This window comes from Silicimonas algicola (assembly GCF_003148765.1).
Classification (GTDB): domain Bacteria; phylum Pseudomonadota; class Alphaproteobacteria; order Rhodobacterales; family Rhodobacteraceae; genus Silicimonas; species Silicimonas algicola.
On record NZ_QGGV01000003.1, the window covers coordinates 463623 to 509967 of the forward strand.

Sequence of the window (46345 nt, forward strand, 5' to 3'; positions counted from 1 at the left end):
GCATCATGTCGTTTGTGACGAACCCGAGCGTCGCCAGACGGTCGATGGCGCCCTTCTGGGTGTCGGCGAGAGGCTGCGAGAGGCTGCCCCAGCCGTAGGCATAGAACCGGAGCGGCCGCGCCGCGGTGATCTTCGGGTCAAGCTGGCGCAGAGATCCGGCAGCGGCGTTGCGCGGGTTGGCGAAGGTCTTGCCGCCCGCCTCTTCCTGCCGCGTGTTGAGCGCGGCGAAGTCAGCGTGGCTCATGTAGACCTCGCCCCGGACCTCGAGGACATCTGGAGCGTCTTTCAATGTCGCGGGGATGTCGTCGATGGTGCGCGCATTGACCGTCACGTTCTCGCCCGTCGCGCCGTCGCCCCGCGTGGCGGCCGAGATCAGCGCGCCGCCTTCATAGCGTAGCGACAGCGACAGCCCGTCGATCTTGGGTTCGGCGACGTAGGCGAGGCTCGCATCCGCGGAAAGGCCCAGATACTTGCGCACCGAGCGGTCGAACTCGGTGACCTCTTCATCCTCGAAGGCGTTGCCCAGAGACAGCATCGGGATCGAGTGGGTGACCTTCTGAAAGCCCTCGGACGGCGCCGCGCCGACCTGGTCGGACGGAGAATCCCCGCGCTTCAGGTCCGGAAAGGCAGACTCGATCTCGGCATTGCGGCGCTTCAGCGCGTCGTAGTCCGCGTCGGATATCTCGGGCGCGTCCTTGGCGTGATAGGCCTCGTTCGCGCGCGCGATCTCGCGGGCAAGCCGGGCAAGCTCAGCGCCCGCCTCAGCGGGCGAAAGGGAGGATACGTCTTTCATGCCGCCGGCGAACCTCGGGTGGGACCTATACCCCCATGGATAAAAAGCCCGGCACGTCGCGTCCAGCCCTGGCGACGCGCCGCGGCCCGTCTGTGAGGCCATAAAGGAAGGGCCGCCTTCCGTATCGAGCGGAATGCGGCCCTTCAGGCAGGGAGGAGGTTCAGGCCGAGGCGCGGAGGGCGTCGCGTCTCAGGCTTACGGGTTCGGGGTCGCGCAGGACATAGCCCCGTCCCCAAACCGTCTCGATGTAGTTGTCGCCGCCGGTCGCGATGGACAGCTTCTTGCGGAGTTTGCAGATGAAGACGTCGATGATCTTCAACTCCGGCTCGTCCATTCCGCCGTAGAGATGGTTGAGGAACATCTCTTTCGTCAGCGTCGTGCCCTTTGCGGAGCGAAAGCAGCTCCAGCATCTGGTATTCCTTGCCCGTCAGGTTGACCGTCTTGCCTTCGGATTCGACCGTCTTGGCATCGAGGTTGACGGCGACCTTGCCGGTCTGGATCACCGACTGCGCATGTCCCTTCGAGCGGCGGATGATGGCGTGGATGCGGGCAACGAGTTCTTCACGATGGAAAGGCTTCGTGAGGTAGTCGTCGGCGCCGAAACCGAAGCCCTTGATCTTGCTTTCCGTATCGTCCGACCCGGTGAGAATGAGGATCGGCGTTTCCACGCGGGCCATCCGAAGCTGGCGCAGCACCTCGTGCCCGTCCATGTCGGGCAGGCCGAGGTCGAGCAGAATCAGGTCGTAGTCGTAGAGCTTGGCGAGGTCGATCCCCTCTTCACCCAGGTCCGTCGCATAGACGTTGAGGTTCGCATGGGTCAGCATCAGCTCGATGCTGCGCGAGGTCGTCGGATCGTCTTCAACCAAGAGAACACGCATAGTCACAATCTCCGCAGGCTTGCCATTCGGGGATACATTGGAGCCAAAAGATTAACTGGCGGTTACCCCCGACGAAAGCTAGCACTACACGCTATGGTTGTCTATACCGCTGCAAACTCGTGGCTTTCAAGGCGGCCTCTCCGTGTCGCTCAACTGCAACGTGCCACGCGTCCAGCTCTTCCTCAGACAGGTGATAGGTGTCCAGCGCCTCGGCCCGGGTGATAAGGCCATGAGCGATTGCGCGCACGACCGCCGCCTTTCGGCTGGCGACCCACCTGCGGGTTTCGACGTCCGGCAGGTCGGCGCGGGTCATCACCCTGCCGTCCGGCAGGGTCACCGCCCTTGGTCCTTTCACCTTCTTGAGATACATGGCCGCGTCGTTCCGGGATTGTCACGGCGACCTTTGCCCGGGCTGGCTTAATCTTGGGTGAAGGCCCGACCTTGTGATTTCCGCCAATTTTTCCCATATTCTTCGCGATCTTCCCTTCGCTTCCGGTGACGCCATGCTCGACCGAGCCTCCAGCCTCAATTCCCTGGGCTTCCCCAAGCCGCCTGCCGAGACGCGGGTGGTGGTGGCGATGTCGGGCGGCGTCGACAGCTCGGTCGTCGCGGCCGAACTCGCCCGCGAGGGTTATGATGTCGTCGGCGTGACGCTCCAGCTCTACGACCACGGTGCGGCGCTTGCGAAGAAGGGTGCCTGCTGCGCGGGCATCGACATCCACGACGCGCGCCGCGTGGCCGAGGAGATGGGGTTCCCGCACTACGTCCTCGACTACGAGAACATCTTCCGCGACGCGGTGATCGACGAATTCGCCGACAGCTACCTCGCGGGTGCGACGCCCGTGCCCTGCATCCGCTGCAACGAACGGGTGAAGTTCAAGGATCTGCTGATGACGGCGAAGGATCTCGACGCCGACTGCATGGCGACGGGACACTACATCCAGCGCCGCGTCGGCGCGTCGGGGCCCGAGTTGCACCGGGCGGCCGATGCCGCGCGCGACCAGTCCTATTTCCTGTTCTCGACCACGCCGGAACAGCTCGCCTTCCTTCGCTTTCCCCTCGGCCACCTGTCGTCGAAGGCCGAGACGCGGGCGCTTGCCGCGACGCACGGTCTGACGGTCGCCGACAAGCCCGACAGCCAGGACATCTGCTTCGTCCCGGACGGCAACTATGCCGCGCTGATCGAGAAACTGCGCCCCGGCGCCGCAGAACCGGGCGAGATCGTCCACGCCGATGGCCGGATCCTGGGAGAGCACAGGGGCGTCATCCACTACACCATCGGACAGCGCCGGGGCCTTGGCATCGGCGGGCTGGACGAGCCGCTCTACGTGGTCAAGCTCGACGTCGACGGCCGCCGAGTGGTCGTCGGGCCGAAAGACCTGCTGGCGACCCGGACGATCGCGGTGCGCGAGGTCAACTGGCTGGGCGACGCTCCCTTCGACAGCCGTTCCGAGTGGCCGCTCACGGTCAAGATCCGCTCGACCAAGGCGCCTGTGGAAGCGGTCGTGCGGCCGCTCTCGGCGACCGAGGCCCAGGTCGAGCTTCTGTCGCCCGAGGAAGGGGTTTCGCCAGGTCAGGCCTGCGTCTTCTACGAGCCGGACGGCACCCGCGTCTTCGGCGGCGGCTGGATTTCGCGCTAGGCGGGCAGTCCCAGACCGTCGAGAACCGCGCGCGCAGCGCGCAGACCCGGAGGCTCGCCGCCCTTTCCGAGCTTGTCCATCGTCTCGTTCATCGCCGCGACCTGCGCCGCCCGCGCCGCACCGTCCGTGAGAAGCGCTGCCAGCGCCGCCCCGACTGGCTCCGGTCGGCACGCGGGGCCGAGGAATTCGGGCACGACCTTTCGACCGGTGACGAGATTGACCAAGGTGACGGTGTCGATCAGGGCCATCCGCGACATGATCTGCCACGAGATCCAGTTCATGTCGTACGCCACGACCATTGGCGTCCCGGCGGCGGCCAGTTCGAGACTGACGGTCCCGCTCGCCGCAAGCGCTGCATCCGAGGCGCGGAAGGCCGCGCGCTTGACGGCGTCGGCCGCGGGATCTTTGCGCGAATCGAGAACCACCGGCGCGCCCGGCCAGTCCCTGACGGCCTCAATCACCTGCGCCGCGACGGATCGGGCGGCGGGAACGACCACCCGGGCCTCCGGTTGCGCCGCGAGAACGTGACGCAAGGCCTCGCCGAAGACGGGCGTCAGCCGCCCGACCTCGGCTCGCCGCGATCCGGGCAGGACGAGGACGAGGGGCGCGTCGCCAAGGCCCGACGCCTCGCGGAAGGCGCGGGCCTCCTTCTCGGTCGCCACCGGCTCGGCGACGACGGGATGGCCGACGAAGTCGCAGCGCATCCCTGCGGCCTCCATGTAGGGCGGCTCGAACGGCAGAAGCGCCAGAACCTGGTCGATGTGACGCGCCATCTTCGCCGCGCGACCCGGACGCCAGGCCCAGACGGATGGCGCGACATAGTGGACGGTGCGGATCGGAGCGGCGGACTTGACCAGCCGCGCGAGGCGCAGCGAGAAGTCGGGCGCGTCGATGGTGACAAGCGCGTCGGGCGCGACGTCCAGGCAATCGCGCGCCGCCTCGTTCAGCCGACGGCGCAATGCGGGGTACTTCGGCAAGATCTCGGCGATCCCCATGACGCTGAGATCGTCCATCGGGAACAGGCTTTCCATCCCCGCGGCCTGCATCAGAGGACCGGCCACGCCGCGGAGTTCCAGGTCCGGGTGCAGCGCCTTCAGCCCCGCGATCAGCGCCGCGCCGAGCTTGTCGCCCGACGCCTCGCCCGCCAGAAGCCAGAGCTTCAGGGGCATGTGGGACAATGCGTATTTGCGAAGATATGAAGCATCAGCCGCGCACCCAGAGAAAGAGCCCGGCCTTGTCGGCGGCGCGCGTCACGCGGTCGAGGCCGAGGACCATCACCTCGTCCCTCGCGACCACGATGCCATCGAGACCGGCGCGCTTGGCCGCGGTGACGGTATCCGTTCCGATCATCGGCAGATCGACGCGCCGGTCCTGACCGGGCTTCGCGGCCTTGTAGATAAGGCCGCCTCCCCCGTCGGGCCGGTGCCGCAGCGAGGCGAGCATCCAGTCGGTGCCGAAGACGCCCTCGACCGCCAGCGCCTGCCCGGACAGCACAGCCACGGCCTGCCCGATGTCGAGGTCGCCCATGCCCGCGACGATGGCGGCGGCGCGCTCGGCGTCGGCCTCGTTGGTGGGGTCCGGCCGTCGTGCGGTGGGAACGCCTGCGTCGGGCAGAAGGGCCGGCAGGATCTCGTGGGCCGCGCGGATGGTGAAGCCGGCCTCCTCGAAGATCGACAGAACCGCACGCAAGGCGCCATCGTCCCCCTGGCCGAGCGCCGCCAGGATGCGTGGCACAAGCGGCTGCGTCGCGGCATCGATCCGTGCGGGATCGACGTCGGGCCGCCGGATACCGCCTGCGAAGCACACCTCGGTCACGCCGAGTGCGCGCATCTCTTCGATGAGCGTGCCCAGTTCCTCGATCCGGAAGCGGCGGTCGGGCACCAGGAAATCAGGATCGAACCCCTCGGGCGAGGCGATGAAGGGCAAGTCTTCGAGGCTATCCACGAGAACCGCCGGCAACTTGCCCCGCCCCGCGATCAGCGCAAGCACCTCAGCGCTCCGGCGTCAGGAAGTGGCGGTCGCTGTCGGCGAGGATGAAATCGACGATCTCGCGGACATAAGCGCTGGCGGTCTCGTCCCTCAGCCGCCGCGCGCGGTCGGCGAAGGCGCCCTCGCCCTGTGCCAACATCTGGAAGGCGGCGCGAAGTGCCGTGATGTCCTCGCGCGACACGCCTTTGCGCTTGAGCCCCACGAGGTTCAGCCCGTCGAGTTGCCCGCGCGGGCCCTGCACGAGGCCATAGGGAATGACGTCGTTCGTGACCATCGTGACCGCGCCGATGATGGCACCCCGCCCGATCCGCACCCACTGGTGGATGCCCGAGAGGCCGCCGATGATGACGTCGTCCTCGATCACGCAGTGGCCGGCGATGGCGCCCTGGTTCGCGACGATGACCCTGTCGCCGACGATGGCGTCGTGAGCGACATGGGCGCCGGTCATGAAGAGGCAGTCGTCACCGACGCGCGTCAGACCGCCGCCGCCCTCGGTGCCGGTATTCATCGTGACACCTTCGCGGATGCGGTTGCGCTTGCCGATGACAAGCCGCGTGGCCTCGCCCTTGAATTTAAGGTCCTGAGGGATCTCGCCGATCACCGCGCCGGGGAAGATCGCCGTCTCGTCGCCTACGTCGGTATCGCCGGTGACGACGGCATGGCTCTTGACGACAACGCCCGCGCCAAGGCGCACCCTTGCGCCGATGAGAGAGAACGGCCCGACGGTCGTGCCGGGACCGATGTGAGCACCGTCTTCCACGACGGCCGAAGGGTGCACGCGGGCAGTGGCGTCGATGCTCACTTCGGAAGGTCCATCATCGCGGTGAACTCGGCCTCGCAGGCGACCTCGCCCTCGACGGTGGCGACACCGCGGAACTTCCACACCTTGCCGCCGCCGCGCAGGGTCTCGACCTTCATGCGAAGCGTGTCGCCGGGACCGACCTTGCGGCGGAACTTTGCGCTGTCGATGGCCATGAAGTAGACGCCGAACTTCTTGTCCGCCAGATCGAGACCGACGCCCGCGACGACCGCTGCCGTCTGCGCCATCGCCTCGACCATGTAGACGCCGGGAAACACCGGCATTCCGGGGAAATGCCCGGTGAACTGCGGCTCGTTCATGGTGACGTTCTTGATGCCCACGCCCGAGGCGGTTCCGTCGATCTCGACCACCCGGTCGACAAGCAGGAACGGGTAGCGGTGCGGTATGATCCGCTGGATCAACTCGATGTCGGCGGTCTTCAGATCGCTCATGGGGATGGTCCCTTTTTTCCAGCGGTATCAAGCGGGGCGGCTCGCGGCAAGCGCGGGCTCACTCGGCCTACTTGCCCTCGGCGGCGTTCACCCGACGGATCGCCTCGTCGGTGATGTCGATGGAATCGGCCGACAGAAACACGTCGCGCCGGTCGAGAACTACCAGCGCTCCCTTCTCGCGGACGATCTCGGAGATGATGACCGCCACATCGCGGAAGAAGACCGAGCGCGCCTCGTCCCGCGTCCGCGTCAGGTCACGCGCCTTCTGGTCCTGCTCGTCCCGGATGCGCTGGACGCGCTCGTCGAACTCGTTGGCAAGGTCGCGGAAGGCCTCGGCCTCGAGATCGGCGCGCTGCTCGGTCAGGCGACGCTCCTCGGCGATCAACTCGCCCTCGATGCGCTGGTTCTCGGCCGCGAGCGCCTGCGCCTCGGCCTCGAGCCCGGCGAGAGTGTCGGCACCGAGCTTGGTCTCGGAAAACAGCCGGTCCTGGTCGATCGTCAGCACCCCCGCCTGCACCGGGGGAACGCCCGTCTCCTGCGGCCGGGCCGCCGTGACAGGTCCCAGGGCGAGAAGGACCGCGAGCCAGAGCGCGCGGCCCATCCTAGAACTGGGTCGAGATCGTGAGGTCGAAGCTTTTCTCGACATCGAGGTCGTTCTTCTGGATCGGCTTGGCGAAGTTCATCTTCAGCGGTCCGATCGGCGTCGTCCAGTACAGCGAGAAACCGACGGCCGAGCGCAGCTCGAAACTGTCGTCCACCGTCGCGACGCCGGCCGTGTCGTCGAGACCCCAGAGCGAGGCGAAGTCGGCGAAGACACCGCCCGACAGCCCGTACTCTTCGGGCAGGCCGAGCGGGAAGTCGGCCTCGAACCGGAGAGACGCAAAGTTGTTGCCGCCGAGCACTTCGGGTTCCGCCGCACCCGTGTCGCGCGGTCCGACCTCACGCGAGGCGAAGCCGCGAAGCTGGCGCGAGTTCAGGAAATAGCGGTCCGTGACGCGCGTGCCGCCGTCGCCGATGGAGCTGATCGTGCCGCCTTCGAAGATCGCGCGGAGGGTGACCTCCTCGTTCAGGAAATCGCGCTGTGCGACCCCCCTGACCGAACTCTTGACGTATTCCACGTCGCCGCCCAGGCCCGCAAACTCTTGCCCGAAGGACACGCGGACGCCCCGGTTCGGGTTCAGGCCGCCCCTGAGGAGGTCGAGCGTGTAGTCATAGCCGAGGGACGACCGGAAGAGGTCTCCTTCCTCGGCCTGGATGATGGGCGACGCATCTGTCGAGACGTCGACGATCTCCTCCCTGGCGGCCTCGTATCTCAGCGTCAGGCGACCGTTCTCGCTGACCGGGAACGACAGGCTGGGCGAGATGCTGGCGACCGTCGTGTCATAGGTGGCGTTGTCGTAGTCCGACGTGATGTAGGCGAGGCGCAGCCCGAAGGTCAGGTCGCGGCCGAGGAACGCCGGTTCGGCGAAGCTGAACGTCGAACGCGAGTTCTCGGTGCCGCTTTCGAGGTTGAACGACAGGCTCTGCCCCCGCCCGAGGAAGTTCCGCTCGGAAAAGCCGATCAGCAGCGCAAAGCCGGACTCGTCGTTGAAGCTGCCGCCGAAGGACAGCGATCCCGTCGCCTGCTCCTCGACGTTGACGTCCACCACGACCTGGTCGGCGGACGAGCCTTCGCGCGTCTCGACATCGGCGTTCGAGAAGAAACCGAGGGCGCGGATGCGCTCGGCGGCGTTGCGGATCTCGCGCGGGTTGAAGGGATCGCCCTCGACGGTGTCGAACTGCCGCCGGATCACGCGGTCGAGCGTCGTGCGGTTGCCCTCGATGTCGATGCGCTCCACGAAGACGCGGGGACCGCGGACCAGCGCGAACTCGACATTCAGCGACAGGTCGCGGTCGTTGCGGGTCACGCGGGGATCGACGCGCAGGAAGTCGAAACCGTCCTGAAGCGCCTTACGCTCGAGCCGGGCGATGTTCTCGTCGATCAGCGACGGCGACCAGGTCTGTCCGGGCCGGATGCGAAGCGCGCGGCGGTAGGCCTCGACGTTCAGGTTGGCGTATTCGCTCGACACCGAGACCTGGCCCACGTCGAAGCTCTGCCCCTCGCGGACGTTGAAGGTGATGAAGGTCGCGTCACGTTCGCGCGACAGCTCGCTCGCCACGTTCAGCACCTGGAAGTCGACGTAGCCGCGCGAGCGGTAGAAGTCGGTCAGAAGCTGGCGGTCGAAGTCGATCCGTTCGGGGACATAGGTGTCGCGGCCGATGATCGTACGCAGGAAACCGGCCTGCTTGGTGTCGATGACGCGGCGCAGGCGGCGGTCCGAGAAATCGCGATTGCCGACGAAGCTGATGCGCTCGTTCTCGACGGGACGGCCCTCACCGATCTCGAAGATCAGGTCGACGCGGTTGTCCGAGCGCCGGATGATCTTGGGCGTGACCGTGGCCGACAGCCGCGCGGCGGCGTTATAGGCGTCGGCGATGGCGGCGGCGTCGGTCGCGGCGGCCTGGGGCGAATAGACCCGGCGCGGGGTCGAGGTCACGACGGGCAGAAGCGCCTCGTCGGTGATGCGCTCATTGCCCTCGATGCTGATGCGGTTGATCGTCGGACGCTCGACCACGGTCACGACGAGACCCGAGCCGGTGGTCTGCACGTCCGCGGTCTCGAACAGGCCCGAACCCATGATCCGCTGGAGGCCGTCGTTGATCTGTCCATCGGTGGCGCTTGCGCCCGGCTGAATGCCAAGAAGGCTGACGATGGTGCTGTCGGGAATGCGCTGGTTGCCGTCGACCTGGACCGCGCCGACCCTGACCTGCGCCTGTGCCGCAAGACCCGCGACCGCGACCGCAAGTCCGAGACACGCCGCCCTCACGCCGTTCGATGCCACCCTGACCATCCGCCCTGCCCCGCCTGTTCCTGTTTGAAACGTGAGTAGTCGGATTCTGAGGGCCTGTCAAAAGCCCGACGCCGCCCCGTGAGGGCGGCGTCGCTGGTCGTGTGTGTGTGCGGTGGCGTAGGGTCGGGCGTCAGGACGTGCCGAAATAGGCACCCAGCCAGAGTGCGGCGCCAAGCGCCGTCAGGACGAACAGACGGTCGAGGTTGAGTTCGACCAGAAGTTCGAAGCCTTGGTATCCCCTCTGGATCGTTTTCATCGGCTTGCTCCGCCAATCGTGTGCTGTGCAGGTTAACGCCTAGGCACGAAATGTGACTGGATTGGGGCAGGTGAGGGACGTTCCTGTGGCTTACAGGATAAATCTGCACCAAATGTCGTTTCCGAAGGCGAAGACCATCAGCGACAGCACGAGGAACAGCCCGATCCCCATCATCACGTTCATCGCCCGATCCGGCGGCGGGTGCCCCGTCAGCGCCTCCCAGGCGTGGAACACGAGGTGACCGCCGTCGAGGACCGGCACCGGGATCAGGTTCATGAACCCCACGGCGGCCGAGATCACCGCGATGAAGAAGATGAAGTCCGAGACCCCCTTCGCGGCAACTTCGCCCGAGGTCTTTGCGATGGTGATGGGACCCGAGACGGCGCAGGTCGAGATATCCTGGTTGATGACGCTCCAGATGCCCTGGACGCTCATGTCCACCACGAACCACAGGCGCTCGGCGCCATACCCCATGGCTTCGATCACACCGGGGGTCTCGGTCTCGAAGTCAATGACGGCCCCACCGTGCATCCCGATCAGGTAGCGCGTCTCGAACCCGCCGTCCGGCGCGGGTGTGTCCCGCCTCTGTGGAGTGACCGACAAGGTCAGCGTCTCGCCGTTGCGCCAGATGCCGAGGTTCAGCGGCTTGCCCTCGGAATTGCGCGTGGCGTCGTTCAACTCCTGGAAATCCGCTATGGTGGTTCCGTTGACCGACACGACAACATCGCCCGGTTCCATCCCGGCGGCAGCGGCTGCGCTGTCCGGCGAGAAATCCGAAGCGATCGGTGGCGTCAGCCACGGCCCTTCGACGACGATCTCCTGCCCGTCACGCAGAACGGTGTAGTCGAGGCTGGGGCTCGGCTCGATCTCGTCGGCGGCGGCGTTCATCTGTTCGGCCGTGGCGGCGGGAACGCCCTCGATGGCAACCAGCGTGTCGCCGGGAGCAAGCCCCTCGACAGCGGCGGGATGAGGCTTCACCTCCGAGACGACGAGCGGCTCCTTCTGGATGCCGAAGTACAGAACGAACGCGGTGAAGATCAGGAACGACAGGATGAAGTTGAAGGCGGGCCCCGCGAACACCGTCGCCGCCCGCGCCCAGAGGGGGGCGCCGTGCATGGTGTGGCGCCGTTCTTCCGGCGTCAGCTCGGCCAGCACGTCGGGGTCGGCCTTGTCGGAAGCCGCACTCTTGTCGCCAAGGAACTTGACGTAACCGCCAAAGGGCAGCGCCGCGATCTGCCAGCGCGTGCCGTGCTTGTCGACCCGAGACGCCAGCACCGGCCCGAAGCCGAGCGAGAACACCTCGGCCTTGATGCCCGACCAGCGGCCGACGATGTAGTGGCCGTATTCGTGGATGGCGATGATGACGGACAGGGCGACGACGAAAGCCACCAGCGTGAAGGCCAGGTTTCCGAAGACCGGGATCAGGGAGTCCATGCCTGCGCGTTCTCTCTCTCAGCTCTGCAAGGCGTTAATCGCCTCTTCGGCCCGGATACGGGCCGCCTTGTCTGCCTCGCGGACAGTGTCGAGGTCAACTGCGGCGCTGTCGAGGCCCTGCGCTGACATAATTTCGATCACGCGGGATACAACGTCCGCCATGTCGGTGAAACGGATCCGCTCGTCGAGGAACGCGTCGAGCGCGGCTTCCTTCGAGGCGTTGAAGGCGGCCCCCGCAAGCCCGCCGATCCGCATGACCTCCCGCGCGAGGCCAAGCGCGGGATAGCGCGCCTCCTCGGGATCGCGGAACGTCAGGCTGCCGATCTTCGCGAGATTCAGTCTCTCGACAGGCAATTCCGCCCGGTCGGGAAAGCTGAGGGCGTAGCCGATGGCGTGACGCATGTCAGGGGGGCCCACATGGGCGATGAGCGCGCCGTCGCGGTGGCCGACAAGGGCGTGGACCAGGCTTTCGGGATGGACGATGACCTCGATCCTGTCAGGGTCTATGCCGAAAAACTCTTTTGTCTCTATGACTTCCAGCGCCTTGTTGAACATGCTGGCGCTGTCGACCGTGATCCGCTGGCCCATGTCCCAGTTCGGATGCGTCGCCGCCTGCTCGGGCGTCGCCTCCGCCAGCCGCTCGATCGGCCAGTCGCGGAAGGCCCCGCCCGAGGCGGTGATGATGATGCGTTCGACTGTTTCGGGCCGTTCGCCGCGGAGCGCCTGGAAGATCGCCGAATGCTCGCTGTCGACGGGCAGGATCGTCGCCCCGTGTCGCGCGGCGGTCCGTAGAAGAAGCGGCCCCGCCGTCACGAGGCTTTCCTTGTTGGCCAGCGCCAGCGTCGTCCCCTGCTCGAGCGCCTTCAGACCGGGCGGCAACCCCGCCGCGCCCACAATGGCCGACATGATCCAGTCCGCTGGTCGCGCGGCCGCCTCGCAAATCGCCGCTTCGCCCGCCGCCGCCTCGACACCGGAGCCCGCCAGCGCCTCGCGCAGAGCAGGCAGGCAGTCTTCATGCGCAGTGACGGCGACCTCGGCCCGCAGCTCCCGTGCGTCGCGCGCCAGTGCCGCGATGTTCCGGCCCCCGGTCAAGGCCACTACGCGATAGTCGTCCGGCGCGCGGCGGATCAGGTCGAGCGTGTTCGCCCCGATCGAGCCGGTCGCCCCGAAGACCGAAACGCGACGGGTCATCTGATGCCGAAGGGGAAGTTGATGATCTGGCTGATGAGCAGAAGGAACAGCGCGGCGCCAAGCATGGAGTCGAACCGGTCGAACAACCCGCCATGCCCCGGCAGGATGTTCGAGCTGTCCTTGACGTCGAAGCGGCGTTTCAGCGCACTTTCCGCGACATCGCCCAATTGTCCCGCTATGGCGATCGCGACCGAGACGCCGATGATCTCGCCGCTCGCACGGCCGTCGATGACGTAGGCGAGGCCCACCCCCGCCGCCCCGACCCAGCCCGCCACGGTCCCCGCCCATGTCTTCTTCGGGCTGACGCGCGGCCAGAACTTGGGTCCGCCGATCAAGCGGCCAGCGAAATAGCCCAGGATGTCCGACGCGATGACGCAGAGAGCCAGCCACGCCATCCAGACGAAGCCGTGGTCGTCCCGCAGGAAGACAAGGCCATAACCCGCGAAGAGGATCGCCGACGTGAAGAGGGCATAGGTCAGGCGATGACGCTCGAGCTGCGCGATGCCGATGAGGACAGGGGCGAAGACGAAGGGAAGCGCATAGCCTGCGGGCAGGTTGACGAGCAGGAGAAGCGCCAGCGAGGCCAGCCCGCCGAGCGACAGCGCCAGCGTCCCTGCCCCGATCATCCGCGCCACTTCCCACACCAGAACCCCGGCCACGACCGAGACGAGAAGGTGGAACGGCACTCCGCCCAGCCACATGAGGTAAAGCCCGACGACCGAGACGATGCCGCCCGAGATCAGGCGCTGCGACAGATCATGCCACTTGCCCCCGGCAGAGGTCATCCGGGCACGGCTCCGTACCGTCGCTCCCGGCGCGTGAAGCTGGCAAGGATGCGTCCGAACTCGTCCCGCGTGAAATCGGGCCAGAGCGTGTCCACGAACTCGTATTCGGAATAGGCCGACTGCCAGAGAAGGAAGTTGGAAATCCGCGCCTCTCCGCTCGTCCGGATGACGAGGTCGGGATCGGGCAGGACATAGGTGTCGAGGTATCGCGCCAGGGTTTCGGCGTCGACGGCTTCGGGGTCGATGCGCCCCGCCTTGACCTCGCGGGCGAGACGCTTGGTGGCGCGCGCCACCTCGTCGCGGCCGCCGTAATTCAGCGCGATGGTCAGATGGACCGTATCGTTGTGGCAGGTCAGAAGCTCGAGCTCGTCCATCAGCGCGACGAGCGTCTCGTCCAGCTTGATGCGGTCGCCGATGAAACGGACGCGGACGCCGGCGTCGACCAATTCCTTGGTCTCGCTCATCAGGTAGCGCTTGAAGAGCTTCATCAGCCCCGAAACTTCGGACTGAGTGCGCTTCCAGTTCTCGGTGGAGAAAGCGAAGATCGTCAGGTACTTGACCGCGAAGTCGGGGCAGGCCTCGACGATTTCGCGGACGCGGCGCGCCCCGGCATGGTGGCCGAAAAGGCGTGGCTTGCCACGTTTCTGGGCCCACCTCCCGTTGCCATCCATGATGATCGCAACATGCGCGGGGCTTGCCCGGTCTGTATTCTTGCCCAAGTCGGTTCTCCTGGTCACTCGCCCCACGTCAGCAGGTTACACCTGCATGATTTCTTCCTGCTTGCTTTCCAGCGCAGCGTCGATCTTTTTGATCGCCTTGTCGGTCGCGTCCTGCACGGCGGCTTCCCAGAACTTCTGGTCGTCTTCGCTCATGCCGTCGGACTTCGCCTTCTTGATCTTGTCCATGCCGTCGCGGCGGACGTTGCGGACAGCCACGCGCGCGTTCTCGGCATAGTGGCCCGCAACCTTCGTCAGCTCGCGGCGGCGCTCTTCGTTCAACTCGGGGATCGGCAGGCGGATGATGGTGCCGTCGACCACGGGATTGATGCCGAGGCCCGACTCGCGCAGCGCCTTTTCGACCTTGTTCACCAGCGCCCTGTCCCAGACGTTGACCGTGATCATCCGAGGCTCGGGGACGTTGACCGTGCCCACCTGGTTGATCGGCGTGAGAGCCCCGTAGGCATCGACCATGATCGGCTCGAGCATCGAGGCCGCGGCACGGCCCGTGCGCAGTGACAGGAATTCCTGCCGAAGCGCCGCCATTGCGCCTTCCATCCTCCGTTCGAGGTCGTCGATGTCTAGGTCTTCTGCCATGCCTGTTCCGTCCGTTCTAAAGCGGTTCGGGTCCGAAAGTCGCCCTTCTATACCTGCATCGGTCGCAGGATGTATAGAGCGGCCGTGGCAAGCCCGTGCAGGCGATGCGCAATTTTCATGGCGATGGTTTGCGCTCGGCCGTGTCGAGCCAGATCGTCACCGGGCCGTCGTTCACGAGGCTGACCTTCATGTCCGCGCCGAAACGTCCCCGCGCGACCGTGAGCCCGAGACGGGCCAGTTCGGTCGCCAGCGTCTCGACCAGCTCGGCGCCCAGGTTCGGCGCCGCGGCCTGCGAGAAGCCCGGACGGTTTCCGCGCGAGGTGTCGGCGGCCAGCGTGAATTGGCTGATGATCAGAACTGATCCGCCCTGGTCCGTCACCGACAGGTTCATGCGCTGGTCGGCGTCGCGGAAGATGCGCAGCTTCGCGATCCGCCCCGCCAGCGCCAAAGCTTCGTCAGGCCCGTCGCCCTGCATCGCGCAGGCGAGGATGACGAGGCCGGGCCCGATCTCGCCCACCACCGAGCCATCGATTCTGACGGCGGCTTCGGTGACTCTTTGAACAAGGGCGCGCATGGTTCCTTTCTCTCACGCCGCCTGGGCTGCGTCGAGGGCAGGATCCTTGCCTGCGGCGAGGTCGTCCGGTGTCGTGACGATGCGCGGCTCGGGCGTCAGGCGGCCACAGGCGCGCATCTGTTTGGCGATGACAGGAGGTGTGCCGAGCGTCGCCCGGCCGGTTTCCCAGTCATGCCAGGCATCGGAATGACGAACGGCCGCGCCGCATTCGGGCAGGGTCAGCGTATCGCCCTCGGCATGAAACTGAAGCCCATCCCCCATCTCCTCGCCGACGACACGCGCCTCGAGGCGGGCGCGGCAGAGTGCGGCGAAGACGATGGCGGCCGAGAAGGTGAAGCGGTCGACGAGGACCGTCACCGGCCGGCCGAAGGCCTCGATCCGGTCGAGTATGGGAAGGTGCCTGATGAAATCGCCGCCCGGATTGCCGCGCAGATCGACGACGAGCGGCCCCTTGTGGCGTTCGAGCATTTCGTCGGCCCGCTGCAATCGGGACGCCACCGAGACAGGATCGGAGGAGAAGCTGTCCAGCCGAAGGACACCTTGCCTCGGTCGATAGGGATCGCGTCCCGGCGTCGGATAACCCTGTTCGCCTACGGGATAGTGGACGAGGGCGCGGATCCGATCGGTCTCGCGGACGGTGACGTTGCGGCCCTTGGTGAAGCGATAGGTCACGGGCTCGCCGCGCTTCGCCACGCCAAGACGCTCGAGCGCGGGCGACCATACCAGCGGCAGCCCCCCGATCACGCGGCGCCGCGCCGACGTCCCGGCCAGGTAGTCGCCGAGGCGGTCGTGCAGCTCCTCGACGCACACGCCGTTGACGCTGACCACCCGCCGCGCCTCGGGACAGGACCAGAGCCCCTGCCCCGACCACACGAGACGCAAGGGATAGACCTTCGCGGCGGCGTTCGGGATCAGGCGCGTGTGACCGTTGCCGGCAAGGGCGAACAGCCGCATCGCCTCGAGCATCATGTCTTCGCAGTCACCGACGGCGGCTTCGACCCGACCCATACCCTCGAGCACAAGCTCGGAAGCCACGCCAGCCATCGCCCGGTCGCGGATCAGTGCCTCGCGGATGCCCGCCAGGTCCCGAGAGCCGTCCATGTCAGCCTGACACTGTGGTGTAGGTCCCCTGTCCCGACAATATGCCGCGAAAACCGCCGGGCTCGTCCAGCGAGAAGACGATGATCGGCAGCTTGTTGTCACGCGCCAGCGCGATGGCCGATGCGTCCATGACCCGCAGGTTTTTCCGCAGGACCTCGTCGAAGGACACGGCGTCATAGCGCTTTGCGTCCGGGTTGGTCTTGGGGTCCTTGTCGTAGACCCCGTCGACCCCGTTCTTGCCCATGAAGATGGCCTGGCACGACATCTCGGAGGCGCGCAGCGTCGCGGCGGTGTCGGTGGTGAAGTAGGGGTTGCCGGTGCCCGCGGCGAAGATGCAGACCCGGCCCTTCTCGAGATGACGCACCGCGCGTCGGCGGATGTAGGGCTCGGCGACCTCGTCCATGCGGATGGCGCTGATGACGCGGGTGAAGACACCGACGCCTTCAAGGGCCGACTGCATGGCAAGGGCGTTCATCACCGTGGCCAGCATTCCCATGTAGTCCGCCGTCGTCCGCTCCATCCCCTGGGCCGAGCCCGCCAGGCCGCGGAAGATGTTGCCGCCGCCGATGACCATGCAGATCTCGACGCCCATGGCCTGGACGATCTTGATCTCCTTCGCGATGCGCTGGACCGTGGGCGGATGCAGGCCGTAGCCCTGATCGCCCATGAGCGCTTCACCGGAAATCTTGAGAAGCACTCGTTTGTAAGCGGGCCTCGCGGTCTCGGTCATATGTCTGTCCCTTGCTCGCTCTTTGCGCCCCGCGCGAAAATGTCGGAAAAGCGCGGGAGGTTCAACGAGGGATCCATGCCGCGACCGACAGAGATGCTCGACCGAACGCGGCCCGTCCTTCTCGCCGGCCCGACAGCCAGCGGAAAATCGGCTCTCGCCATGGAGATCGCGGCCTTCCTCGGCGGTCCCGTCGTCAACGCCGACGCGCTCCAGGTCTATTCCGACTGGCGGGTTCTGACGGCGCGCCCGTCCGAGGCGGACGAAGAAGCCCTGCCGCATCGCCTCTACGGTCACGTCCCCGGCGAGCGGCCCTATTCCGTAGGCGACTGGCTGCGCGAGGTCGCGCCCCTCCTCGACGGCCCGCCGCCCGTGATCGTGGGCGGGACGGGTCTCTACTTCACCGCGCTGACGGAGGGGCTGGCGGACATCCCCGAAACTCCGCCCGAGGTGCGCGAGGAGGCGACGATGCGGATCGAGGCCGAGGGTCACCGCGCCCTCCTCGCCGACCTCGACGATGCCACGGTGGCGCGGATCGATACCGCCAACCCGATGCGCGTTCAGCGCGCGTGGGAGGTCTTGCGCGCGACGGGGCGTGGCCTTGCCGCGTGGCAGAACCGGACGCCCCAGCCGATCCTGCCTCTCGACGCGGCGCAGGCCCTGTTGATCGACGCGCCGAAGGACTGGCTGACGCCCCGCATCGAGCGTCGCTTCGACGCCATGTTGCAAGGGGGCGCATTGGAGGAAGCGCGGCGCAACGCCGCCGGCTGGCGTTCCGACCTGCCCTCGGCCAAGGCCATCGGCGCAACAGAACTGGTGGCGCATGTTCGGGGGGAGATGGCGCTTGAAGACGCGCGTGCCGCCGCAATCGTCGCGACACGGCAGTACGCCAAGCGTCAGCGCACCTGGTTCAGGGCGCGGATGAAGGCCTGGCGTCCGATCGGGGCGACGACCTAGAGCGGCCAGAAGAACGGGATGAGCAGCGAGGCGAGGATACCCGTCGTGAGGTTGAGCGGGATGCCCACCTTCAGGAAGTCCGCGAAGCGATACCCGCCCGGACCATAGACCATCATGTTCGTCTGATAGCCGATCGGGGTGGCGAAGCTGGCCGAGGCAGCGACCATCACGGTTACGACCAGAGGCCGTGGGTCGATCCCGAGGCTCGCGGCCAATGCAATCGCCACTGGCGTCACCACGACCGCCACGGCGTTGTTCGACACAAGCTCGGTCAGGAAGCTGGTCAAGAGGTAGACCGCCCAGACCACCAGGAACGGCGGCAGGCTGGCGAGGAAGGGCGTCAGCGCGTCGACGATCAGGACGACGGCGCCCGAGCTTTCGAGCGCGGCACCGATCAGCAGCATCGAGAAGATGAGCGCCAGAAGATGGCCGTCGATGGTCGAGAAAGCCTCGTCGGAATCGATGCAGCGGGTCAGGAGGACGACCGCCACCGCCACCATCGCAAGCGCGAGGATGGGCGCCACACCGGCGGCGGCGAGGATCACGATCCCGGCCAGCGCCAGCAGCGCCACGGGCGCGTGGCCGCGACGATAGGCGCGCGCGGTCGGCTGCGAGACGTTGACGAGGCCCGCGTCCGCCGCAAGTCGCTGGATGTCCTCGGCCACGCCTTCCAGGAGCAGCGTATCGCCGACGCGGATCACCACGTCGTCGAGTTGGCGTCCGATGTTCTCGTTCTTGCGGTGGACGGCCAGCGGATAGACCCCGTAGCGGCGGCGCAGGCGGAGCGAGCCGAGCGAGCGCCCGACAAGCGTCGCGCCCGGCGTGATGAGGACCTCGACCGTCGTCGTCTCGACCGAGGACAGCTTGTCGACGAGACGGACGTCGCGCGAGGCCTGAAGGCCCAGAAGCTCTTCCATCTGGGTGCGCAGGACGACCCTGTCGCCCGGCTCGAGCACGACCGAAGCGAGGTTGCGCCGCAACGACAGGTCGCCCCGCAGCACGTCGACGAGGCGCACGGCATCGCGCTTGAAAAGGTCGATTTCGGTCACGTTGCGGCCGATCAGCGTGCTGTCCTCGGGCAGCGCCACCTCGGTGAAGAACTTGCGCTTGGACGGATCCGACAGGAGGTTGGCCATGCTGGCGCGGTCGGGCAGCAGGTGTCGCCCGACGACGTAGAGATAGAGCCCGCCCCAGACAACGAGGATCAGCGCAAGCGGTGTCACTTCGAAGATGGTGAATGCTTCGAGCCCCTTGGCGCGCGCGACGCCATCGACGAGAAGGTTCGTCGAGGTGCCGATCAGCGTGCAGGTGCCCCCAAGGATCGCGGCGTAGGACAGGGGGATCAGAAGCTTGGACGCCGGAAGGCCGATGCGGTTCGCGAGCTGCACGAAGACGGGGATCATCACCAGGACGACGGGCGTGTTGTTGACGAAGGCCGACGAGAAGACGACGAGGACCATCAGTCCGAAGATCGCCGTGCGCGGCTTGGTGTCTGCCTTCGCGTCCGCGATCCGGGTGAACCATCCAAGCGCCCCCGTCCGGACGAGGGCTCCCATGACGATGAACATCGCCGCGATGGTCCAGGGCGCCGGGTTCGACATCACCGCCAGCGCCTCTTCGTAGGGCAGCACGCCCATGACCAGAAGGACCGTCGCGCCGGCGATGGCGGTCACCTCGGGGGGATAGGTCTCGCGCACGAAAAGGGCGAACATGCCTGCAACGACAAGCAGGGTCACATAGGCGGGCCAATGGCCCGGCAGGGTCACGAGGTCAAGCATCCGACCGAGTTTCGCCGCTCTCGTCAGGCGCGGCAAGCAGTGACGCGCCCGCCTTCTTCGGTTGCACGAGGACCGTGCCGAGAAGCATCACCGCCATCGCCGCCCAGACCCAGGGCGAGAAGGTCTCGGACAGGATCGCCATTGCCCAGAGGACGCCGAAGCCCGTCACGAGATAGCTGACCTGCACCGCAAAGACCGCCCCCGCGCGGCCCACCATCCAGACGTAGCCGGTATAGACGGCGATGTTGATGACCGAGGAGAGGACAAGTGCCGCCTCCGGCGCGCCCCAGGGCGGGCGGGGGTCGATCCACTGGCCGGTGGCAAACGCCATCGGGACCACCAGAACGAGGCTGAGAAGTACGGCGCCGTGCAGAACGCCCACGGGCGTCAGCCCCGCCGTGCCCCACTTCGCGACGATGTTGCCTTCCAGCGCATAGAAGAAGGGCGCGACGAGCGCGAGCGGGACAAAAACGATCATCGCGCGGTCGGGCAGGCTCGCCTCGGGGCCGACGATCATCAGGACCCCGGCGAGACCGAGGAGGAGGCCTGCGGCTCGGACCGGCGAGTATCGTTCGGTCCTCAGCGCAAGAGCGAGCGGGAAAGCGAAGATCGGTACCAGTGACAGAAGGATCGACACGAGGCCGGACGGCAGGTGGCGCACGGCCTCGAAGCTGAAGGCATTGGGGATCACCGTTCCGGTCAGCGCAACGGCGGCGTAGACAAGAAGTGCTGCGCGGTCCGTTCGCAGCCGCGCGCCCAGAGCCGCCTGCACGGCGGTCAGAAGCGTCGCCGCGATGACAAGCTGCCAGACCATGAGGCCAAGCGTGCCGTGTCCGCCGCCGACCGCGATCTTCGACAGGGGCTGCGACAGACCCCATCCCGCCCCCATCAGCGCAAGGGCCGCATAGAGGCCCGCTGTCCGTCCTGTCACATGCCTGTCCCTTCGGCGCAGTCCGCCCGCCAGATGATCCATCCGGCGGGCGGTCCGCAAGGGTCGGCGTCTTAGGCGGGCACGGTGTTCCGCGCCACAGTCACAACGAAGATCAGCATGGACGCCATCGTCAGGATCGAGCCGAGCGCGGCGAAGGCCTCGCCCTGCTCCGAGATCGCAAGGGCGATGCCCGGCACCATCACGACGAGGCCCGCGAGGGCGACGAGATAGTGGATCTGGGCCAGTCGCGTCGCGGCAGCCCGCGGCACGGAGTGGTAGTAGAGCCCGAAGAGCCCCATGCTGGCCCAGCCCACGAGGTTGAGGTGCGCGTGCGCCGGCGCCATCGTGTGGTCCTGCGAGATCGACATGAGGATCCCCCAGGACATCCCCAGAACGACGGCAAACGCGCCGGTCAGGAAGAAGCGGTAAGCGACACCGTTCATGCCCTGCCCTCCCCACGAAGTTCAGAACCGCGCCCGAAGCGCGAGTCGATACTGTCTTTGGTCATTTTTCCCATCCCTCTCACGCGCACGCCGTCCTCGTTCCGAACAGCCGCCGACTCATGCGGACGGATCCGACGGGAAGGTTCATGCAACTCGCAAGTGGGTTCTCAATATCACCGCCGATTTCACCTGTGAATCGGAATGATGGGTCAGGGCGACGGGCTGAGCCGTCCGCCCTCGCGCACCATTTCGGCCGAAGTGGCCTTGCCGGTGCGGTCGTCGGTCTGGACCAGGAGCCCCGAGAGCGTGGCCTCGCCCGAGGCGGGCTGAAAGCGGCCCTTGCCCATGCCGGTGACGAAGCGGCGGAGGGGCTCGTCCTTCTCCATCCCGATGACGGAATTATAGTCGCCGCACATGCCGGCATCGGTCAGGTAGGCCGTGCCGCGCGGCAGGATCATCGCGTCAGCCGTGGGGACATGCGTGTGGGTGCCGACGACGACGCTCGCGCGCCCGTCGCAGAAGTGACCCACGGCCATCTTTTCGGAGGTCGCCTCGCAATGGATGTCCACGAGGCTCGCCTGCACCATCCCACCCAAGGGATGTTTCCGCAGGATGTCGTCGAGCGCCGAGAACGGATCGTCGAAGGGCCGCTTCATGAAGACCTGGCCCAGCACCTGCGCCACCAGGACCTTTCGCCCGCCCGGGGCGTCGAAGACCCGCGCACCGACGCCAGGAGCCGCCTTCGAATAGTTGATCGGCCTGATGATGCGCGGTTCCTTCTCGATCCCGGCCAGCATCTCCTTCTGGTCGAAGGCGTGGTCGCCAAGCGTCAGGACATCCGCGCCCGAGGCCAGGAGTTCGGTTGCATGTTCGGGCGTCAGCCCCACGCCAGAGGTCGCGTTCTCGGCGTTGAGCACCACGAAGTCGGCGCGGAGGCGCTGGCGGAGAGCAGGCAGACGGTCGCGGACGGCATTGCGGCCGGCCCGTCCCATCACGTCGCCGAGAAAGAGAAGTCGCATGGCCCCGCCCTACCCCCGCCTGCGCGGAGTGGCAAGCCGACGCTGTCAGGCGGGCCAGTGTGGCCCGGTTTCGGTCACTATGAGGTCGAGCGGCTCGTCGGTCGTCTCGACGGGAACCTCGGCCATCCGCTGTGCCTCGTAGGCCACGCCGATGGCCGTCACCGGGCCTCCCGCGGCCCTGAGGCCGGCGAGCGTCCGGTCGTAGAAGCCGCCGCCATAGCCCAGGCGGAACCCGCGTGCATCGAAGGCGGCCAACGGCACGATCAGGATCTCCGGCGTCAGCTCCTCGGTCGCCTGAGGGACGAAAGTGCCGAACTTCTCTTCGCGCAAGAGGTCGCCCGGACGCCAGCGGCGGAAGACGAGCGGCGCATTCTTTGCCACGACGACCGGAAGGCAGAGGTCGTGCGTCGCGGCGAGGTCGTTAAGGGCCGGGCGGACGTCGATCTCGGCCCGGATCGGCCAGAAGGCCGAGACGACGCGGCCCGGAGCGGCGCGGACCGCCTCGATCAGCGCCCGGTTCGCCGGACCCGCAAGGGCGGGGTCGACGGCGGCCCGCGCGGCGATCGCCTCCTGTCGGGCAGCAGCCTTGCGCTCGGCCAGCGTCACAGAAGGACCAGCGAGGCGAGGCCCAGGAAGGCGAAGAAACCCACCACGTCCGTCACCGTCGTGACGAAGGTGCCCGAAGCGAGGGCCGGGTCGATGCCGAAGCGTTCGAGCGTCAGGGGAACGAGCACACCCGACAGGCCCGCGACCAGTAGGTTCACCACCATCGCCACAGCGATCACCACGCCGATCAGCGGCTCGCCGAACCAGATGGAGCCCACGAAAGCCATGACGACGGCGAAGAGGCAGCCGTTCAGCAGCCCCGCCATCGCCTCGCGCCGGACGACGCGCCAGGCGTTCGACCCCGTCAGGTCGCGGGTGGCCAGCGCGCGCACCGCGACCGTCATCGACTGGGTGCCCGCGTTCCCGCCCATGCTGGCCACGATTGGCATGAGGACCGCCAGCGCCACCACCGCCGAGAGCACGTCCTCGAAAAGCGAGATCACGACCGAGGCGAGAATAGCCGTCAGAAGGTTCACGCCAAGCCAGGGAAAGCGCCGCCGCACGATCTCGAAGGTCGAATTCGACAGGCTCTCGTCGCCCACACCGGCGAGACGAAAGACGTCCTCTTCGTGCTCCTCGTCGAGGACGGCCATGGCGTCGTCGATGGTGATGACACCCACGAGCCGCCCGTCGGCGTCGGTCACGGGCGCCGAGATCAGGTGGTACTGGTTGAAGGCATAGGCCACGTCGCCCTCGTATTCGTCGACCTCGAACTTGCGGAAACTCTCCTCGGTGATCGAGGCGAGCGGCGTGGTGCGCGGCGACGACATGATCCGGCCGAGCGTGACATAGGACACGGGCCGGTGGCGCGGGTCGACGAGGATGACGTGGTAGAACTGCTCGGGCAGGTCGTCCTGGCCGCGAAGATGGTCGATGGTATCGCCGACGGTCCAGTGCTCGGGCGCGATGACCACCTCGCGCTGCATCAGGCGTCCGGCGGAGTATTCGGGATAGGACAGCGCCTGCTCGACCGCGATCCGGTCGACCATGTCCAGTGCGTCGAGAACGGCCTCCTGCCGGTCTTCGTCGAGGTCCTCGATGATGTCGACGACATCGTCCGATTCGAGCTCGCGCATCGCGTCGGCGAGCTGTTCCGAGGTCAGCGTCTCGATGACCTCTTCCCGGATGTCCTCGTTGATCTCGGACAGCACCTCGCCGTCGATCAGACTCCCCGCGAGTAGTACCAGCTGACGCCGTTCGTCGGGCTCGACCTGTTCGAGAAGGTCGGCGATGTCGGCGGCGTGCATCGGCTCGAAGAGCGCGGTCAGTCTGGCCTTGTCGCCCTCCGCCACAGCCTCGAGGACCTGCGCGACTGCCCTGTTGTCCAGGGCGTAATCCTCGTCGACCGACCGATCCTCTTCCGCGACGGGAGTCTCCTCAGTCTCGGGCGCGTCGGTCATGGGCGGGCTCCTCTTCTGGCGCGCAACCTAGACAATCCCCCGGGATGGACAACCGAAAGATATCCTCGATACCTTCCGATCCATGACCAGCACTCCTGAACTCCTGATCGGCCAGACGCTCGACTTCCCGGCCGATCCCTTCGAGGCGGGATGGGACGTGGTGCGCCATGACGCGCGGGGCGCGATCCTGATCGAGAACGGACGTATCGCGGCCACCGGCACCGCCGACGACCTGCGCCGTTCACATCCGACAGCGCGCATCACCGACTACGGCGACGCCCTCATCCTGCCCGGCTTCATCGACGCCCACGTTCACTATCCGCAGACCGGCATCATCGCCTCATGGGGCAAGCGGCTGATCGACTGGCTGAACGACTACACGTTTCCCGAGGAGCTTCGCTTTTCGGACCCCGGCTACGCGCGACAGGCGGCGAAGCTCTTCTTCGACCTCTCGCTCGCTCACGGAACCACGACGGTTTCGAGCTTCTGCACCGTCCATCCCGCAAGCGTCGACGCCTTCTTCGCCGAGGCGCAGGCTCGCGGCCTCTGCGCGGTCGGCGGCAAGACCTGCATGGACCGGAACGCGCCCGACGGGCTGACCGACACCGCGCAGTCGGCCTACGACGACTCAAAGATCCTGCTGGAGCGCTGGCATGGCCAGGACCGCCTCCGCTACGCCGTCACGCCACGCTTCTCGCCCACGTCGACGCGCGAGCAGCTTCAGGCGCTGGGCGCGCTCTGGGCCGAACACCCGGACTGCCCGATGCAGACGCATCTGTCCGAGCAGACCGACGAGGTCGCCTGGGTCCGCGACCTCTTCCCCGAAGCCCGCGACTACCTCGACACCTACGAGGCGGCGGGTCTCCTTGGTCCCGGCGCGATGTTCGGCCATGCGATCCACCTGACCGAGCGCGAACGTGCGCGGCTGAAGGAGGCGGGCGCGGCGCTGATCCACTGCCCGACGTCGAACACCTTCATCGGTTCGGGCCTCTTCGACCTCGCCGGGCTGAAGTCCGGGGGGCAGACCGTGGGCCTTGCCACCGACACCGGTGGCGGTTCCTCCTTCTCGATGCTGCGAACGATGGCGGCGGCCTATGAGATCGGCCAGCTTCGCAGCCGCCCTCCCCACCCCGCCGAACTGCTGTGGCTCGCCACCGAAGGCTCGGCTCGCGCGCTGCGGCTCGATGATCGCATCGGACGCCTCGCGCCCGGATGCGACGCCGACCTCGTCGTTCTCGACCTCGCCTCGACGCCCGTGATCGCGCAACGCGCCGCTCGCGCCGAGACGATCTGGGTGGCGGTCTTCCCGACGATCATGATGGGGGACGACCGCGCCATCCGCGAGGTCCGCATCCTTGGCCGGCCGGTCGATCGCGTATTTGAAGCAAGATGAAGCGGTTGCCGTTCATCTTCTTCCAATACGCATTTGCCGACAGTGACGCCGTAACCCGCGATCGGAAGGCGTGCAAACAACCCTTAGCCTGCGAGCCGGGCGACGGCGCGGCGTGCCGCCGCAAGAGGCGCGGCCATGTCCACCGTGGCGATCCTGCCGTCCGAAACCACACGGCGACCTTCGACGAACAGGTCACGAACCGACGATGGGCCTGCGAGAAGAAGGGCCGCGCTGTCCCAGGACCCCGCGCTTTCGATCCCCGAGACATCCCAGCCCGCGATATCGGCCCGCATCCCGACCCGGATCCGCCCGATATCGTCTCGACCCAGAGCGGCCGCCCCGCCGACCGTCGCGATGTGCAGCGCGTCGCGCGCGCTCATGGCGTCCGCGCCGTGCGCGACCCGCTGGAGAAGCATGGCCTGCCGCGCCTCGGCCAGAAGGTTCGCTCGATCGTTCGACGCCGATCCGTCGACACCGAGGCCGACGGTCACGCCCGCATCCCGCATGGCTCGCACCGGTGCGATCCCCGATCCGAGCCGGCAGTTCGAGCACGGGCAATGGGCAACCGCGGTGCGTGTTCTGGCAAAGAGATCAATCTCCTGCGCGTCGAGCTTCACGCAGTGCGCATGCCAGACGTCGGGTCCGGTCCAACCCAGGTCCTCGGCATACTGGCCCGGCCGGCAGCCGAAGGTCGTCAGCGAATAGCGCACGTCCTCGTCGTTCTCGGCCAGATGCGTGTGCAGCCTGACGCCCTTTTCGCGGGCAAGGATCGCCGCATCGCGCATCAGCTCGCGGCTGACGGAGAAGGGCGAGCAGGGCGCCACGCCGACGCGGACCATGGCGCCGGGTGCCGGATCGTGGAAGGCGTCGATCACGCGCAGGCAGTCCTCGAGAATGGCGTCTTCCCTCTCGACCAGAGTGTCGGGCGGCAGGCCGCCGTCGCTTTCGCCGATCGACATGGCCCCGCGCGTCGGGTGAAAGCGAAGCCCGACCTCGGACGCGGCGCCGATGGTATCGTCGAGCCTTGCTCCGTTCGGATAGAGGTAGAGGTGATCGGACGTCGTGGAACAGCCCGACAGGGCCAGTTCGGCCAGCCCGAGCGTCGCGGACAGCGCGAAATCCTCCGGCGTGAACCGGGACCAGATCGGGTAGAGCCGCTTCAGCCATCCGAAGAGAAGCGCATCCTGCGCGCCGGGCACGGCGCGGGTCAGCGTCTGGTAAAGGTGGTGGTGCGTGTTCACGAGGCCTGGCGTCAGGACGCATCCGGCGCAGTCGAGCACCTCGGCCCCCGCCGCGTCGAGCCCTTGCCCCACGGCGGCGATGACCCCGCCCTCGATCCGGACGTCGGCGTTCCGAAGCTCGGCCCCGTCCATCGTCAAGACGTGGTCGGCGCGGCGGAGAACAGTCACACCCAAGCAAGACGCTCCATGGCGGCGGCGTGGATTTCGGGCGTCGCGGCGGCGAGGATGCGGCCGCCTCCATCGGCGCGACCGCCGGTCCAGTCGGTCACGATCCCGCCTGCCGCCTCGATCACCGCGATCGGGGCCTGCACGTCATAGGGCTGCAGTCCGGCCTCGATCACGAGGTCGATCTGCCCCGCCGCGAGAAGCGCGTAGGCATAGCAGTCGCAGCCATAGCGCGTCAGCCGGACCTCGGAAGCGACGCGCCGGAATGCGGCGCCCTCCTCAGGGCTCCCGACCTCCGGAAAGGTGGTGAAGAGCGTGGCCTCCGCAAGGGTCCGGGTGGGGCGCACGCCGAGCCGCGCTTCGCCCATCGGCCCCTCGACGCTGGCACGGCCAAGCCCGCCCCTGAACCGCTCCCCGATGTAGGGCTGGTCGATCAGGCCCAGAAGGGGGCCATCCGCATCCGCCACCGAGACGAGGACGCCCCAGGTCGGTGTTCCGCTGATGTAACCGCGCGTACCGTCGATGGGATCGAGAACCCAGGTCAAGCCGCTGGTCCCTGCTGTCGCGCCGTGCTCCTCGCCCAGGACGGCGTCGTCCGGCCTCGCCTCCGCCAGGATCGCGCGCATCGCGGCCTCGGCGCTTCGGTCCGCGACAGTGACGGGATCGAAGTCGGCGCGTTTGCTTTCAGCCGCTAGGCCACGGCTTCGAAAATGACGAAGGGTCTCTACGCGCGCGGCATCGGCCAGGCGGTCGGCGACAGCCCAGAGCCGTGACGCGTCGATGTCCGTTGAAGTCACCGGCTGGCTCCCCACCCTTCGCTGGAGACCGGCCTAGCAGAGCGCACGCGACCGTCAAGGATCCAGCGACGGATCCTCAGGTCGGCTAAGCGACGTCGGAGAGCACCCGGGCCAGTTCGAACAGGCGGCGGCGCTGCGTTTCCGGGATCGCGTAGTACGACCTCACGAGTTCCAGCGCCTCCTTGTCCTTCAGGATGTCGACAGGCACGTCGGACTGATAGTCGGCCTCGGCGACGTTGTTCGCGTCCGAGAGGCCCTCGAAGAAGAAGCTCACCGGTACGGAAAGAGCGGCGGCGATGTCCCAGAGCCGGGAGGCAGAGACGCGGTTCATCCCGGTCTCGTACTTCTGGATCTGCTGGAACTTGATGCCGACCTTCTCGGCCAACTGCTGTTGGGTCATGCCCACCAGCCAGCGACGATGCCGTATCCGCTTGCCGACGTGGACATCAACTGGGTGCTTCATAGCGTGGCTCCCTCTGCAACCTTTACAGGTATGCGTCTAATGCAGACAACTGAATAGCTGTCTTTTTGGTTAGGCCTTGTCTCGGGAACCGGCCGTCCGCCCAATTCCGACCTCGGAAAGATTATGACTCAACCCTGCGAAGTATGCGTCGGACACTAATACAATCATGACGCATGACGCAACGTCTGGTGTGTTACGGATCACGTTTGTAAAATTTCGGCAACAGGTGTTAGGACGGGCCATGATCCATTCCATGCACGCACTGGTTGTAGAATCTCTAGGCGCCACGCCGACTTGGGGCGTCGTCGACCGTCCGGAACCCGGTGCTGGGCAGGTGCGGATCAAGGTAAAGGCCGCTGCGCTGAATTTTGCCGACACCTTGATGATCGACGGGACCTATCAAGAGACGCCGCCCTGCCCCTTCGTTCCCGGCATGGAAGTATGCGGACTTGTTGACGCCGTTGGCGAGGAATCGGGCAGATTTCGGACGGGCGAGCGAATCGCATCCTTCTGTGGGCATGGCGGGCTGGCGGAATTCGTTGTCGTGTCCGAGGATCGCTGCTTCCCAGTGCCGGACACGATGGACGACATCACGGCCGCCGCTTTCCCGATCGCCTATGGCACCTCTCACCTGGCACTGACACGCCGGGCGCGCCTGGCTGCGGGCGAAACTCTTGTCGTTCTCGGAGCGGCCGGTGGCGTCGGGCTGACGGCGGTCGAGATCGGCAAGGCCCTTGGCGCCCGCGTCGTGGCCGTAGCGCGTGGGGAGGCCAAGCGCGAGGCGGCACTGCGCGCGGGTGCGGATGTCGCCATCGATGCGGATACGCCCGATCTGCGCGGGGCGCTGAAGACCGAAGGTCGGATCGACGTCGTCTACGACCCTGTCGGAGGCGCTGCGGGCGAGGCCGCGTTGCGCGCGCTGGCGCCCGAGGGGCGGTATATCATCATCGGCTTCGCATCCGGCGACCTGCCCTCGCTCCGTCCGAACCACCTCCTGGTGAAGAACGTCGATGTGATCGGCTTCTACTGGGGCGGCTACCGCGCCTTCGCTCCGGGTGTCCTGACAGACAGCCTGGCGCAACTGACGCGCTGGCACTCCGAAGGCAGGATCCGTCCCCACACCAGCCAGGTCCTTCCGATGGCGCAGGCGAACGACGGTCTCGATCTTCTGCGCCGACGCGAGGCGACGGGAAAGGTCGTGCTTACCCCGTAGCCGCAAGTTGCGGGGCCATGAACGACCGCCGGACGAGACCGACCAGATCCTCCAGCACCTCGCTGCGACCCTGTGAGGCCACGTAGAAGTTTATCTTCCGTGTCCCGAGATCGGGCAAGGCGCCCCCATGCGACACTTGGAACAACTGCGGCACCGCGCCGGCAAGCTGCGCGGTCACGGCGAGATCCGCGACGACGGTCGCCTCGACGGTACGCGAACTGTCGGAATCGATGCTCATCTCCCACGGCACGCCAGCGCGGTCGAGTGATGCGATCATGCCCTTGCGGAACTGGCACTTCGGCTGCGACGCCAGCGGCAGGGGTCGACGCTGCCATGCCACGCCATCCTTGGCACCGTACCACAGAAGCGGCTTCTCGGTCAGCGTCTCGCCGCCCGGGTCGCAGTGATCCTCGGTCGTCAGGATCAGGTCGCATTCGCCCCGTGCGAACATCTCCTTCAAGCGCAGCGTGTACGACGACAGAAGCTGGACCTTCATCCTCGGATGCTCGACGTGGAAGAAGCGCAGGACCGGCGGGATCGCGGGATAGACGATGTCGCTCGGGACGCCGAGGACCAGCGTGCCCTCGTAAGCCACATCGGTCATCCGGTTCATCACCTCGTCGTTCAGGGCGAGGATCTTGCGCCCGTAACTCAGAAGCTGCTCGCCCGCCGTGGTCAGCCCGACGCCCCGCCCTGTCCGGTCGAGAAGCTGCTGGTCGAGGCTTTCCTCGAGCCGCTTGAGCTGCATAGACACCGCGGACTGGGTCAGGTTCAGGACCGCCGAAGCCTTGGTGACGCCGCCTGTGTCGGCCACGGCCACGAACGAGCGGACGGCAGTCAGGTCGAGGTTCCGAGGCATATCACTCTCCGTGATGAATGGGATCAGAAGAATTCGTTTTCAAAATGTATCAGGAGGGCCCATATCCATCAAGCACGATGATGAAAGGATCTCGACGCACCCACGCTCGACAACAGGACATAGACACATGACGACAATGACCCACACCCCCCGCTCCGCCCTCTTCCCCGTTATTCTGACGGCCCGCCTCGGTGTGCTCGACCGTCTTCTGACGCTTCATTCGATCTATAACGAGCGCCGCGCGCTCGCGCAGATGGATGCGTCGCGTCTGTCCGATATCGGCGTCACGCGCAGCGCCGCCCGCGCTGAATCGCGCCGCGCTGCCTGGGATGCGCCCGAACGCTGGACGCGCTGAGGCGCGACCGGCGGTCACACCCCTGAAAAACAGTCTGTTCCCGGAACCGTGGCGGTTGAAATCATGTCCGTCTCTGCCAATATGCGCAGGGACGGACGGGTTTCCCGATCCGGCACCGACCAGATCCTTTGGGGAGCACAACCACATGGCTGAATACGAGACCATCCGCGGCACCGCTACGACAGGTGTACGGACGGCCGCGATCGATGAGGGCCTCCGCGCCCACATGAACAAGGTCTACGGCACGATGTCCGTCGGCATGCTCATCACGGCTGCGGCCGCATGGGCCATCGCCGGACTTGCCGTCACCTCCGATCCCTCGGCCACCGGCATCATGCTTCGTGACGGCGAATATCTCACCGGCCTCGGCCAGGCGCTCTATGCCTCGCCGCTTCGCTGGGTCGTGATGCTCGCTCCGCTCGCCTTCATCTTCTTCGGCTGGAACCGCATCCTCGAGCGCGCCTCGTCGGGTACCGCGCAGGTTGCCTTCTACGCCTTCGCGGCGATGATCGGCATCAGCTTCAGCTCGATCTTCCTTGTCTACACGGACTTCTCGATCGTGCAGACGTTCCTCGTGACGGCGATCGCCTTCGCGGGACTGTCGATCTGGGGTTATACAACCAAGCGCGACATCTCGGGCATCGGTTCGTTCCTGATCATGGGCGTCATCGGCCTGATCGTCGCCATGGTCATCAACCTGTTCCTGCAATCGCCCGCGATGATGTTCGCGATCTCGGGCATCGGTGTCCTGCTGTTCGCGGCCCTCACGGCTTACGACACGCAGAACATCAAGACGATGTACGTGGCCCACGCCCAGGCGATGGACCAGGACTGGCTGGACAAGTCGGCGATTCACGGCGCCCTGGCGCTGTACCTCGACTTCATCAACATGTTCCAGTTCCTGCTCTACTTCATGGGCAACCAGGAATAGACGGTTACACGTCAAACGACGAAGGGCCGGCCTCGCGCCGGCCCTTTTCATTTGGACGGCCAGCCTTCAGAAGGCCGCGTCTTCCAGAACCCCGTCCGCCGACATCTGGGCGTAGAGAAGCCCCTCGCGCAGACCGCGATCCGCCACCGTCAGTCGGTCGGTCGGCCAGACCCGCAGTAGCGCCTGGAGGATCGCCGCGCCGGACATGATGAGCGCATGCCGGTCCTTGCCGATCCGCGGGTCGATCCTGCGGCCTTCTGGTCCCAGCTCGAGATACTGGCGGATAACCTTGTCGATCTGGTCCGAGGTCATGCGCAGCCCGTCGACCTTGGATCGGTCATAGCGCCTGAGGCCCAGGTGGCTTGCCGCCACCGTCGTCACCGTCCCCGAGGTGCCGATGATCTGGAACCCCTCCCGCGTCTGCTCCGCCTCGTAGGGGCTGAATTCCGAGAGGTTTTCCTCGAAATACCAGCTCATCAGCGCGAACCGCGCGGCGTCGTTCTCGACGTCGTCGAACTGGTCGCGCAGCGTCGCCACGCCCAGGGGCACCGAAATCCAGTCCACCACCCGCGCCGCCGGAAAGGGCGAGTTGGGATCGGGCGCGAAACCGGTATTGAGGCGCATCAGCGCGCGCGGCCTCTCGACCCGCGGGACCCGGCTGATGTCGATCCACACGAGCTCTGTCGAACCCCCGCCGATGTCGACCACCAGAAGCTGCTCGGTCCGCGACGATACCAGCGGAGCGCAGGAGATGACGGCAAGCCGCGCCTCTTCCTCGGGCTTGATGACCTCGAGCCTGAGGCCCGTCTCGCGGTAGACGGAATCGAGGAAATCGGAGCCGTTGGTCGCCCGCCGGCAAGCCTCGGTCGCGACAAGCCGCATCCGGTCGACATCGTATTTGTCGATCTTCGAGCGGCAGATCTTCAGCGCCTGCGCTGTGCGGTGCATCGCGGCGCGCGACAGCCGCCCGGTCGCTTCGAGCCCCTGGCCAAGCTGGACGGACTTCGAGAAGCTGTCGACCACATGGAACTGGTTGCCCTTCGGCTGAGCGATGAGCATTCGGCAGGAATTCGTTCCGAGGTCCAGCGCGGCGTAGAGCTCTGCTGGATCGGCCTTGTCGGGCCCGCCCTCTTCTACCGCAAGCGGGAGAGGGTCGGCGCCCCTAGGACGCTTGGGCGGCATGTCGCCCTCCGATCTCTGGTTGCCTTCAGCCTATGGCAAGCCGCCCCACGGGCGCAAGCGCCGTGACGGACGCCTTTCCTCGCGGCCCGAAATGGGCGATAGAACGCGCGACTTGCGACAGGAGACCCCGATGCACGACATCCGCGCCATCCGCGAGAACCCCCAGGCCTTCGACGCCGCCATGGCGCGGCGGGGGCTGTCGGGGGTGTCGTCGGAGATCCTTGCCATCGACGAGGCGCGGCGGGCGAAGATCACCGCCGCCGAGACCGCGCAGGCCGACCGCAACGCGGCCTCGAAGGACGTCGGCGCGGCGAAGGCCCGAGGCGACAACGCGGAATTCGACCGCCTTCGTGCCCTCGTGGCCGACAAGAAGGACGAGATCGCGCGGCTCGAGGACGAGGCGCGCGTCGAGGACGAGCGTCTGCGCGACATCCTCCTCGGCCTGCCGAACCTGCCTTACCCGGATGTGCCGGACGGCCGCGATGAGACGGAGAACGTCGAGGTCCATAAGTGGGGCGAGGTGCCGACCTTCGACTTCGCCCCAAAGGAGCACTATGACATCGCCGGGGTGAAGCCCGGCATGGACTTCGAGACGGCAGCCAAGCTGTCGGGCAGCCGCTTCGTCCTCCTCCGCGGAGCGGTGGCGCGGGTTCACCGCGCACTGGCCCAGATGATGCTCGACATCCACACGACCGAGCATGGTCTGACCGAGACGATGACCCCCGTCCTCGTCCGTGACGAGGCCATGGTGGGCACGAACCAACTGCCCAAGTTCGCCGAAGACAGTTATCAGACTCGCGAGGGCATGTGGCTGATCCCGACGTCCGAGGTCACGCTGACCAACACGGTCCGCGACAGCTTCGTCGATGCCGACCGCCTGCCGATCCGCATGACCGCCCATACCCAGTGCTTCCGCTCCGAGGCGGGAAGCGCGGGCAAGGACACGGCGGGGATGCTGCGGCAGCACCAGTTCGAGAAGGTCGAGATGGTGACGATCTGCACGCCTGAAACGTCCGAGGACGAACACGCCCGGATGCGCGGCTGTGCCGAGGCGATCCTCGAGCGCCTGGGGCTTGCCTATCGCACCGTCGTCCTCTGCACTGGCGACATGGGCTTCGGCGCGCGCAGGACCTACGACATCGAGGTCTGGCTGCCGGGGCAGGACACCTACCGCGAAATCTCGTCGGTTTCGACCTGCGGCGACTTCCAGGCGCGGCGGATGAACGCGCGGGTTCGCGACGCGGACGGCAAGCCCCAGTTCGTCCACACGCTGAACGGCTCCGGCCTGGCCGTCGGCCGCTGCCTGATCGCGGTGCTGGAGAACGGCCAGACCGAGGATGGCGGCGTCATCCTGCCCGAAGGGCTGCACCCCTGGCTGGGCGGCAAGACCCGCATTGCGCCGGACGGCCGGCTCGCCTGAGCAAGGGGCAAGGAACCGCCGGGCGTCCCGGCGGTTTCAGGGGGCATGGAACGCCTCATCGCATGGGCCGTCTTCGCGGCCGCACTCGCCTTCGCCCTCGTCCCCTTTGCCGTCTCGTTCGGTGGGTTCGATCCGCGAGCTTTTCCGAACCCCCTGCCCGACCCCGTGGCGCAGCCCGAGGGCTGGACCTTCTCGATCTGGGGCTTGATCTACCTGTGGCTCGTCGTCACGACGCTGGGCGCGGCCATCTTCCACGTGGATACGCCGACCTTCTGGCCGCACCGGCCGTGGCTCCTTGTGGCGCTGGTGGTCGGGGCCGCCTGGCTTTTCGTCGCCCTCGAAAGCGCGATCTGGGCGACGCTTCTTATCTGGATCATGTGGATCGGGGCGGTGGGCGCGCTGTTCCGCGCCCCGGCGTCGCATCGCTGGATGGTCAGGGGGCCCGTGGGCCTTTTCGCCGGCTGGCTGACGGCGGCGGCATCGATCTCGATCGCACTTGTCGGCGCAGGATGGGGTGTGTGGTTCGACGAAGTGACATGGGCGGTGATCGCCCTCGTCCTCGCGCTGGTGCTTGGCATCTGGCTGATGGCGCGGCTCGCCGTGCCCGAGGTCGCGCTCGCCATCGGATGGGCGCTTGTCGGGCTGACGGTCGATGCGTCGGACAAATCCACACTCGTGGCCGGGCTGGCGGCGGTCGGCGCTGTGCTGATGCTGGTCCTCGCCGTGCGCGCCGTCATTCGACCTTCACCGAAACTGGCGGTGGCCTGATCGAAACGCGGCGGAGACGAAAGCCGTCCCCGCCGCGCCGCGTGTCGGCCCCGGTGAAAGGCACCGGAGCCGACCATGGAGGACCTTAGCCCGCGACCAGGGTGCCGGCCGTTTCGGCGGCCGCCAGTTCGTCCGCGTCGACCATACCGTCCGCGTTGGCGTCGATCGTCGCGAACACCTCTTCGGTCAGGTCCGGATATGCGGCCTGAATTTCTTCCATCGAATACATGCCGTCTCCGTCCGTGTCGGTGACATCGGCAGCGGTGGCGGCGGTCGCGCCGAGCCCGAGAAGGGCGGCGGCGAGAACAGTCCAGATCTTCGTCATCTTCATCTCCATCTATTCTGACGGAGGCAGGGGCCCGAGCCTCGTTGAGAAGCTTCGAGTGTGAGGTAAGGTCATCCTCAGCCGCCGCGCAATGGGGTGGGCTCGCGCAGCCTGACCTGAGCCGAAAGACGCCCCGGAGGCTCCTGCCGTGCGGCGGAGGTGCGCCGCCCGTCCCGCGCGGTCAGTCGCGGGCGGGACGGCGCGCAGCCGCAGACCCGAGTCGCGCGGAACGGCGCCTGCGGAGCGTCAGTCGGAGGGTGAGAGCCTTGCCGTCAGCCGGCCAAGCCGCCTTGCCTGTCGACCGACCCATGTCGAGGCTCGGTCCTCGCGGAACGTGCGACCGTTGTTGAGGGCGACCCCCTTGGTCAGAAGCGACATGAAATGTTCACCCGAGCCATCGCGTGCCTGAGCCCCGTGCAGGTTTATCCACTTCAGCCGCTCCGCCTGAACCGCGGGCTCCAGGGACAGGATCATCGTCCCGCCCAGATCCAGCCGCTCGAGCGAAGGCATCCGCGAGAGGGAGCCGAGGTCCCACACCCAGGAACCGGCGAGGTCGAGGATCTCGAGGTCGGGCAGCGCTTCGAGCGGCGCAAGGTCTCCCGTCCGCGTGTCGCGAAGCGACAGGACCCGCAGCGACGGGACGGCGGCAAGCGGCGCGAGGTCCGATACCCGTGTGCCCCTCAGGCTGAGTTGCGCCAGGCGGTCGAGATCTGAGATGGAGGGCGGGATCTTTTCCAGCGCATCCAGCCCCTGAAGCGACAGGACGCGCACGCGCTCCCTTGCACCCTGGGCGATGCGCGCCTCGGCCTCGGCATAGGCCGCGTCCTCGCCCCTGTCGCGGGTCATCACGAACCCGGCGGCGACGATGGCGACGAAGATCAGGAAGGCAGCGGCGATCCTCCGCACGCAATCACTCCTTCGGGGAGGGTTTGCCGAGGTGCTTGCGCAGCCGGGACGGCTTGGACTTCTTCCTGTCCTTGTAGGGGTTCTTGTCGCCCTGACCCCGGAAGTGCAGCCGAATGGGCGTCCCCGGCATGTCGAAGGCGTCGCGAAGGCCGTTGACGAGATAGCGCTTGTAGCTCTCGGGCAGCTTGTCGGGATACGAGCACATGACGACGAAGCCGGGCGGCCGTGTCTTGACCTGCGTGGCATAGCGCAGCCGGATGCGGCGTCCGCCCGGCGCGGGCGGCGGATGGGACTCGAGCATCCCCGTAAGCCAGCGGTTCAGTTGCGCGGTCGTCACGCGGCGATTCCAGACGGTATAGGCGCGCTCGACGGCCTCGCGCAGGCGGTCGAGACCGCGGCCGGTCTTGGCCGAGACGGTCACAAGCGGCGCGCCGCGAAGCTGGGGCAGAAGGCGCTCGAAGCTCTCTTTCAGCTCCTTCAGTTTCTCCTGCTTGTGATCCTCGACGTCCCACTTGTTGACGGCGACGACAACGGCCCGCCCCTCGCGTTCGGCAAGATCGGCGATGCGCAGATCCTGCTGCTCGAAGGGGATCGCCGCGTCGAGAAGGACGACAACGACCTCGGCGAACTTCACCGCGCGCAGACCGTCGGCGACCGAAAGCCTTTCAAGCTTCTCCTGAACCTTGGCCTTCTTGCGCATCCCGGCGGTGTCGAAGATGCGGACCGGCATCCCCTCCCAGTCGAAGGGCAGCGAGATGGCGTCGCGCGTGATCCCTGCCTCGGGGCCGGTCAGCAGGCGATCCTCGCCCAGAAGCTTGTTGATGAGGGTCGACTTGCCCGCGTTCGGACGGCCCACGACGGCGATCTGCATCGGCCGGTCGGCGGTGGGCATACGGACCGAGGTGTCGGCCTCGTCGTCCTCGTTGACGTCGACGTCCGTTTCGGGCGCCGCCTCCTCGATGATCGCCGCCTCGGCCCCCTTCGCCTCGACCAGCGGGCGCAGCACCTGAAGGAGGTCGAACATCCCCTCGCCGTGCTCGGCGGAAAGGGCGATCGGGTCGCCCAGACCGAGGGACCACGCTTCGACGTAGCCGCCCTCTCCTGCGCGACCCTCGGCCTTGTTGGCGCCAAGGATCACCTGTGCGGACTTGCGGCGCAGGATGTCGGCGAAGATCTCGTCGGCGGGCAGCACGCCCGCGCGGGCGTCGATCATGAAGAGGCAGGCGTCGGCCATCTCGACCGCGCGCTCGGTCAGCTTGCGCATCCGGCCCTGAAGGCTTTCGTCCGTCGCCTCTTCCAGTCCCGCCGTGTCGATGACGGTGAAGCGCAGCTCTCCCAGGCGCGCCTCGCCCTCGCGCAGGTCGCGCGTCACGCCGGGCTGGTCGTCGACCAGCGCCAGCCGTTTGCCGACCAGACGATTGAACAGCGTGGACTTGCCCACGTTCGGGCGACCCACGATGGCGAGGGTGAAGCTCATGTCGGCCCCTTTGTGACGTCAGGCGGCGTCCTTAGCAGAGCGCCCGCCTAGCGGAAAGCGTGGAGTTCCCCGTTCTCGGTCACGAGATACAGCGTCCCACCCGCAACGACCGGGTTGCGCACGACGCTGCCGGGCAGATCGCGGGTTCCCAGAAGGGCGCCCGAGGCCGGATCGAACTCGCGCAGAAGCCCGTCGTCCGACGCAACGATCAGCCGTCCGCCGGCGAGGACGGGTCCAAAATGGACATAGGCCGTCTCGCGCCGCGACAGGCGAGGCCTGCGGTAAAACGGCAGGTCGACAATCCAGACCGTCTCACCGGTCGAGGCGTCGAGCCGCGCCAGCCGGTTCTCGTCCGTCACCATGAACATCGAGCCGCCGACGACGACGGGCGGGTTCATCGCGCCTTCGTTCGCCTGCCAGAGCGGCAGACCCGTCTCGACGTCGAAGGCCGCCGCGCGCCCCGCGTGGCTCGCGGCATAGACGGTGCCGCCCGAAACGACGGGCTCGCCCGAGAGGTCGGCATAGCGGCTGAAGGCGCGTCCCGTCCGTTCGCCCGCGACCGATCCCGCCCAGGTCTGGCTGCCGGTCGACCGCACGGCGGCCAGCATCTGGCCTGACGAGAAGGGGAAGATCACCTGGGCGTCGGCAACGGCGGGCGACGGCCCCCCTGCGAGGCCGGAGTTGCTTGTCGCGCCGAGGATCTGCCACAGCACGCGACCGCTCGCCGCGTCGATGGCCCAGCCCACGTCGTCGCGGGTGACGAGATAGACCACGCCGTCCGCAACCGTCGGAGCACCCGTGGCCGCGGCGTCGAGGTCCTGCATCCAGGCGACGGCGCCCGACGCGGCGTCGAGGGCGGTCAGCGTGCCGAAGCCGGTGGTGACATAGACGCGCCCGCCCGACGCGGCGATCCCGCCGCCCGAGGCCTCGTTGGCATTCTCCGAAGGTGGCGTCAGGTCGCGCGACCAGAGCGCCGCCCCGCCGGTCGAATGCGCCGAAACCGTGGCCCGGCTGTCCATCGTGAAGATCCGGCCAGACGAGACGACGGGGTCCGCCGTGATGCGGTGCCTGCGGTCCGCGCCCTGTCCGATCGGAGCGCTCCACACGCGCGTGAGCGACCGTCCGAGCGCGGGATGGGAAAGCTGGTGGCGGGCGTTGCCGCCGACATGGCTCCACTCGGCGTTGACGGTGGCAGGCGGCAAGGCGACAGGGATGCTGCGGTTCACGACCTCGCCCGTGTCAGGCAGACCCGCGATGTCGAGCCGTTCGCCCGGCAGCAGTACCTCCTGGTCGCCGCAGGCGGCCAGAAGCGCCAGCATCGCCACCGATGTCGCGAAATTCCTCACAGCCCGGCCCCTCGACCCTTCTCGCTCGCGCATGTCCCTGGCTCAGCCCTGCGCCTCGGGCGTGCCACCGAGCGCCACAATCAACTGGGTCGCACGAACGCGCAAGTCTTCCGTGACCTCGGCATCCGCGAGTATCCCGCGGAGCGTGGCGATGGCGGCTTCCGTCTCGCCCGTCTCGACCTCGGCAAAGGCGCGCTGTTCGAGCGCCAGAAGCCGCAATGGGTTGCCGGCGGCGAGAAGCGGTTGCAGGCTTGCGACCCGGTCCGCGGGCGCGACGGTTCCGGCCGAGACCATGACCGACTTCAGAAGGGCGATGTCGCGATAGATCTGCGGCACGGCCGTGTCGGCTGCCAGAGCCTCGAGCGACGCCCTGGCCACGTCCGCGTTGCCGGCCTCGGACTGCGCCGACGCCGCCAGAAGCCCCTGGATGGCGCGGCGGGTCGGCTCTTCGGGCGTTGGAAGCGCTGCCATCGCTTCGGCCCGCGCGGCGTCGTCGGCCCCGCTCAGGGCGGCAAGGATCTCGTCGCCGAACGCCTGCGCTTCAGCTGCGTCGCGCGCCTTGCGCCATTCGATGAAGGCGGCCCCGGCAACCAGAAGCACGACGGCGAGGATCGCGATCCAGCCATAGCGCCGCATCAGCCTGAACAGCTTGTCGCGCCGGACCTCGTCCGACACCTCGGTCACGAAGGAATCCTGATTGGCCACCGAAGCCCCGCCCTGTTGTCCCAGACCCGTTGCGCCCTCTTATCTGTTGAAATCGCGGAATGCAAAGCAGCGTGAATGCTGCATGTGCGAAAGCTTGCGCAAAACCGTCGTCATGATTAAACTGAACTGAACGGTTTAGCGTACTAGTCCAGACAACGAACTCCGACCGGGGCGCGCGCCCCGGCCAAAGGACCCGATTGAACATGCGGCTTTTCCCGATCCTCACCGCCATCGCCGTCGTGGCGAGCCTCTATCTCCTTGTCTTCGAGCGTCCCGCCCTGCTCGAATTCGCAGGTGTCGCGACAACCAGCGATGCCGTTGCGGTCGAGACCGAAGCGCCGCCCGCCGAAACCCGAAGCGCGGACGAAGCGCGCGCCGTCTCGGTCGTGGCCTTGCGCTCGTCTGCGACGTCGGTCGACGGAGCCGTCATCCTTCGGGGCCGCACGGAGGCCGCGCGCGAGGTGGAGGTGCAGGCCGAAACCTCGGGTGCCGTCGTGGGCGAGCCGTCCCGCAAGGGCGCCTTCGTCGAGGCCGGCGATGTCCTTTGCGAACTCGACCCCGGCACCCGCGAGATTGCGCTCGACGAGACCGTGGCGCGTCTGGAAGAGGCCCGCAGCCGCCTTCCCGCCGCCCAGGCCGGTCTTGCCCAGGCCCGCGCCGCGCTGGCCGAGGCCGAGATCAACGACCGCGCCTCGGCCCGCCTCAGCCAGGAAGGCTTCGCTTCCGAGACCCGCGTCGCCTCGACCACCGCCGCCGTCGAGGCCGCGCGGGCGGGCGTGCAGTCGGCAGCGTCGAACGTCGAAGGCGCCAGGTCGGGCATCCAGGCGGCCGAGGCCGCGGTCGCCGCAGCCGAGAACGAACTTACCAAGCTCGAGCTTCGCGCGCCTTTCCCGGGCCTCCTCGAAAGCAACACGGCCGAGCTTGGCGCGCTTCTCAGGCCGGGCGACGCCTGCGCCACGATCATCCAGCTCGACCCGATCAAGCTGGTGGGCTTCGTCCCCGAGACGCTGGTCGACCGCGTCGAGGTCGGCGCAATGGCTCAGGCGCGGCTCTCGACGGGGCGCGAGGTGACCGGCCAGGTCAGCTTCCTGTCCCGCTCGGCCGACGAGGCCACGCGCACCTTCCGCGTCGAAGTGCGCGTCCCGAACGCCGACCTGTCGATCCGCGACGGCCAGACCGCCGAGATCGCGGTGCAATCCGACGGCCAAAGCGCGCACCTCCTGCCCCAGTCCGCCCTGACTCTCGACGACGAGGGCCGGCTCGGTGTGCGGACGGTGGACGGCGACGTCGCACGCTTCGCACCCGTCACCGTGATCCGTGACACCGTGGACGGCATCTGGGTCGCGGGCCTTGAGCCGCAGGTCGACGTCATCGTGGTGGGCCAGGAGTTCGTCACCGACGGCGTGCCTGTCACCGCATCCATCCGGAGCGCATCCGAATGACCGGCATCGTCGACTGGGCCGCCAGCCGCGCGCGGATGGTGATCGCCTTCATCATCCTGTCGATCCTCGCGGGCGCCTTCGCCTATGCCTCGCTTCCCAAGGAAGGCGAGCCCGACATCGAGATCCCCGCCCTCTTCGTCAGCGTCCCCTTCCCCGGCATCTCGGCCGAGGACAGCGAAAAGCTTCTGGTCAAGCCGATGGAGACCGAGCTGTCGGACCTCGACGGTCTGAAGACGCTCCAGGGCACCGCAGCGGAAAACTATGCCGGCGTCATCCTCGAGTTCGAGTTCGGCTGGGACAAGACCAAGACGATGGCGGACGTTCGCGACGCCATGAACAACGCCGAGGCGGAGTTCCCCGAAGGCGCCGAGAAATACACGATCAGCGAGTTCAACTTCTCGGAATTCCCGATCATCATCGTGAACCTCACCGGCGCGCTGCCCGAGCGCACCCTTCTGCGCGTCGCGAAGGACCTCCAGGACCGGCTCGAGTCGCTCGACGCCGTGCTCGAGGCCGCGCTGACCGGCCACCGCGACGAGATGGTCGAGGTCGTGATCGACCCGATCCGGCTCGAAGCCTACAACGTCACGGCGGGAGAGCTGATCGGCGTGGTGCGCAACAACAACCAGCTTATCGCCGCAGGCGAGGTCGAGACCGCTTCGGGCGCCTTCGCCGTCAAGATCCCCTCGTCCTTCGACGACCAGCGCGACATCTACGACCTGCCGGTCAAGACAGACGGCGACCGCGTCGTGACACTGGGCGAGATCGCCGACGTCCGCGTGACCTTCGAGGACCGCACCGGCACCGCCCGCTTCAACGGCGACACGACGGTGGCGCTTCAGGTCGTAAAGCGGAAGGGCTTCAACATCATCGACACCGCCGCCCTGATCCGCGAGGAGATCGAGGCCGAACGCGCGACCTGGCCCGATGAACTGCGCGAGGCCATCGAGATCGGCGTCTCGAACGACCAGTCCCGCACCGTCGCCTCGATGGTCAGCCAGTTGGAAGGCTCGGTCCTGACCGCAATCGCTCTCGTGATGATCGTGGTGCTGGCGGCCCTCGGCTCGCGCTCGGCGCTGCTCGTGGGATTCGCGATCCCGACCTCATTCCTTCTGTGCTTCGCCTTCCTCGCCCTCATGGGTGTGTCGATCTCGAACATCGTCATGTTCGGCCTGATCCTCGCCGTGGGGATGCTGGTCGACGGCGCGATCGTCGTGGTCGAATACGCAGACAAGCGCATCCAGGAAGGCTCGGGGCCGATGGCGGCCTATACCGAGGCGGCGAAGCGGATGTTCTGGCCGGTCGTGTCCTCGACCGCGACCACGCTCTGCGCCTTCCTGCCCATGCTGTTCTGGCCGGGTGTCGCGGGACAGTTCATGGGAATGCTGCCCATCACATTGATCTTCGTCCTCATCGCGTCGCTTGTCGTGGCGCTGGTCTACCTGCCCGTCATGGGCGGCGTCGCGGGACGGATGAGCCGCAAGTTCGAGCGCGCTTCGGCGGCCCTGACCCGCACGACGCCATGGCTCCTGCGGGCGGCGCTCGTTCCTGTCGCGCTCTACCTGATGTTCCTGATGGCGATGCAGGTCCTGAACCCGGCCTACCTCCTCGGACCGGGTGCAGGGATGGCAGGATCCGCCCTGGGCGCCGTGGGCTTCGTGCTCGCCGCGATGCTGTCGTCCGTGGCGCTTGGCGCCGCGAAGATCGAGAGGCGGGCAAGCCGCGTCGACACGACCCGTCGCCGCAGCCCCTTCGGCCACCTGATCGCGTTCATCACCGGCAACCCGGTGATGCCGCTCGTGACCATCGGTCTCGTGCTGTTCTTCGTCACCTCGACCTTCGCCTACTTCGCCCAGCACAACAACGGCGTGGAATTCTTCGTCGAGACCGAACCCGAGCAGGCCATCGTCTATGTTCGCGCGCGCGGAAACCTTTCGCTCGACGAGAAGGACGAGTTGGTCGGACAGGTCGAGGACATCATCCTCGAGACGCCCGGCGTTCAGTCGGCCTTCGCCTTCGCCGGTCAGGGAGGTCTCAACGCCAACACCGGCGGCGCGACCGGACCCGTCGACGCCATAGGCCAGGTCCAGGTCGAGTTGATCCCCTGGGAAGAGCGCGCGGACGAGGCCGACAGGCTGGGTGTGACGGTCGAGGATCTGGACGGCAACCGCGTACTCGCCGACATCGAGGAGCGTCTCGCGGATCTGCCCGGGATCCGTTACGAGGTCCTGAACCTGTCCATGGGCCCGGCCTCGGCCAAGCCCGTCCACCTGCGGCTGAAAGGTGACGACTGGGAGCGGCTGATCGAGGCGACGACGCTGGCCCGTGCGACCTTCGAGACGACGCCGGGCCTCGTCGACACCGAGGACAACCTGCCCCTGCCCGGCATCGACTGGCAGATCGACGTCGACGTCGAGAAGGCCGGCCGTTATGGCGCCGACGTCGCCACCGTCGGCGGCATGGTGCAGCTTGTCACACGCGGTCTCCTCCTCGACACCATGCGGGTCGACAGTTCGGACGAGGAGATCGAGATCCGCGTCCGCCTGCCGGAAGAGGACCGCGTCCTCTCGACGCTCGACACGCTCAAGGTCCGCACCGCCGAGGGGCTGGTGCCGCTGTCGAACTTCATCACCCGCAAGCCCGTGGCGCAGCTTGCCCAGATCAACCGCGTCGACCAGAAGCGCTTCTTCGACGTCAAGGCCGGTGTCGCGCCGAACCTCTTCAAGGTCGAGACGGACAGCCTCGTGCATGTGGCGACGGTGCGCGCGCTCGAAGGCGATTCCGCCGGTTCGGGCGGCGCGCTAGTGACGAACGGCGCGGGCGAGCGTTTCGAGATCCTGACCCGCGAGGACAGCGTGACGGCCGCAGAGATCAGCGACCGCCTCGACGCAGGCGATTTCCGCACCGTCCCGATCAACGCGACCGAGCGCATCGCGGCCCTGACGGAATGGCTCGAGACCGACCCCCTTCCAGCCGGCATCGACTGGGAATGGACCGGCGACCAGGAGGACCAGGCGGAAAGCCAGGCCTTCCTGCAATGGGGCTTCTCGGCGGCGCTCGGGCTGATGTTCATCATCCTGCTGGCGCAGTTCAACTCGTTCTACAACGCCATCCTCGTCCTTCTGGCGGTCGTCCTGTCGACCACGGGCGTGCTGATCGGGATGCTTGTCATGGACCAGACCTTCTCGATCATCATGACCGGGACCGGGATCGTGGCCCTGGCCGGGATCGTGGTGAACAACAACATCGTGCTGATCGACACCTACCAGGAGTTCTCGCGCTACATGCCGCGCCTCGACGCCATCGTGCGCACGGCCGAGGAACGCCTTCGTCCGGTCCTTCTGACAACCATCACGACGATGGCGGGCCTGGCACCCATGATGTTCGGCCTCAGTCTCGACTTCATCGGCGGCGGCTACTCGATCGACAGCCCGACCGCGCTTTGGTGGAAGCAGCTTGCGACGGCGGTGGTCTTCGGCCTCGGCATCGCGACGGTACTGACGCTGGTGGTCACGCCGTCGCTTCTTGCGCTGCGGGTGTGGTTCTGGACGATCCTGTCGTGGCTGCTGAGCGGCATCGCGGCGCTGACGCGCGGCGCGCGCAGCCAGGACGCCCGCGACTGGGCCCTGGCGCGCGCGGCGCGCAAGCTGAAGGCGACGGAGATCGTGTGGGACGTCGACGCCGACCCCTCGGCGCCGGCCGAGGCGCCGCTCGAACTCAGGGCCGCCGAATAGGCGCAGGCCGGCGGCGGATCAGACCGCCTGACGCCGACCGCTACGGTCGACAAGAAGAGCCACCGCGAAGGCGCTGATGCCGCACAGCGCGATGGCCGCGACCATCGGCAGGACCGACCCGTCGAAGAACGGCGAGGCCAGAGTGACCGCCACCGCGCCGGCCACCATCTGAAGCGTGCCCCCGAGTGACGAGGCGAGCCCCGCGATCTCGGGGTGCGGATCCAGCGCCATGACCATCGTCGAGGGGATGACGAGGCCGAGAAAGGCGTTCGCGAGAAACAGCATCCCCACGACGACCGGCAGCGAGCCACCGCCCGCCAGCACGACGAGGACCAGGGCGGAGGCCACTGCCGCAAAACCCGCCGTCGCCCAGAACACGACCGTCTCCATCCCCAGCCTCTCGCCCAGGGGGCCTGCCGCCTGGCTGGCCGCGAAAAAGCCGATGGCGTTCATTGCGAAGGCGATCGAGAACCCGGTCGGGCTGAGGCCATAGGTGCCGGTATAGACGAAGGGCGCGCTGGTCAGGAACACGAAAAAGCTCGAGATCCCGAGGCCGCCGACGAAGGTCAGGCCCATGAAGACCGGATCGCGCAGAAGGATGCCCGCGTTGCGCCGAAGCGCCCTCGGCTCGATGGCGGCGCGGTTCTCGGGCCGCAGCGTCTCGGGCTGCGCGAAGGCCAGCAGGGCGAGGCTGACGAGCGACGCGGCCGCGATGACCCAGAACACCCCGCGCCAGCCGCCGATGGCGATGACGCCCGACCCGGCGAGCGGCGCGAGCATGGGCGACACGAAGATCACGAGCATGATCATCGCCATCAGCTTCGCGGCCTCGGGGCCGGTGTGCAGATCGCGGATGATGGCGCGCGGCACCACCATCAGCGCGGCCCCGCCGAGCCCTTGCAGGAATCGCGCCCCGATCAGGAAGCGGATGTCCGGCGCAACTGCGCAGAGCACGGTGCCGACGAGGAAGATGCCCAGCCCCGCGAAGATCGGCGGCTTCCGTCCGAAGCGGTCGGCCAACGGCCCGTAGATCAGCTGCGCCAATCCGAACGACAGAAAATAGGCGGTGATCGTCGCCTGGGTGCCCGACACGCCCGCGCCGAGCTCTGACTCGATGGCGGGCATAGCGGGCAGGTACATGTCGATGGCGAAGGGCGAGACGGCGGAAAGGAGCCCCAGCACGAGGGCGGTCCTGATCATCGGCGGCATGGGAGACTCTCCGGGGCTATCCGCAAAAAACTAAACTGATACGTTCAGTCTGGCAAGACTGGCGTGAGCCTCAGCGACGCACAAGACCCGAGTGGATGGCGGAGGGGCCGGGGAAGGCCCCGGGTCAGCCGACCTGATTGGCTCCCTTTCTGAGCGACGGACCCCAGGCGGGGCTGCTTTCGTGACCCCCGCTACCTGCAGCCTTCGCGCAAGACGTCGGCCATTTCTTTGGAAATGAGCGAGAATGTCATTGATCCAGACGTGCCACTCCGAAGTAGACTCCCTGACGCTAAGGCAACGGGCCGGACACGGCCGCGGGTCGGCTAGGAAAGGACAAGGAAAGAAAATGAAGGAGCAGTCCGCCACGACCGCCGACGAGACCGCGATGAAGCGGGAACTGGAAGAGCACCTTCGGAGGATTGAATCCGAGGATGTCCCCGAGCGCCTTCTCGAGCTT

The 46345-nt window shown here is 67.1% G+C and carries 44 protein-coding genes and 1 pseudogene (1 of these 45 running past the window's edge); 10 read left to right on the forward strand and 35 right to left on the reverse strand.

Features of this window, described 5'->3' with window-relative positions; translation table 11 throughout:
• The 3 genes and pseudogenes from ligA to sciP form a co-directional block, all read right to left on the reverse strand.
• On the reverse strand, positions 1-793 hold the 5' portion of the coding sequence (gene ligA, locus C8D95_RS09690; protein ID WP_109758963.1) for an NAD-dependent DNA ligase LigA. Its footprint begins 1343 nt before the window's first position; the window shows 793 of its 2136 coding nt (coding positions 1-793); it begins with the start codon at positions 791-793; the stop codon falls past the left edge of the window.
• A gap of 160 nt (positions 794-953) precedes the next feature.
• Positions 954-1671, reverse strand: a pseudogene (gene ctrA / locus C8D95_RS09695) (response regulator transcription factor CtrA).
• A 91-nt stretch (positions 1672-1762) separates the two neighbouring features.
• Positions 1763-2041: a CtrA inhibitor SciP gene (sciP, locus tag C8D95_RS09700; RefSeq protein ID WP_109758964.1), complete on the reverse strand. Its 279-nt coding sequence runs from the start codon at positions 2039-2041 to the stop codon at positions 1763-1765.
• A gap of 133 nt (positions 2042-2174) precedes the next feature.
• On the opposite strand from sciP, the gene mnmA reads away from it, so the two are divergent.
• Positions 2175-3311 (forward strand): tRNA 2-thiouridine(34) synthase MnmA, encoded by a 1137-nt coding sequence (mnmA, locus tag C8D95_RS09705; RefSeq protein ID WP_109759029.1) that lies wholly within the window; start codon positions 2175-2177, stop codon positions 3309-3311.
• Here the strand turns inward: mnmA and lpxB are convergent.
• From lpxB to pyrH, 15 genes are all read right to left on the reverse strand, one after another.
• Positions 3308-4474 carry a lipid-A-disaccharide synthase gene (gene lpxB / locus C8D95_RS09710; RefSeq protein WP_164721792.1) on the reverse strand — a complete coding sequence of 389 codons (1167 nt, stop codon included), beginning with the start codon at positions 4472-4474 and terminating at the stop codon, positions 3308-3310. The two genes, mnmA and lpxB, sit on opposite strands and share 4 nt — an antisense overlap.
• Positions 4475-4514: 40 nt before the next feature.
• Complete coding sequence (locus C8D95_RS09715) at positions 4515-5300, reverse strand: LpxI family protein (RefSeq protein WP_109758966.1); 786 nt, start codon at positions 5298-5300, stop codon at positions 4515-4517.
• A gap of 1 nt (position 5301) precedes the next feature.
• The gene (gene lpxA / locus C8D95_RS09720) at positions 5302-6102 is read right to left on the reverse strand and encodes an acyl-ACP--UDP-N-acetylglucosamine O-acyltransferase (protein ID WP_109758967.1); all 801 of its coding nucleotides are present in this window, start codon (positions 6100-6102) and stop codon (positions 5302-5304) included.
• Positions 6099-6551 (reverse strand): 3-hydroxyacyl-ACP dehydratase FabZ, encoded by a 453-nt coding sequence (gene fabZ, locus C8D95_RS09725; RefSeq protein WP_109758968.1) that lies wholly within the window; start codon positions 6549-6551, stop codon positions 6099-6101. The genes lpxA and fabZ overlap by 4 nt, the downstream gene beginning before the upstream one ends.
• 67 nt (positions 6552-6618) lie before the next feature.
• Positions 6619-7152 (reverse strand): OmpH/Skp family outer membrane protein, encoded by a 534-nt coding sequence (locus tag C8D95_RS09730; RefSeq protein WP_109758969.1) that lies wholly within the window; start codon positions 7150-7152, stop codon positions 6619-6621.
• A gap of 1 nt (position 7153) precedes the next feature.
• On the reverse strand, positions 7154-9442 hold the full coding sequence (bamA, locus tag C8D95_RS09735) for an outer membrane protein assembly factor BamA (RefSeq protein WP_109758970.1): 2289 nt from the start codon (positions 9440-9442) through the stop codon (positions 7154-7156).
• A gap of 130 nt (positions 9443-9572) precedes the next feature.
• Positions 9573-9698, reverse strand: a complete 126-nt coding sequence (locus C8D95_RS22755; RefSeq protein WP_277601042.1) for a hypothetical protein — start codon at positions 9696-9698, stop codon at positions 9573-9575.
• Between the two features lie 90 nt (positions 9699-9788).
• Positions 9789-11132, reverse strand: a complete 1344-nt coding sequence (gene rseP / locus C8D95_RS09740) for an RIP metalloprotease RseP (protein WP_109758971.1) — start codon at positions 11130-11132, stop codon at positions 9789-9791.
• Between the two features lie 18 nt (positions 11133-11150).
• The gene (gene dxr / locus C8D95_RS09745; protein WP_109758972.1) at positions 11151-12323 is read right to left on the reverse strand and encodes a 1-deoxy-D-xylulose-5-phosphate reductoisomerase; all 1173 of its coding nucleotides are present in this window, start codon (positions 12321-12323) and stop codon (positions 11151-11153) included.
• Complete coding sequence (locus tag C8D95_RS09750) at positions 12320-13108, reverse strand: phosphatidate cytidylyltransferase (RefSeq protein ID WP_109758973.1); 789 nt, start codon at positions 13106-13108, stop codon at positions 12320-12322. The genes dxr and C8D95_RS09750 overlap by 4 nt, the downstream gene beginning before the upstream one ends.
• Positions 13105-13827: a polyprenyl diphosphate synthase gene (uppS, locus tag C8D95_RS09755; protein ID WP_109758974.1), complete on the reverse strand. Its 723-nt coding sequence runs from the start codon at positions 13825-13827 to the stop codon at positions 13105-13107. Before uppS ends, C8D95_RS09750 begins: the two co-directional genes overlap by 4 nt.
• 36 nt (positions 13828-13863) lie before the next feature.
• Positions 13864-14421, reverse strand: a complete 558-nt coding sequence (frr, locus tag C8D95_RS09760; protein ID WP_109758975.1) for a ribosome recycling factor — start codon at positions 14419-14421, stop codon at positions 13864-13866.
• 115 nt (positions 14422-14536) lie between these two features.
• Positions 14537-14995: a D-aminoacyl-tRNA deacylase gene (dtd, locus tag C8D95_RS09765; RefSeq protein ID WP_109758976.1), complete on the reverse strand. Its 459-nt coding sequence runs from the start codon at positions 14993-14995 to the stop codon at positions 14537-14539.
• 12 nt (positions 14996-15007) lie between these two features.
• Entirely contained in the window at positions 15008-16096 is a 1089-nt protein-coding gene (locus C8D95_RS09770; protein ID WP_109758977.1) for a S41 family peptidase, read from the reverse strand.
• Between the two features lies 1 nt (position 16097).
• Positions 16098-16826 (reverse strand): UMP kinase, encoded by a 729-nt coding sequence (pyrH, locus tag C8D95_RS09775; RefSeq protein WP_109758978.1) that lies wholly within the window; start codon positions 16824-16826, stop codon positions 16098-16100.
• A 75-nt stretch (positions 16827-16901) separates the two neighbouring features.
• Between pyrH and miaA the strand changes: the two genes are divergently transcribed.
• The gene (gene miaA, locus C8D95_RS09780) at positions 16902-17780 is read left to right on the forward strand and encodes a tRNA (adenosine(37)-N6)-dimethylallyltransferase MiaA (protein ID WP_206508487.1); all 879 of its coding nucleotides are present in this window, start codon (positions 16902-16904) and stop codon (positions 17778-17780) included.
• On the opposite strand, the gene C8D95_RS09785 is transcribed toward miaA, so the two are convergent.
• From C8D95_RS09785 to mgtE, 6 genes are all read right to left on the reverse strand, one after another.
• Positions 17777-19558, reverse strand: a complete 1782-nt coding sequence (locus tag C8D95_RS09785) for an SLC13 family permease (RefSeq protein WP_109758980.1) — start codon at positions 19556-19558, stop codon at positions 17777-17779. The genes miaA and C8D95_RS09785 overlap by 4 nt on opposite strands.
• Positions 19551-20489: a DMT family transporter gene (locus tag C8D95_RS09790; RefSeq protein WP_241239869.1), complete on the reverse strand. Its 939-nt coding sequence runs from the start codon at positions 20487-20489 to the stop codon at positions 19551-19553. Before C8D95_RS09790 ends, C8D95_RS09785 begins: the two co-directional genes overlap by 8 nt.
• A 71-nt stretch (positions 20490-20560) precedes the next feature.
• The gene (locus tag C8D95_RS09795) at positions 20561-20932 is read right to left on the reverse strand and encodes a hypothetical protein (protein ID WP_109758982.1); all 372 of its coding nucleotides are present in this window, start codon (positions 20930-20932) and stop codon (positions 20561-20563) included.
• A 209-nt stretch (positions 20933-21141) separates the two neighbouring features.
• Entirely contained in the window at positions 21142-21951 is an 810-nt protein-coding gene (locus C8D95_RS09800) for a TIGR00282 family metallophosphoesterase (RefSeq protein WP_109758983.1), read from the reverse strand.
• Between the two features lie 45 nt (positions 21952-21996).
• Positions 21997-22557, reverse strand: coding sequence for a 5-formyltetrahydrofolate cyclo-ligase (locus C8D95_RS09805; RefSeq protein WP_109758984.1), 561 nt, complete (start codon positions 22555-22557; stop codon positions 21997-21999).
• Positions 22554-23957 carry a magnesium transporter gene (mgtE, locus tag C8D95_RS09810; RefSeq protein WP_109758985.1) on the reverse strand — a complete coding sequence of 468 codons (1404 nt, stop codon included), beginning with the start codon at positions 23955-23957 and terminating at the stop codon, positions 22554-22556. Before mgtE ends, C8D95_RS09805 begins: the two co-directional genes overlap by 4 nt.
• Before the next feature lie 82 nt (positions 23958-24039).
• On the opposite strand from mgtE, the gene guaD reads away from it, so the two are divergent.
• On the forward strand, positions 24040-25350 hold the full coding sequence (guaD, locus tag C8D95_RS09815) for a guanine deaminase (protein WP_109758986.1): 1311 nt from the start codon (positions 24040-24042) through the stop codon (positions 25348-25350).
• Between the two features lie 83 nt (positions 25351-25433).
• Here the strand turns inward: guaD and C8D95_RS09820 are convergent, their stop codons facing one another.
• From C8D95_RS09820 to C8D95_RS09830, 3 genes are all read right to left on the reverse strand, one after another.
• The gene (locus C8D95_RS09820; RefSeq protein WP_420902669.1) at positions 25434-26723 is read right to left on the reverse strand and encodes an 8-oxoguanine deaminase; all 1290 of its coding nucleotides are present in this window, start codon (positions 26721-26723) and stop codon (positions 25434-25436) included.
• Positions 26724-26755: 32 nt separating this feature from the next.
• The gene (gene hisN / locus C8D95_RS09825) at positions 26756-27553 is read right to left on the reverse strand and encodes a histidinol-phosphatase (RefSeq protein WP_109758988.1); all 798 of its coding nucleotides are present in this window, start codon (positions 27551-27553) and stop codon (positions 26756-26758) included.
• An 85-nt stretch (positions 27554-27638) separates the two neighbouring features.
• Positions 27639-28016: a helix-turn-helix domain-containing protein gene (locus C8D95_RS09830; protein WP_109758989.1), complete on the reverse strand. Its 378-nt coding sequence runs from the start codon at positions 28014-28016 to the stop codon at positions 27639-27641.
• Between the two features lie 253 nt (positions 28017-28269).
• Between C8D95_RS09830 and C8D95_RS09835 the strand changes: the two genes are divergently transcribed.
• Entirely contained in the window at positions 28270-29229 is a 960-nt protein-coding gene (locus tag C8D95_RS09835) for an NADPH:quinone oxidoreductase family protein (RefSeq protein ID WP_109759030.1), read from the forward strand.
• On the opposite strand, the gene C8D95_RS09840 is transcribed toward C8D95_RS09835, so the two are convergent.
• Entirely contained in the window at positions 29219-30088 is an 870-nt protein-coding gene (locus C8D95_RS09840; protein ID WP_109758990.1) for a LysR family transcriptional regulator, read from the reverse strand. The two genes, C8D95_RS09835 and C8D95_RS09840, sit on opposite strands and share 11 nt — an antisense overlap.
• A gap of 127 nt (positions 30089-30215) precedes the next feature.
• On the opposite strand from C8D95_RS09840, the gene C8D95_RS09845 reads away from it, so the two are divergent.
• On the forward strand, positions 30216-30443 hold the full coding sequence (locus tag C8D95_RS09845) for a YjiS-like domain-containing protein (RefSeq protein ID WP_109758991.1): 228 nt from the start codon (positions 30216-30218) through the stop codon (positions 30441-30443).
• 145 nt (positions 30444-30588) lie between these two features.
• Entirely contained in the window at positions 30589-31374 is a 786-nt protein-coding gene (locus C8D95_RS09850) for a Bax inhibitor-1/YccA family protein (RefSeq protein WP_109758992.1), read from the forward strand.
• 66 nt (positions 31375-31440) lie between these two features.
• Here the strand turns inward: C8D95_RS09850 and C8D95_RS09855 are convergent, their stop codons facing one another.
• Entirely contained in the window at positions 31441-32556 is a 1116-nt protein-coding gene (locus C8D95_RS09855; protein ID WP_109758993.1) for a Ppx/GppA phosphatase family protein, read from the reverse strand.
• Between the two features lie 130 nt (positions 32557-32686).
• On the opposite strand from C8D95_RS09855, the gene serS reads away from it, so the two are divergent.
• Both serS and C8D95_RS09865 read left to right on the forward strand, forming a co-directional pair.
• Positions 32687-33976: a serine--tRNA ligase gene (gene serS, locus C8D95_RS09860; RefSeq protein WP_109758994.1), complete on the forward strand. Its 1290-nt coding sequence runs from the start codon at positions 32687-32689 to the stop codon at positions 33974-33976.
• Between the two features lie 45 nt (positions 33977-34021).
• Positions 34022-34744 (forward strand): hypothetical protein, encoded by a 723-nt coding sequence (locus C8D95_RS09865; RefSeq protein WP_109758995.1) that lies wholly within the window; start codon positions 34022-34024, stop codon positions 34742-34744.
• 85 nt (positions 34745-34829) lie between these two features.
• On the opposite strand, the gene C8D95_RS09870 is transcribed toward C8D95_RS09865, so the two are convergent.
• From C8D95_RS09870 to C8D95_RS09890, 5 genes are all read right to left on the reverse strand, one after another.
• Positions 34830-35069 carry a calcium-binding protein gene (locus C8D95_RS09870; RefSeq protein ID WP_109759031.1) on the reverse strand — a complete coding sequence of 80 codons (240 nt, stop codon included), beginning with the start codon at positions 35067-35069 and terminating at the stop codon, positions 34830-34832.
• Positions 35070-35315: 246 nt separating this feature from the next.
• Entirely contained in the window at positions 35316-35975 is a 660-nt protein-coding gene (locus C8D95_RS09875; protein ID WP_109758996.1) for a leucine-rich repeat domain-containing protein, read from the reverse strand.
• Positions 35976-35979: 4 nt separating this feature from the next.
• Positions 35980-37452 (reverse strand): ribosome biogenesis GTPase Der, encoded by a 1473-nt coding sequence (gene der, locus C8D95_RS09880; RefSeq protein WP_109758997.1) that lies wholly within the window; start codon positions 37450-37452, stop codon positions 35980-35982.
• 47 nt (positions 37453-37499) lie between these two features.
• The gene (locus tag C8D95_RS09885) at positions 37500-38831 is read right to left on the reverse strand and encodes a PQQ-like beta-propeller repeat protein (RefSeq protein ID WP_109758998.1); all 1332 of its coding nucleotides are present in this window, start codon (positions 38829-38831) and stop codon (positions 37500-37502) included.
• Between the two features lie 9 nt (positions 38832-38840).
• Entirely contained in the window at positions 38841-39503 is a 663-nt protein-coding gene (locus C8D95_RS09890; RefSeq protein ID WP_109758999.1) for a hypothetical protein, read from the reverse strand.
• 203 nt (positions 39504-39706) lie between these two features.
• On the opposite strand from C8D95_RS09890, the gene C8D95_RS09895 reads away from it, so the two are divergent.
• On the forward strand, positions 39707-40945 hold the full coding sequence (locus tag C8D95_RS09895; protein ID WP_109759000.1) for an efflux RND transporter periplasmic adaptor subunit: 1239 nt from the start codon (positions 39707-39709) through the stop codon (positions 40943-40945).
• Entirely contained in the window at positions 40942-44679 is a 3738-nt protein-coding gene (locus tag C8D95_RS09900; protein ID WP_109759001.1) for an efflux RND transporter permease subunit, read from the forward strand. The genes C8D95_RS09895 and C8D95_RS09900 overlap by 4 nt, the downstream gene beginning before the upstream one ends.
• An 18-nt stretch (positions 44680-44697) precedes the next feature.
• On the opposite strand, the gene C8D95_RS09905 is transcribed toward C8D95_RS09900, so the two are convergent.
• Positions 44698-45888: a multidrug effflux MFS transporter gene (locus C8D95_RS09905; RefSeq protein ID WP_338143062.1), complete on the reverse strand. Its 1191-nt coding sequence runs from the start codon at positions 45886-45888 to the stop codon at positions 44698-44700.
• Positions 45889-46345 lie beyond the last annotated feature (457 nt).

Excerpts from the sequence above, each read along its gene's own strand:
- C8D95_RS09865 (WP_109758995.1), top strand. The coding sequence starts at position 34,022 with ATGGAACGCCTCATCGCATGGGCCGTCTTCGCGGCCGCACTCGCCTTC.
- C8D95_RS09895 (WP_109759000.1), top strand. The coding sequence starts at position 39,707 with ATGCGGCTTTTCCCGATCCTCACCGCCATCGCCGTCGTGGCGAGCCTC.
- C8D95_RS09830 (WP_109758989.1), bottom strand. The coding sequence starts at position 28,016 with ATGAAGCACCCAGTTGATGTCCACGTCGGCAAGCGGATACGGCATCGT.
- fabZ (WP_109758968.1), bottom strand. The coding sequence starts at position 6,551 with ATGAGCGATCTGAAGACCGCCGACATCGAGTTGATCCAGCGGATCATA.
- C8D95_RS22755 (WP_277601042.1), bottom strand. The coding sequence starts at position 9,698 with ATGAAAACGATCCAGAGGGGATACCAAGGCTTCGAACTTCTGGTCGAA.
- C8D95_RS09785 (WP_109758980.1), bottom strand. The coding sequence starts at position 19,558 with ATGCTTGACCTCGTGACCCTGCCGGGCCATTGGCCCGCCTATGTGACC.
- C8D95_RS09850 (WP_109758992.1), top strand. The coding sequence starts at position 30,589 with ATGGCTGAATACGAGACCATCCGCGGCACCGCTACGACAGGTGTACGG.
- C8D95_RS09750 (WP_109758973.1), bottom strand. The coding sequence starts at position 13,108 with ATGACCTCTGCCGGGGGCAAGTGGCATGATCTGTCGCAGCGCCTGATC.
- C8D95_RS09855 (WP_109758993.1), bottom strand. The coding sequence starts at position 32,556 with ATGCCGCCCAAGCGTCCTAGGGGCGCCGACCCTCTCCCGCTTGCGGTA.
- pyrH (WP_109758978.1), bottom strand. The coding sequence starts at position 16,826 with ATGACCGAGACCGCGAGGCCCGCTTACAAACGAGTGCTTCTCAAGATT.
- der (WP_109758997.1), bottom strand. The coding sequence starts at position 37,452 with ATGAGCTTCACCCTCGCCATCGTGGGTCGCCCGAACGTGGGCAAGTCC.
- bamA (WP_109758970.1), bottom strand. The coding sequence starts at position 9,442 with ATGGTCAGGGTGGCATCGAACGGCGTGAGGGCGGCGTGTCTCGGACTT.
- dxr (WP_109758972.1), bottom strand. The coding sequence starts at position 12,323 with ATGACCCGTCGCGTTTCGGTCTTCGGGGCGACCGGCTCGATCGGGGCG.
- serS (WP_109758994.1), top strand. The coding sequence starts at position 32,687 with ATGCACGACATCCGCGCCATCCGCGAGAACCCCCAGGCCTTCGACGCC.
- C8D95_RS09885 (WP_109758998.1), bottom strand. The coding sequence starts at position 38,831 with ATGCGCGAGCGAGAAGGGTCGAGGGGCCGGGCTGTGAGGAATTTCGCG.
- C8D95_RS09820 (WP_420902669.1), bottom strand. The coding sequence starts at position 26,723 with ATGGACGGGGCCGAGCTTCGGAACGCCGACGTCCGGATCGAGGGCGGG.
- miaA (WP_206508487.1), top strand. The coding sequence starts at position 16,902 with ATGCCGCGACCGACAGAGATGCTCGACCGAACGCGGCCCGTCCTTCTC.
- C8D95_RS09835 (WP_109759030.1), top strand. The coding sequence starts at position 28,270 with ATGCACGCACTGGTTGTAGAATCTCTAGGCGCCACGCCGACTTGGGGC.
- C8D95_RS09840 (WP_109758990.1), bottom strand. The coding sequence starts at position 30,088 with ATGCCTCGGAACCTCGACCTGACTGCCGTCCGCTCGTTCGTGGCCGTG.
- C8D95_RS09870 (WP_109759031.1), bottom strand. The coding sequence starts at position 35,069 with ATGACGAAGATCTGGACTGTTCTCGCCGCCGCCCTTCTCGGGCTCGGC.
- C8D95_RS09795 (WP_109758982.1), bottom strand. The coding sequence starts at position 20,932 with ATGAACGGTGTCGCTTACCGCTTCTTCCTGACCGGCGCGTTTGCCGTC.
- frr (WP_109758975.1), bottom strand. The coding sequence starts at position 14,421 with ATGGCAGAAGACCTAGACATCGACGACCTCGAACGGAGGATGGAAGGC.
- dtd (WP_109758976.1), bottom strand. The coding sequence starts at position 14,995 with ATGCGCGCCCTTGTTCAAAGAGTCACCGAAGCCGCCGTCAGAATCGAT.
- rseP (WP_109758971.1), bottom strand. The coding sequence starts at position 11,132 with ATGGACTCCCTGATCCCGGTCTTCGGAAACCTGGCCTTCACGCTGGTG.
- C8D95_RS09770 (WP_109758977.1), bottom strand. The coding sequence starts at position 16,096 with ATGGACGGCTCTCGGGACCTGGCGGGCATCCGCGAGGCACTGATCCGC.
- C8D95_RS09900 (WP_109759001.1), top strand. The coding sequence starts at position 40,942 with ATGACCGGCATCGTCGACTGGGCCGCCAGCCGCGCGCGGATGGTGATC.
- C8D95_RS09905 (WP_338143062.1), bottom strand. The coding sequence starts at position 45,888 with ATGCCGCCGATGATCAGGACCGCCCTCGTGCTGGGGCTCCTTTCCGCC.
- sciP (WP_109758964.1), bottom strand. The coding sequence starts at position 2,041 with ATGTATCTCAAGAAGGTGAAAGGACCAAGGGCGGTGACCCTGCCGGAC.
- C8D95_RS09800 (WP_109758983.1), bottom strand. The coding sequence starts at position 21,951 with ATGCGACTTCTCTTTCTCGGCGACGTGATGGGACGGGCCGGCCGCAAT.
- mnmA (WP_109759029.1), top strand. The coding sequence starts at position 2,175 with ATGCTCGACCGAGCCTCCAGCCTCAATTCCCTGGGCTTCCCCAAGCCG.
- mgtE (WP_109758985.1), bottom strand. The coding sequence starts at position 23,957 with ATGACCGACGCGCCCGAGACTGAGGAGACTCCCGTCGCGGAAGAGGAT.
- C8D95_RS09730 (WP_109758969.1), bottom strand. The coding sequence starts at position 7,152 with ATGGGCCGCGCGCTCTGGCTCGCGGTCCTTCTCGCCCTGGGACCTGTC.
- guaD (WP_109758986.1), top strand. The coding sequence starts at position 24,040 with ATGACCAGCACTCCTGAACTCCTGATCGGCCAGACGCTCGACTTCCCG.
- C8D95_RS09845 (WP_109758991.1), top strand. The coding sequence starts at position 30,216 with ATGACGACAATGACCCACACCCCCCGCTCCGCCCTCTTCCCCGTTATT.